Raw genomic sequence first — 57671 nt, 5'->3', positions numbered from 1 at the left:
CTCGAAGAGGACTACGGCATCCCGCGCCGCTATCTCCGCTCCATTCCCAGCCCGTGGGCCGTCAAGCGCCTGCACGAGTTCAACGGCGACATCAACCGCTTCCGCATCGTACGCCGCTATCCGTCGGTGCTGCGCCAGGTCGCGGTCGCCAAGACCGAGCCGGGCGATGAAAACAACCAGGATATCTCGTCGCTGGTGGGCAAGGTCGATATCCGCAAGCTGGAAAGTTATTCGCAGGACGACCCGGACGCCTACAGCTACTCCGGCGGCCTGTGCCTGGCCAACCAGGGCCTGCTCGAGTTCGTCGAGATGTTCAAGGCGCCGATCAAGGTGCTGCATCCGCTGCTGACCGCCACCCAGGAAGGCAACTACAAGGGCACCGAGGGTTTCGGCGCGATACCGTTCGACGGCGTCGTGCTGGCGCACTCGAACGAGTCGGAGTGGAAGGCTTTCAAGAACAACAAGAACAATGAGGCTTTCCTCGACCGGATCTATATCGTCAAGGTGCCGTACTGCCTGCGCGTGAGCGACGAGATCAAGATCTACGACAAGCTGGTGCGCAACTCGTCGCTGGCCACCGCGCCCTGCGCGCCCGGCACGCTGAAGATGATGGCCCAGTTCGCCGTACTGTCGCGGTTGAAGGAGCCGGAAAACTCCAGCATCTTCAGCAAGATGCAGGTGTACGACGGCGAGAACCTGAAGGACACCGATCCGAAGGCCAAGTCGCGCACCGAGTATGCCGATTACGCGGGCGTCGACGAAGGCATGACGGGCTTGTCCACCCGGTTCGCGTTCAAGATATTGTCGAAGGTGTTCAACTTCGACAGCACCGAGGTCGCCGCCAATCCGGTACATCTTCTGTATGTGCTGGAACAGGCAGTGAGCCGCGAACAGTTTCCGCCCGAGACCGAGCAGAAATACTATTCCTACATCAAGGAATACCTGGCGCAGCGTTACGTCGAGTTCATCGGCAAGGAGATACAGACCGCCTACCTGGAGAGTTATTCCGAGTACGGCCAGAATATCTTCGACCGCTACGTGACGTTCGCCGATTTCTGGATTCAGGACCAGGAGTTCCGCGATCCCGACACCGGCGAAAGCTTCAACCGCGACTCGCTCAACAGCGAGCTGGAGAAGATCGAGAAACCGGCCGGCATTTCCAATCCCAAGGACTTCCGGAACGAGATCGTCAACTTCGTGTTGCGTACGCGGGCGCATAACAATGGCAAGAACCCGGCCTGGACGGGCTACGAGAAGTTCCGCACGGTGATCGAGAAGAAGATGTTCTCCAATACCGAGGAACTCCTTCCCGTCATCTCGTTCAATGCCAAGGCCAGCGCCGACGACGCGCACAAGCACAAGGAGTTCGTCGAGCGCATGGTAGCCAAGGGCTATACGCCCAAGCAGGTGCGGCTGCTGTGCGAATGGTATCTGCGGGTAAGGAAGTCGTCGTAGCCTGGAACGCCGGCTGCTCCGCAGTGCTTGCATTACTGGCCCTGCTCTTGCTAGTTTATGAGGGTGGGGCCAGCAGGAATTTTCGGCGTGCCCGTCGCGTGCGCCGGACCCGGCAAGCCGGGAACAGTATCTGGTACACCGGAGGCGACGGTTCCGCGTTTACCCGGTAGTTCGAGCAGGAGAGCATATTGACTTACCTTATCGATCGGCGTTTGCAGAGCAAGAACAAGTCCGCGGTCAACCGTGAACGCTTTTTGCGTCGCTACAAAGGTCAGATCAAGCAGGCGGTCGAGCGTGCAATCAAGGGGCGCTCCATCACTGACATCGCCAGCGGCGAAAAGATTTCCATCCCCGCGAGGGATGTGACCGAGCCTACGTTCGGCCATTCCCATGGCGGCATCTGGGAGGTCGTCAACCCTGGCAACGAGGAATACCTGAAAGGCGACCGCGTCGCCCGGCCGCGTGGCGGCGGAGGCGGCGGAGGCGGCGGCAAGTCGGGCAACAGCGACGAGACCACGCAAGATGATTTCGTCTTCGAGCTGAGCCGCGAAGAGTTCATGAATTATTTCTTCGAGGACCTCGAGCTGCCCAATATGGTCAAGAAGCAGCTTGCTTCGACGACCGAATTCAAGAGCCACCGGGCCGGCTACACGACTTCCGGCACGCCGGCCAACATCCATGTGCTGCGTTCGCTGCGCGGCGCGCTGGGACGGCGCATCGCGATCGGCGGCAAGCATGGCAAGCGTCTCACGCGTGCCGAGGAAGAGCTGGAAAACCTGCTGCTGATGGCGGATGAAGAGCATCCGGAAGTGGTGAAGCTGCGGCACGAGATTGCGCACCTGAAGACGCGCATCAATGCGATTCCCTTCATCGATCCGTTCGATTTGCGGTACAGCAATCGCGTCAAGACGCCCAAGCCGTCGAGCCAGGCGGTGATGTTCTGCGTGATGGACGTGTCGGGCTCGATGGACGAGCAGCGCAAGGACACGGCCAAGCGCTTTTTCATCCTGCTTTACCTGTTCCTGACGCGCGCCTACGACAAGATCGAGGTGGTGTTCATCCGGCATCACACCGCGGCCACCGAAGTCGACGAGCACGAGTTTTTCAACTCGCGCGAGTCGGGCGGCACGGTGGTGTCGTCGGCGCTGCACCTGCTGCAGCGCATATTGCACGAGCGCTACCCGAGCGGCGACTGGAACGTCTATGTAGCGCAGGCATCGGACGGCGATAACTGGGACAAGGACTCGGTGAATTGCCGGCAGATACTGAACAGCGCGATCCTGCCGGCGGTGCAGTATTACGCCTACGTCGAGATCACCGACGGCGCGCCGCAGAACCTGTGGCATGAGTATGCGCAGGTGGCCACCCAGCATCCGCACTTTGCAATGCAGAAAATCGAGTCGCCATCGGATATCTATCCGGTGTTCCGCGAGTTGTTCAAGAAGCAGCCGAAATGAGAGCAGCCGAGATGAGCCACGTAATCGACAAACCCACCCACGCCCGCCGGCTGCCCGAGCAGTCGGAATGGACGATCGAACTGATCGAGCAGGCGCACGAGGAAGTCAAGCGCGTCGCCGCCGACTTCGGACTGGACACCTATCCGAACCAGCTTGAAATCATTACCGCCGAGCAGATGATGGATGCGTATGCATCGGTCGGCATGCCGGTGTCGTATAACCACTGGTCGTTCGGCAAGCATTTCCTCAGCACCGAGAAAGGCTATCGTCGCGGCCAGATGGGGCTGGCTTACGAGATCGTCATCAACTCCAATCCCTGCATCGCCTACCTGATGGAGGAAAACAGCCTGATGATGCAGACGCTGGTCATCGCGCATGCAGCCTACGGCCACAATTCCTTCTTCAAGGGCAATTACCTGTTCCGCACCTGGACCGATGCGGAAGCCATCATCGACTACATGCTGTTCGCCAAGAACTACATCGCCGAATGCGAGCGGCGGCATGGCGTCGAGGAGGTCGAGCTGCTGCTGGATTCCTGCCATGCGCTGCAGAACTATGGCGTGGACCGGTACAAGCGGCCGGCCCGGCTCTCGATGATCGAGGAAAACGCGCGCCAGACCGAGCGCGAGAAATATCTGCAGAGCCAGGTCAACGACCTGTGGCGCACGCTGCCGCGCAAGGAGGAAATGTTTTCGTCGGCGGCGCCGCAGGTGCGCTTCCCCAGCGAACCCCAGGAAAACCTGCTGTATTTCATCGAGAAGTCGGCGCCGCTGCTGGAGCCGTGGCAGCGCGAGATTGTCCGCATCACGCGCAAGATTTCCCAGTATTTCTATCCGCAGCGCCAGACCCAGGTGATGAACGAAGGCTGGGCCACTTTCTGGCATTACACGATCCTGAACCAGATGTACGACGAGGGCGTGGTGAGCGAGGGCTTCATGCTGGAGTTCCTGCAGAGCCATACCAACGTCGTGTTCCAGCCGACCATCACCAGCCCGTATTACAGCGGCATCAACCCGTACGCGCTGGGCTTCGCGATGATGCGGGACATCCGCCGGATCTGCGAAAACCCGGACGACGAGGACAGGCACTGGTTCCCGGACATTGCCGGCAGCGACTGGCGCAAGACGCTGGACTTTGCGATGCGCAACTTCAAGGATGAAAGCTTCATCGCGCAATACCTGTCCCCGCGCCTGATCCGCGAATTCCATTTCTTTTCGGTGCTGGATGACGACCACGACGACAAGCTGACCATCTCGGCCATTCACGACGACGCCGGCTACCGCTATGTGCGCCAGCAGCTGGCCGCCCAGTACAACCTCGGCAACCGCGAGCCGAACATCCAGGTCTGGTCGGTCAATACCCGCGACGACCGTTCGCTGACGCTGCGGCATACGCAATACCAGCGCCGGCCACTGAGCCAGCAGACCGACGAGGTGCTGAAGCATGTCGGCCGGCTCTGGGGATTCGACGTGCGGCTCGAAACGGTCGATCCCAAGGGCAAGGTTTTATCGACGCACGAATGCCGCACCGACCGTCGATATCGTTGATTGGCTGCTGGCAACAGCGTGTAAATCCTGCCAATTTGCCGGCATATTCTTCCGGGCGCAAACTGCGCCCGTTTTTTCGTCCCCTGGACAGGCCCTTTTGCGACTGGCACGTTGTTTGCAATTAGCTAACAACCTGCCCATGTCGGCGTGGCGTAATTTTGCCTGTGCCGGCTGGTTTTCAACTTAGCAAAGGAAATGACATGGACAACAAAGACGTAATCTCGACCCTGAACGACCTGATCGAAACCTGCAAGGATGGCGAGGAAGGCTTTCGCACCTGCGCCGAAGATATCAAGGACACGCAGATGAAGTCCTACTTCACTTCCCGCGCGCAATCCTGCGCTGAGGCGGCTGCGGAACTGCAACAGGAAGTGCGTACGCTGGGCGGCACCCCGGAAACCAGCAGCAGCATCAGCAGCGCGCTGCATCGCCGCTGGGTCGATATCAAGAGCGTCGTCACCGGCAAGGATGACGAGGCTATCCTGAACGAATGCGAGCGCGGCGAAGACGTCGCCAAGCGCAGCTACGCCAATGCGCTGGAAAAGCCGCTGCCGGCAAACATCAAGACCGTCGTCGAGCGCCAGTACCAGGGCGTGCTGAAGAACCATGACCAGGTCAAGGCCATGCGCAACCAGGTTCGCGCCGCCAAGCCCTGAGCAAGGTGAAGCGGCAGCCGCAGCCCGCATCAGGGGTCGTGGCTGCTGCGGTAAAATAGCAGCCTGCCGACCGGCTGCCTGTATTGCAGCCGGTGCACTTCCACCGGATTCTGCGCATGCTGCGACTCATCGATGTACAACTCCCGCTCGACCATCCCGAACCTGCACTGAAGCAAGCCGTCCTGGCCCGCCTGGGCATCGACGAGGATGCGCTGCTCGGCTATACCGTTTTCAGGCGCAGCTATGACGCCCGCCGCAAGAGCGCCGTCACGCTGATCTATACGGTGGACGTCGAACTCAGCGATGAGGCGACGGTACTGCGCCAGCATGCCGGCGACCGCACGCTGCTGCCGACGCCCGACACCAATTACCACTATGTCACGCAAGCGCCTGCCGGTTTTACGAACCGCCCGGTTGTCATCGGCATGGGTCCGTGCGGCCTGTTCGCCGGCCTGATCCTGGCGCAGATGGGCTTCCGGCCCATCATCCTCGAGCGCGGCAAGTCGGTGCGGGAGCGGACCAAGGACACGTTCGGGCTATGGCGCAAGCGCGTGCTGCACCCGGAGTCGAATGTGCAGTTCGGCGAAGGCGGCGCCGGCACATTCTCCGACGGCAAGCTGTGGACGCAGGTGAAGGACCCGAAGCATTACGGGCGGAAAGTGTTGACCGAGTTCGTCAAGGCCGATGCGCCTCCCGAGATCCTGTACGTCAGCAAGCCGCACATCGGCACTTTCCGGCTGGTGAAGATGGTGGAGCTGATGCGCTCGACCATCGAGGCGCTGGGCGGCGAGATCCGCTTCGAGACCCGGGTCACCGACATGGAAATCGACAATGGCCGGATGCAGGCGCTGCATCTTTCCACCGGCGAGCGGCTCGAGGCCGACCATGTCGTGCTGGCGGTCGGGCATAGCGCGCGCGACACCTTCCAGATGCTGTACGACCGCGGCGTCCATGTCGAGGCCAAGCCTTTTTCCATCGGCTTCCGGATCGAGCATCCGCAGGGCCTGATCGACCGCTGCCGCTTCGGTCCCAGCGCCGGCAACCCGATACTGGGCGCCGCCGATTACAAGCTGGTCCATCACTGCGGCAACGGCCGCTCGGTCTACAGTTTCTGCATGTGCCCGGGCGGAACCGTCGTCGCTGCAACCTCGGAGCCGGGCCGCGTCGTCACCAACGGCATGAGCCAGTATTCGCGCAACGAGCGCAATGCGAACGCCGGCATCGTGGTCGGCATCACCCCGGACGACTATCCCGGCCATCCGCTGGCCGGCATCGAATTCCAGCGGCAGTGGGAGTCGCGCGCCTTCGAGCTCGGCGGCGGCGACTACAGCGCGCCCGGCCAGCTGGTCGGCGACTTCCTGGCGCGGCGGCCGTCGAGCCAGCTCGGCACGGTGCAGCCGTCCTACAAGCCGGGCGTGAAGCTCGGCGACCTCGCGAGCGCCTTGCCCGATTACGCGATCACGGCGCTGCGGGAGGCTCTTCCGGTGTTCGACCGCCAGATCCGCGGCTTCGCGATGAACGATGCGGTGCTGACCGGCGTGGAAACCCGCACCTCGTCGCCGATCCGCATCCGCCGCGACGACGACAGCCTGCAGAGCATCAACACCCGCGGCCTGTATCCGGCCGGCGAGGGCGCCGGCTACGCGGGCGGCATCATGTCGGCGGGGATCGATGGCATACGGGTGGCCGAGGCGGTCGCCCTGAGCATGGTCGGGAAGTCACGCTAGATTCCGGCGGACTGCGCGGCGCATTGGCCGCTGCGCCTGCCGCGCCGTCAGTTGCCGTCGCCGGCTACAGCCAGCCCGACTTGCGGAAGCGCCGGTACAGGTACAGGCAGGTGCCCACCATCGTCGCCAGCGCCACCGGGTAGCCGTACTTCCAGTGCAGCTCGGGCATGTGCTCGAAGTTCATGCCCCAGATGCCGGCAAACGCGGTGGCCACCGCAAAGATGGCGGCCCAGGCGGCCAGCCGCTTGTTGACCTCGCTTTCATCGATGGCGACCATCGACAGGTTGACCTGGATGGCGGTGCTGATGGTGTCGCGGATCGCGTCGATGGAAATATTGATGCGGTACAGGTGATCGTAGACGTCGCGGAAATATTCATCGCAGTTCGACACCGCGCGCGGGACGCGACCGCCGTGCAGCTTGCCCGCCGTTTCGATCAGCGGGCTGACCGCGTGCTTGAAGCGCAGCACCTTGCGCTTGAGTTCATACAGCCGCTCGATGTTGGCCCGCTGCGCATCCTTCTCGAAAATCTTTTCCTCGATGATCTCGAGTTCGTTTTCCATCGCTTCGATGACCGGCAGGTAACGGTCGACCACCGCGTCCATCAGCGCGTACAGCACGAAGCCGGACCCGTTGCGCAGCAGTTCCGGCTCGCGTTCGCAGCGGGCGCGCACGTCCTGGAAGCCGTGGCTGCTCTCGCGGCGCACCGACAGCACATAGTTGGGGCCGACGAAAACCGCCAGTTCGCCAAGCTGCATCTCGCCGTCGACCAGCTCGACCGGCCGCATCACCGCAAACAGCGAGTCGCCGTATTCCTCGATCTTGGGCCGCTGGTGGCCGACCAGCGCATCCTCGACCGCGAGTTCATGCAGGTCGAATTCGACGCGCATCTGCTCCAGTTCCTCGGGCGTCGCATCGGCCAGGCCAACCCAGACGAAGCAGTCCGAGCGCGAGATGACCTCGCTGATTTCCGAGATAGGGATATCCCCGAGTTTCTGGCCATTCTGATAGGCCACGCAATTGATCAGCATGCCAAGGACTCCGTTGTTTCCATTGCACAAAGCTTACACGCGGGTGGCCGCGTCCGCCAAAAAAAAGGACCGCGGCGCGGTCCTTTCAGGGGTGAGGCGACGGGCCTCGCGGGCCCGGCAGGCTTACTTGGTGCGGCCGGTGGCTTTCTCTGCAGCCTGGGAAAACTGGTTGACCACGTTGGTCACGTTCGCGCCCATCGTGTCGCTTGCCTGGCGGGTCGTGTTCTTCAATTGCTCGTAGGCCGCATTGGCGTTGGCAATCGCCGTCTTCAGGATGGCGACCGCGTTTTCCGAGCCCGGAGGCGCGTTCTTCACGATGTCGTCGATCAGCGCGGTCACCTTGCGGGTGGTCTCGGCGATCTGGGCTTCGGCCGTGCGGCTGAACTCGGCCTGGGCTGCCGTGGCGATGGAAGCCAGGTTGCGGCTATACGCGATCGCGGTTTCGGCGCTGGGCGGATTCTGGGTGCTCAATGCGAAAAACTCTTGCGGGTCCTTCGCGGCCATCAGGCGCTGCGCGGTCGCGGTCGATTGCTCCAGCGACGCCTTGGCGGCATTCACGTTCAGTTCCACCAGTTGGGCGATGCTTGAGAACGCCTTGTTGGTCAGCTCGGTGATCGCGGCAATCTGTGCATCGAAATTTGCCTTGGCGGCATTGGAAAGCTGGTCATTGTTCGGAAACATTTGAATCTCCTTTATATGAAAAACGAAGCTGCGGGTTAAGCGCTGGGAATGCAGAAGCCGTGGAACAGACGCGAAAAATTTATTGTGCAGCGCAACATACGCATTGTAAATGTCTGGAATGTCCTGTCAAGCGATAATTTGTGCACTGCACCATTTTCCGTTCCTGCTCTCACGTATAGTCAATCCAACGCACAAGTTGTGCCTGCGCTGGCTTCCGGCCGCGGTTGCAGGCATCGTCTCAGCCGGTCAAGGCGCTGCAGGTACAACTGGCGCGCAGCCGGCGCGGGCAGCGCGGCCAGCTTTTCCGCGAAGCCGCGGCTGAACTGGAAGTGCTGGTAATCGATAGGCGCATCCCAGTAGCCTCCCCAGACAGTAAACCCATATTCGGCGAACAGCGCCTTGACCGATTCGGCCATGCCGGGCCGCGCCGGCTTGCCGGGCCTGGCGGCCAGCCGGTTCAGGTAGTTCGTCGCGGCCGGCGGGCTGACACGGACGACGCCCTGCCGGTCCGGCTGCACGAAGGGGTTTTGCAGCGGATTGATGTCGATGGCCAGCCCATACGCATGCAGTGAAGGCGGGCCGCCGCCGGTGATCTGGCGGTTGTTGAATGCGGACGTATTGTTGTCCTGCATGGAGGCGGCGTCGTCGCCATGGTAATGGTCGATAAGCCGGGCATGCGCCAGCGGGAAGCCGCGCTGGTGCAGCCGGCGAAACAACTGGCCGACTTCGGGCGCAACCGCGGCCAGCACCATGATCTCGCCATCGTCATGGTGGACGCCGCTGAAGTCGACATAAGGAAACCGGACCACGCTCAGCCGGTCGCATCCAACCGGCGCACCGGCGCCGATGACGCCGGATTTTTGCAGCCGTCCACAGGCGGCCGCGTCCAGCGCGGCCAGCGACGGCGCCGGGTGCAGCAGCATGGACAGGCCCAGGCAGGCAAGCAGTGCACGCATGGCGGGGCGGCCGGGCCGACGTTTCCGGGGGCGCGCCGTCATGGAAACCATGCAGGATGTACAGGGAGATCGATCATTAAAATTGCCAAATTGAAATTTTATGCACGAACGTGCGGTTTTAATAAGCCGGCCCTATAATGCCTGACAGCCCGTTCCCGACCAAGAGACCGAGAGACATGAACACCACCCATTACAAACACTGGCCGGCTGGCCTCCCCCATACGCTGACCGCACCCGAAACCAGTGTTTATGCCAACCTGGAGATTTCCGCGCGGCGTTATCCGAACAAGGCCGCGATCGTTTTCTACGATGCGATCCTGAGCTATGCCGAGTTTAATGCGCAGGTCGAGGCGATGGCCGGTTATCTGCAGCAGGATTGCGGCGTGCGGCGCGGCGACCGCGTGCTGCTGAACATGCAGAACAGCCCGCAGTTCATCATCAGCTTCTACGCCATCCTGCGCGCCGACGCGATGGTGGTGCCGGTCAACCCAATGCTGATGACCGACGAGCTGCGCCATTATGTCGAGGACAGCGGCGCGACGGTGGCGATCACGTCGCAGGAAATCTTCTCGCGGCTGGCGCCGCTGGTCGGCAGCACCGGGCTGAAGAAGGCGGTCGTCGCCGCCTACTCGGATTATCTGCCGGCACAGACCGAGCTGGCCGTGCCGGACTGGGTCAGGGCGCCGCGCGCCGCGCTGGAAGGCGAGGGCATCATTTCCTGGCATGACGCGCTGGCTGCGGCCAGGAAGCCCGGGCCGCACCTGGCCGGCCCGTCCGACCTCGCGGTCATGCCCTACACCTCGGGCACCACCGGCAAGCCCAAGGGCTGCATCCACCTGCATCGCTCGGTGATGGCGTCGGCCGTCTCCAGCATCGCCTGGTCGATCGCGTCGGTGCCGGACCAGGTCACGCTGGCGGTGCTGCCGTTCTTCCATGTGACCGGCATGCAGGTCAGCATGAATGCGCCTATCTTCAACGGCGGCAGCATCGTGGTGCTGCCGCGCTGGGACCGGGACGTGGCCGGCCAGCTGATCACCCGCTACGGCGTGACGGCCTGGACCAGCATCCCGACCATGATGATCGACTTCCTGTCCAACCCGCGCCTGTCCGAATACGACGTGTCCAGCCTGCGCCGGGTGTCCGGCGGCGGCGCGGCGATGCCGGCCGCGATCGCGCAAAAGCTGCTGGACCTGACCGGGCTGCAGTACATGGAAGGCTACGGCCTGTCGGAAACCATCGCCGCCACCCATACCAACCCGCCGCAGATGCTCAAGCAGCAATGCCTGGGCATACCGCTGTTCGGCGTCGATTCCCGCATCGTCGACCCGGCCACGATGGCGACGCTGCCGCCGGGCGAGGTCGGCGAGATCATCATGAACGGGCCGCAGGTGTTCGAGGGCTACTGGAACGATCCGGCCAAGACGGCCGAGGCCTTCACCGAGATCGACGGCAAGCGCTTCTTCCGCTCGGGCGACCTGGGCTACATGGACGAGGAAGGCTTCTTCTTCTTCACCGACCGCCTGAAGCGCATGATCAACGCCAGCGGCTTCAAGGTCTGGCCAGCGGAAGTGGAAGCGATGATGTACCAGCACCCGGCAGTGCAGGAATGCTGCATCATCGCCGCGCGCGACCCCTACCGCGGCGAAACCGTGAAGGCGGTCATCGTCAGGAAACCGGGCGTGGACGCCGCGCCGGAAGACATCATGCAATGGGCGCACGCGAAAATGGCCGCCTACAAGGTGCCGAAAATGGTCGAGTTCGTCGACGCGCTGCCGAAGTCGGCCACCGGCAAGGTGATGTGGCGCGCGCTGCAGGAAAAGGAAATGGGCAAGCAAGCGGGTGCGTAAGGGGGCAGGCCGCCCCCGGCAGTCCCGGAAAGCGGGCAGGCGGCCTCCGGCAGCCCGGCAGGCAGGCGCGTAGAATGGCGGTTTCGCCGCGCGCCCGCCTTCATGACCATCCTGCTTTCCACCCTCAACGCCCGCTATGCCCATGCCTCGCTGGGCCTGCGTTACCTGCTCGCCAACATGGGCGACCTGCAGCCGGTCACCAGCCTGCAGGAATTCGTCATCGGCGCCCGCACCACCGACCTGGTCGAAAAGCTGCTGGCGCACAAGCCGCGCATCATCGGCTTCGGCGTCTATATCTGGAATGTCGAGGAAACCACGAAGCTGGTGGCGCTGCTCAAGCGCGTCGCGCCCGAGGTCGTCATCATCCTGGGCGGGCCGGAAGTGTCGTACGAGCATGGCGAGCAGGACATCGTCAGGCAGGCCGACTACCTGGTGACGGGCTGGGGCGACATCACCTTCCCGCGCCTGTGCCGGGAAGTGCTGCGCGGTCCCAAGCCGCTGATGAAGGTGCATGCCGGCGAACAGCCGCCGCTGTCCGACATCGCGCTGCCCTATGCGCTCTATACCGACGAGGACATTGCCCACCGCACGCTGTACGTGGAAGCCTCGCGCGGCTGTCCGTTCAAATGCGAGTTCTGCCTGTCGTCGCTGGACAAGACCGCGTGGGCATTCGACCTGCAGCAATTTCTTGCCGAACTGGAAAAGCTGCATGCGCGCGGCGCCCGGCTGTTCAAGTTCGTCGACCGCACGTTCAACCTGAACGTGAAGACCAGCCTGGCCATCATGCAGTTTTTCCTGGACAAGCTCGACGCGCATCCGGAAGACCCGGTCTATGCGCATTTCGAAGTGGTTCCCGACCACCTGCCGGATGCGCTGAAGGAAGGCATCATGCGCTTCCCGCCGGGCACGCTGCAGTTCGAGATCGGCATACAGTCGTTCAATCCCGAGGTGCAGGCGCTGGTCAGCCGGCGCCAGAACAATGACAAGGCGGCCGACAACATCCGCTGGCTGTGCGCGCATTCACAGGCGCACCTGCACGTGGACCTGATTGCCGGCCTGCCGGGCGAGGACCTGGAAAGCTTCGCGCGCGGCTTCGACCGGCTGCTGGCGCTGAAGCCGCATGAAATCCAGTTCGGCATCCTGAAGCGGCTGCGCGGCACGCCCATCATCCGGCACACGCAGGACTTCGGCATGGTGTACGACCCGCATCCGCCATACACCATCCTGGCCAACGACCGCATCGACTTCGCCACCATGCAGCGGCTGGTGCGCTTCGCCCGCTACTGGGACCTGGTCGCCAACTCGGGCCGCTTCGCCCACACGCTGGAAATGGTGCTCGGCGCGTCGCCTTTCGCCAACTTCATGGCGCTCTCCGACTGGCTGTACGAGAACACCGACGCGACCCACCGGATCGCGCTGGACCGGCTCGCCGGACTGGTCACGAAATGGCTGGTGCTGCAGGGATGGCCGGAGCCGGAAGTGCGGACGGCGATGGGCGGGGATTACGCGGGCAAGGTTCAGGCCGCGCCGGCGGGCGAAGGGAAGAAGGCCGTGCCGCAACGGCAGGCGCGACATATGGATAGCCTGGCAGGCTGATCGCAGGGTGTAACAAGCGCGGGCGCATTACACCTTTCCCCGATCGCGGAAAGTAGCCGCTGGCACGACAGTGCCCTGGTGTAATGCGCTTCGCCTGTTACATCCTGCGAATGTCGTGCGGGCTTCTAGACGCGCTGCCCGCGCCACGCATCGATCAGGCCCAGCGCCCCGCCATCGACCCGCGTTCTTGGCACGCTGTGCAGACGCTCGTAAATCATCAACGCATATACTTCCGCGAGCTGGTTGACTTCCGGCGACAGCGCGCGCTCCTCGCCACGCGACGGCCGCAGGCCGCGCCAGTAATTGATGGCCCGCTCCAGGTCGCTCAGCGTGATGTCGTCGGTGTCAGTGTCCATGCGTTTTCCTGTTCAGGTGCACAGCATGATCCGGTTCGCGAGGTCGACCATGAACTGCGGCTGCAGGTAGGCGGCGAACGGCAGCGCCAGCGCCGCTGCCATCAGGGCATACCAAAGCAGGCGTTTGACGAGGGCGGGCATCATGGACTCCTTCAGGCAGTTGCCGGCTGGATGCGTACGATGGGTTTTTCATCAATAGGCAGATTGACGAGCGCTGCGCATATGCCTAGTCCAATAGTGATCATCCAGACCGTGTTGTAGTTCCCCTGCCGGGTGTAGAGGAAGCCGCCCAGCCAGACGCCCAGGAAGCTGCCGACCTGGTGTGAAAAAAACACGAAACCCGACAGCATGGACAGGTAGCGCACGCCGAAAATGCCGGCGATCACGCCATTCGTCAGCGGCACCGTGGACAGCCACAGCAGGCCCATGAAAGCCGAGAAAACATACACCGACGCCGGCGTCAGGGGCGCCACCAGGAACAGCGCGATCGCCGCCGCGCGCGCCAGGTAGATGGAGGACAGCAGGTAACGCTTGGGCAGCCAGCCGCCGAGGCGTCCGGCCAGGTAGGAGCCGACGATATTGAACAGCCCGATCAGCGCCAGCGCCATGACCGCCACGCCCGGGTCGGTCAGGCCGCGGTCCTTCAGATAAGCCGGCATGTGCACGCCGATGAACACCAGCTGGAAGCCACAGACAAAGTAGCCGGCCAGCAGCAGCAGGAAGGGCTTGTAGGCAAAGGCTTCGCGTATCGCCTCGGGCATGCTCTGCTGCGGACCGCTGCGCACCACGTCCGGCTCGCGCAGGAACAGCGCCATCGGCACCATCACCAGCACGACCAGCGCAGCAAGGGCAAAGAACGCATATTGCCAGCCGATGGCGCCGATGAGCTGCTGCTCGATGGGCATCAGCGCGAACTGGCCGAAGGAACTGGCCGCACCGGAAATGCCGAATGCCCACGACCGTTTCGTCTCCGGCGCGGTACGCCCGATAATGCCGCTCATCGCGCCGAATGCGGTGCAGGACAGCCCGCCGCCGATCAGCATGCCGGAGCCGATGACAAACAGTGCCGGATGCGTGACGGTCGCCATCCACAGCAGCCCCGCCGCGTACAGCAGCGCGCCGAAGATGGCGACGCGGGCGGTGCCGAAGCGGTCGGCCGCCATGCCGGCGAACGGGCCGAAGACGCCCCACATCAGGTTCTGCAGCGCCATCGCCAGCGAGTAGGTTTCACGGGTCCAGTTGTTGGCCTGGGAGATGGGCTGCAGCCAGAAACCGAAACCGTGGCGCACGCCCATGGCCAGGGTGAGGATGAGGCCGGTACAGAGGAGAATGGTTTTCAGGCTGGGTGCGCGGGTGTCTGGGTGCATGGCGATATCGTTATGTTTTTTGAGCTACGAGTGTAGCGCAGCATGAGTGGAGTGCGCTTGGGGGATTGTTTTATTGGGCATGAATATGGGAATGGGTTGGGGCGTGGAGGTATCAGTTCTGGTCGCGCAGCGGCAGTTGCTGTTGACGTTCCGCGTAGCGACAGTGGCCGTTGCAGTTGGCTCCGCGCAGCGACGGTTGCAGTTGCAGTTGCAGTTGCAGTTGCCGCTGCCGCTGCCGCTGCCGCTGCTTGTGAAGTGGCCGTTGCCGTTGCAGTGAATCCCCGTTAGATGGCGACGCGTCGCCAGCGCCTGAAACGGATAAAGAAGCGTCCGCTGTCTGAGCGAAGCGAGTTTCGGACGCTTCCCGTTTCAGGTGCTGGCGGCGCGTGCAGTCCGCGCAGCGGACCGCCATCGTAGGGGTCGCCTTTTTTGCCCCACTTTTTTGGCGAAGCAAAAAAGCGGGTCGGCCGCCGGGCCGAACACCCGGCTACTCCCCACGGCAGTGAAGCCTCAATGTTTCACCCGCCAGCAGACGCAGCATCGGCGCCTTGCGCTGTGGTGCGTTCTCGTAACGTGCAGCCGCCGCAAACTGCAGAAGCGGCTTCGCGACGGTGCGCCGGCGGGCGGATGAAGCAATACCGGCTGGCCTGCCGGGCGACCTGGCCGGGTTTCGGCCCGGCAGCCGACCTACTTCTCTTGCTTCGCCAAGAGAAGTAGACAAGAGAAGGCGACCCCGGAGATGCCGCCCCGCTGCGCGGGGTGCCCACGCCGCTGGCACCGAAATCGGGAAGCGTCCGAAACTCGCTTCGCTCAGACAGCGGACGCTTCTTTATCCGATTTCGGCACCAGCGACGTGGCGTCATCAACGGGGATTCACTGCAACGGCAACGGCCACTTCACAAGCAACTGCAACTGTCGCTGCGCGGCGCTAACAGCATCAGCCTGATCGTGCTAACGAACCTTCCTCAACTTCCCGACCACCCCGGTCGGAAAGAAATACACCGATAGCACGAATAGCACCCCCAGCCACAGCAGCCAGCGATCCGGCGACAGCAGCGCCGCCAGCCACGGCAAGTCCTGCGCCGCGCCGGCACCGGCCGCCATCAAATCCTGCAGATAGCTCTGCGCAAGGATGAACAGCACCGCCCCGCAAACGGCCCCATACATCGTCCCCATCCCGCCGATGACGACGATGAGCAGGATATCGACCATGATCTCGAACGACAGCGAGGTGTCCGCGCTGTTGTAGCGCAGCCAGAGCGCCAGCAAGGCGCCCGCCAGCGTGGCGAACACCGCCGCCAGCACGTTGGACAGCGTCCGGTAGACCACGGTGCGGTAGCCTATCGCCTCGGCGCGGAAATCGTTCTCGCGGATGGCCTGCAGCACGCGGCCGAACGGCGAGTTGACGATGCGCAGCAGGGCCAGGAACAGCAGCGCGGCGGTGAAGAAGACGATGTAGTAGGTGATGAACTTGCCGTCCAGCGACGCGCCCAGGAAGCGTTCCTCGGCGAAGCGGTAGGCGGGGGACAGCAGTTCGGGCAGCTTGAAGTTCAGGCCGTCCTCGCCGCCGGTCAGGTCGGACACCTGCGAGGCCAGCGTCTGGAAGGCCGACGCCACCGCCAGCGTGATCATCGCGTAGAAAATGGCGCGCACCCGCAGCGAGAACAGGCCGATCGCAAACGACAGCGCCAGCGACAGCAGCACCGCGACCGCGACGCCGGTGCCCAGCGCGGTCCAGGTCGGTCCCATGCGGCTGCTGGCGATCGCCACGCCGTAGGCGCCGATGCCGAAGAACATGGTGTGCGCGAAGGACACGATGCCGGTGTACCCCAGCAGCAGGTCGTAGCTGGCGACCAGAACGATGAACACCAGCACCTTGGCGGCGACGTTGAGCGCTTTCGCGCCGGGGAACAGGAAAGGCGCAAAAGCCAGGCCGAGCAGGATCAGCAGCAGGATGACCGTCAGCGCCCGGCTGCGCGGCAGGTCGTGGGAAAACAGGCGGGAGATCATCGGTTGGTCACCGGGTAGAGTCCCTGCGGCCGCCACAGCAGCACCGCGGCCATCAGCAGGATGTTGGAGAACAGCGCCAGCTTGGGCGCGAGGAAGCCGGTGTAGTTGGCCAGCAGGCCGACCAGCATCGCGCCGACGAAGCAGCCGGTGGTGGAGCCGAGGCCGCCGATGATGATGACGATGAAGATCAGCACATTGACCCGCGCGCCCATCTGCGGCACCACGCCCTGCTGGTACAGGCCCCACATCACGCCGCCCAGACCGGCCAGCGCCGAGCCGGCGACGAAGACGCCGACGAACAGGCGGCGGATCCGGTAGCCCAGGCTCTCGACCATTTCCTTGTCCTGCACGCCGGCGCGGATCAGGAGGCCCAGCTTGGTCCGGTTCAGCACCAGCAGCAGCGCGACGAACACGACCAGGCCGACCGCCACCGCCAGCAGCCGGTATTTTTCAATCGCGGCGTCGCCGAACAGCAGCGCGCCGCGCAGCGCCGTGGGCACTTCCAGCGCGATCATCTGCGGGCCCCAGATCATCTTGATCAGTTCCTCGCCGACCACCATGCCGCCCATGGTGATCAGGATCTGCATCAGGTGCAGGCCGTAGACGCGGCGCACCAGCAGCCGCTCGAACAGCCAGCCGGCCGCGCCGGCCGCGACCATCGCCGCGACCATCGCCAGGCCGATCGCGGCCAGGTTCAGGCCCAGGCTGTCGGCGGTGGTCCAGGCCGGCAGCGCGCCCAGCACCGACACCGCGACGAAGGCGCCCAGCGCGATGAACACGCCGTGGCCGAAGTTGAGCACGTCCATCAGCCCGAAGATCAGCGTCAGGCCGGACGCGATGATGAAGATGATCATGCCCATCGCCAGGCCGGCTGCGGTGAGCGTGATCCAGGTGCTGCCGGAGCCGACCAGCGGCAGCGCGGCCAGCGCCAGCAGGGGCGTGAGCAGCAGCGGCGCCCAGTCGATGGCGGCGGCGCGCGGCGGCGACGCCGGGGTTTTCAGGGGAATGGCGGACATGCGGGCCTCGTTTCCTATTGATGCGCAGCCAGCGACAGCCCGAGCAGCCGCGTCTGCAGGTCCTGGTTGTCGGCCAGTTCGGCCATCGCGCCGCGATGCACGATGCGGCCGTCGTCCATCACCGCCACCGTGTCGCCGAGCTGCCTGGCAAAGTTGAAGTTCTGCTCGACCAGCAGGATGGTGGTGTCGGTATTCTTCAGTTCGCGGAAGGCGGCGATCATGTTGGCGATCATGGCCGGCGCCAGCCCCTTGCTGGGTTCGTCGATCAGGATCAGCTTCCTCGGCTCGACGATGGCGCGCGACACCGCCAGCATCTGCTTCTGGCCGCCGGAGAGCTTGCCAGCCGGGTGCAGCCAGAAGGTCTTCATCGCGGGGAAGAGGTTGAAGATCCACTCCAGCCGCGCCGCGTCGATGTCGTCCGCGCCGCGGGCGCCGCGCGCGGCCAGCACCATGTTGTCGCGCACCGACAGGTCGGCGAAGATGCCCATGCTTTCCGGCACGTAGGCAATGCCCAGGCGCGCGATCTCGGGCGTGGCCATGCCGCCGATCTCGCGGCCGTCGAACTGCACGCTGCCGGCGCTGGGCTTCCACAGGCCCATGATGGTGCGCAGGGTCGTGGTCTTGCCCGCGCCGTTGCGGCCGAGCAGCATGGTCAGCTGGCCGCGCGGCACCTCGAAGTCGACGCCATGCAGGATGTGATACGCGCCGATCCGGGTTTCCACCGCGGACAGCTTCAGCAGCGGCGCGTTCATGCGGCTTCCTCCACCGCGGCCATGCCGAGGTAGGCCTGCTGCACCACCGGCGACGCGATCACCGCTTCCGGTTCGCCGTCGGCCATCAGCGTGCCGTTATGCAGCACGATGATGCGGTCGGCCAGCTCGCGCACCACGTCCATCTTGTGCTCGACCAGCAGGATGGTCTTGCTGCGGTCTTTCTTCAGCATGCGTATCAGGTCCAGTATCACCGGCACTTCGTCGACGCTCATGCCGGCGGTCGGCTCGTCGAACATGTAGACCACCGGGTCCAGCGCCATCAGCAGGCCGACTTCCAGCTTGCGCTGGTCGCCGTGCGGCAGCAGCGCCGCCACCGTGTCCCGCCGGCCGGCCAGCGCGACGCTTTCCAGCACGGCGTCGGCGCGCGCGACCAGGTCCTTGTGGTCGCTCCAGACATGCCAGAGGTCCAGCCCCAGCCGCTTCCTCGACTGCAGCGCCAGCCGCACGTTCTCCATCACGGTGAGGCCGGGGAAAAGGCTGGTCAGCTGGAACGCGCGGCCGAGGCCCGCATGGCAGCGCGCCGACGCGGGCAGGGCGCTGATGTCGCGGCCGTCGAGCAGCACGCTGCCGGCGCTGGGTTTCAGCTGGCCCGAGATCAGGTTGAAGTAAGTCGTCTTGCCCGCGCCGTTCGGCCCGACGATGGCCGTCAGCGTGCCGGCCTGGTAGGCGCATGACACCGCGTTGACGGCCACGTGGCCGCCAAAGCGTATCGTCAGGTCGCGGGTTTCCAGCGAAGGCGATGTCATGCCGTCTGCTCCTGCAGGATGTGTAAGGTCAGCGCTTGTTGCGGATAGGGATCTGCATCTCTTCCGGCTTGATCTCGCGCACCAGCTCCGGCACGCCCCAGGCGAACGCCGGGTCGACCTTGATCTTGAAGTGGTACATCGACTGCATCGCCTGGTGGTCTTCCTTGCGGAAGGTCATCTTGCCCTTGGGCGACTCGAAGCTCATGCCTTCCATCGCCGAGATCAGCTTCTCCGTGTCGGTCGCGCCGCCGGTCTTCTTCAGCGCCTCGACCAGCGCAATGCCGGCCGACATGCCGCCGGCGGTGAAGAAATCGGGCGGCTGCTTGTAGCGCTTGTAATGCTCGGACACCAGCCAGTTGTTGACCGGGTTTTTCGGGATGCCGAAGTAATAATAGGCCGCGCCTTCCATGCCGGGGAAGTTCTTGTACGCGGTCATCGCCGGCAGGATGTTGCCGCCGGTGGCGATCTCGATGCCGTAGCGTTTCGGATCGAGGTCGGCGATCTTGAACGGATTGCCGCCGGCCCAGATGATGAAGATGATCTTGCGGCCCGGCTTGTCCTTCAGCGAATCGAACAGCCGTTGCGCGCCGGCGGTGAAGTCGGTCGTGGTGCCGGGCAGGTATTCCTCGTGCGCCAGCTTGGCTTTCTTCAGCGCGTCCTTGAAGGCCTTCACGCCGTCGCGGCCGAAGGCATTGTCCTGCGCCATGGTGGCGATGGTGACGCCTTCCTTGTCCAGCGCGACCGCGTTGGAGATCGCATCCTGCGACGAATTGCGGCCGGTGCGGAAGATGTAGCGGTTCCATTTCTCGCCGGTGATGGCGTCGGCCACGGCCGGCTCCACCAGCAGGATCTTCTTGTATTCCTCGGCCACCGGCAGCATCGCCAGCGCGGCGCCGGAACTGGTCGGGCCGACCGCGATGTCGGCGCGGTCGTCGGCGTAGGCGGCGGCCAGCTGCGACTTGGCGACGTCCGGCTTGCCCTGGTTGTCCTTCTCGATCACGACCAGCTTGTTGCCGTTGACGGTCATGGTGCCGCCGGTCGCATAATCCAGCCCCATCATCAGGCCGGCCTGGGTCTGCTTCGCATAGGCTTCCAGCGGGCCGGTCTTGTCGTACACGTGGGCTATGCGGATGTCCTTGGCGCCGGCCGCGCCGCATGCCAGCAGGGCCGCGGCCGCGGCGATCAGGTGATATTTCATTGTCTCTTCCTCTTGTCGTTGATCTTGTCGTTTATCTTGTATTTTTGAAACGCTTTCGCGAGATTACTCCAAAGACACGGTGCGGGGTAAGGTAGTAGAAATACGTGTACCCGATGGGCGGGCAAGGCGAAACCGGATCGAAGCGGCAAGTGCGCCGCTACAAGCGTAAAACACCTTCGAAGATCCTGCGGCGAATGAGGCCGCGGACAGCCCGATCCGGCATGCGCCTGGCCGGCATCCGCTGCCGGTCAGGCCCGTCCGGCGAACGCCGGCAACCCGCCAACCTGCCGTCCGAAAACGGCTAGACGCGTCCCGGCGCCGCGCGTATAAACAGTCCCATGCAAGCCGCCACCGACAACCATCCCGACCCCGACAGCTGCTACCGCGCGCTGCTGGCGCGCGACGCCCGCTTCGACGGACTCTTCTTCACCGGGGTCAAGACCACCGGCATCTACTGCCGCCCGGTCTGCGCCGTGCGCGCGCCGCGCCGGTCGTCCTGCGTCTTCTTCAGTTCGGCCGCGGCGGCCGAGGCGGCCGGGTTCCGCCCCTGCCTGCGCTGCCGGCCCGAACTGGCGCCGTATGCGCTGCAGCAGAACCTGGCGTTCGCGGTCTGGCAGCGCATCGCCGCGGGCGCGCTGAATGAAGCGGATGGCGACGATGCCGGCGCGGGCGGTCCGCTGGAACGGCTCGCGAGCGAGATCGGCCTGTCGTCGCGGCAGGTGCGCCGGGTGCTGCTCGCCCACTTCGGCGTCACGCCGGTGGAGCTTGCGCAGACCCAGCGGCTGCTGTTCGCCAAGAAGCTGCTGCAGGAAACCGCGCTGCCGATGCCGGACGTGGCCTATGCCGCCGGCTTTCGCAGCGTGCGCCGCTTCAATGCGCTGTTCGCGAGCCGCTACCGGATGGCGCCGGGCGTGCTGCGGCGCACGGGCGGCGACGATGCCGCGGGCGGCGCGCTGACGATACGGCTGGCCTACCGTCCGCCGTATGCGTGGACGCAGATCATGCGCTACCTTGCGACACGCGCGATCCCCGGCGTGGAAGCGGTGGAGGAGCATGGCGGCGAACTGCGCTATGTGCGCAGCGTGCGGCTGGGCGGCGTCGAAGGCTGGCTGCGCGTGTCGCACCTGCCCGGGCGCAGCCAGGTCAGCCTGGAAGCGTCCGGCAGCCTGGCGCCGCTGCTGATGCCGCTGGCGGCCAGGGTGCGCAGCCAGTTCGACCTCGACGCCAATCCCGCCGCGATCGAAGCGCATCTCGGCCGGGACGAACTGCTTGCGGCGGCGATCGGCCGGGCGCCCGGCCTGCGCGTGCCCGGCGCATTCGAGCCATTCGAACTGGCGGTGCGCGCGGTGCTGGGCCAGCAGATCAGCGTGGCCGGCGCCACCACGCTCGCGGGCCGGCTGGCCGCGCGCTTCGGCAGGCCGGCCGAAACGCCCAGCGCCAGGGCGATGCTGCACTTCCCGGCGCCGGAGGACATGGCCGCACTGCCGGTCGAAACGCTGGCCCAGATCGGCCTGCCGCGCGCACGCGCGGCGGCGCTGGTCGCGCTGGCGCGCTTTGCGGCCGACGGCGGGCTGCGCTTCGCGCCGGGTGCGGGCCTGGAGGAAACGGTGGCGCGGCTCAAAACCGTGCCCGGCATCGGCGAGTGGACCGCGCAATACATCGCGCTGCGCGCGCTGCGCTTTCCCGACGCCTTCCCGGCCGGCGACCTAGGCCTGCAGAAAGCGGCGTCGGGCACGCCGGGCGGACGCCTGGATGAACGCGGCCTGCAGGCGCGGGCGGCGAACTGGGCGCCTTGGCGCGCCTATGCGGCCGTGCTGCTGTGGCACGGACCGGCAAACACCACGGAGGAACAGACATGATCCATTACCGCATGCTTGAAAGCCCGCTCGGCACTTTGCTACTGGCGGCGAGCGAGCAGGGCCTGTGCGGCCTGTATTTCGACCAGCACCGGCATTTCAAGGGGCCGCAGGGATGGCTGCTGTCGGACGACCAGCCGCACCTGCAGCGCGCCGCGGCGCATCTGAATGAGTATTTCGATGGACGGAGAAAGATATTCGACCTGCCGCTGGACCTGAAGGGAACGCCGTTCCAGCGCAAGGTATGGGAACAGCTGTCGCGGGTGCCGTATGGCGCGACCGCCAGCTACCTGGAGCATGCGCGGGCCGCCGGCGCAGGCCATGCGGTGCGCGCGGTCGGCACGGCGATAGGGCGCAACCCCGTTTCCATCATCGTTCCATGCCACCGTATCGTGGCTGGCGACGGCGCCCTGACGGGCTACGCCGGTGGACTCGAACGCAAGCGTTACCTGCTTGCGTTCGAATCGGCCATGCCGGAAGCGAAGGCAGCTTAACGGCTCATCGTGCCGGTGCCGGTACCGGTTCCCATGCCGGTGCCGCCCATGCCGCCGGTCGGCGTGGCCGAGTTGGGGTCGGCAGGCGTGCCGGCGGTGCCCTTGGAGCCGGGCATGGTGGACGTGCCAGGGGCCGTATAAGCGCCCGAGGTGGTCTGCGCGCGGTTGGCGCCCGCGGTGCCGCCGCTGCCGGTGGCGCCCATGCTGGAGGCGCCGGCGCCGGACGTGCCCATCCGTGACGATGAATCCATGCCGCTACAGGCGCTGAGCGCTGCCACGCAGAGGGCGGAAAGAATCAGTTTTTTCATCTTGTGCTCCTTTAATCGTTATCGTTAAGGACGGCCATCTTCGGCTCGCCGGTTCGTTTTCTGTTGCCACTACGGATAGACGACTGGCGGAAAAGCGAAGTTCCGGCGGCCGGCTCTGCAGCCGGCCGCTTGCTTGATGGGAATCAACCGGTCAAAATTTCATTGCACGAACGCCTACATCGCGTGGATCAATACCGCCGGTCCAAATGCCCGTTAAGGTGATGCTTTCACTGAAGACGACATCGTGGCTACCAAGGAAACATCGACCAGGCCGATCTATTACGCGCTGGGCGCCAATGGCGGCATTGCCGCCGCCAAGTTTGCCGCGGCATTCTTCACCGGTTCGGGCGCGATGCTGGCCGAAGCCATCCACTCGCTCGCCGACTGCACCAACCAGCTGTTCCTGCTGCGCGGACTGAAAGAGGCGAAGAAGCCGCCCGACGAGTCGCACCCGATGGGCTACGGCCGGGTGGTCTATTTCTGGGCAATGATGGTTGCGCTGCTGCTGTTCTTCCTCGGCGGCGCCTTCTCGGTGCTGCAGGGCGTCGAGCGCTTCAGCAAGCCAGAGCCGCTCGAGAACGTGATGATCGCGCTTGGCGTGCTCGGCATTTCCGTGGTGCTGGAAAGCTTCTCGCTGTATGGCGCGATGAAGGAGATCCGCAAGACGTCGGGCGGCAAGCCCTTCTTCAAGTGGTTCCGCGAAACCCGGCAGTCCGAACTGCTGGTGGTGGCGGGCGAGGATATTGCCGCGCTGTGCGGCCTGACGCTGGCCTTCATCGCGGTGCTGCTCGCCGTCGTGACGGGCAACCCGATATGGGACGCGATCGGCACCATCGCGGTCGGCGTGCTGCTGATGGTGGTCGCGGTCTTCGTCATGCACGAGGTCAAGGGCATGATCACCGGCGAGTCGGCCGCACCCGAGGTGCATGCGGCCATCAAGGCGCATATCCTGGCGCGGCCGGAGGTGGACCGGGTGATCCACCTGATCACCGTGCAATGGGGCGCGCAGCTGATGGTCGCGGTGCAGGCGCGCATGCATGCGCAGCCCAGCGACCATGCGCTGGTCGACGCCATCAATGCAGTCGAGGAAACCATACAGCAGCGCTGGCCGCAGGTGAAATGGTGCTTTTTCGAGCCGGACTTCGATCCGGGCACGGATTGATGCAGTGGGGATCGATGCAGTGGCCGGCGCATCACGCCGGACAGGACATGCGGCGTGATGTCCGCAGCATCAGGCGGCTCCGCGGCGCGGGATGCGCTGCCGGCTGCCCCATCCCGCGAAGGCGGCAGCCGCCTTCGCGGATCGCGCGCCGCGGTTAAACCCGCAGCCCGCCGCTCGGTTAGGCCGCCTTCTTCACCGCCGGCCGCTTCACCGCGGCCTTCTTCGCGACCGCTTTTTTCGCCGCCGCTTTCTTCGCTACCGGGCGGGCCGCGGTTTTCTTCGCCGCGACGGCGACTGCCGGCGCCTCGTCTGACGCATCGGCCTCCGGCTTGCCCTTGGCCGGCGCCTTGGCCTTGCGCTCCTCGAACTCGAAGCTGACCTTGCCGTCCTTGGCGCGCACCAGGTAAGCCTTGAACGGGCGGCGCGTGCGCTGCGACACGAAGCCCGGCATCAGGTCGGTCTTGCCCTCGTTGAGCAGCTTGGCCATCTGCTCGGGCAGGATCTCCTGTTGCAGGATGATGCGGCCGCTGCGGAAGTCGCAGGTCTTGGGCTTGGCCACGCTGTGTTCGCAGACATAAGCCAGGCCCATCTCGTAGACGCCGGCATTGCACTTCGGGCACGGGCCGAGCGCGGTCTGCCCGGTGAAGTCGACGCCTTCGCCGTCTTCGCCTTCGCCGTCGTTCTGGCCGAAGTCGAACTCGAGCTTGAAGTTCTTGATCTCCTCGTCGCGCACGATCCTGAGGATGGCCGCGAACGGCCGGCCCATCTTCGAGCGGAAGCCCTGCAGCGGGCCGATGGTGCGGCGCGCCAGCAGTTCCTCGACTTCGGGTATCTCGAACTGGCGGCTGCCCGGCGTCTTGCTCATCGAGAAGTCGCAGTTGGTGCAGGCAAAGCGGCGGTAGTTTTCCTTCACGACCGAGCCGCAGTTCGGGCAGGGCGTGTTCAGCGTCGCATACTCGCCGGGAATGGTGTCGTTGTTATATTCCTTCGCGCGCTTGACGATCACTTCCGTCATCGCCTCGATCTCGCGCATGAATTCCTCGCGGCTGATGCGGCCACGCTCCATCTGCGACAGCTTGTATTCCCATTCGCCGGTCAGTTCGGGCGCGGTGAGCTCGTTCACGCCAAGGCCGCGCAGCAGCGTCATCAGCTGGAAAGCCTTGGCCGTGGGGATGATCTCGCGGCCTTCGCGCAGCAGGTATTTCTCGTTCAGCAGGCCCTCGATGATGGCCGCGCGCGTGGCCGGCGTGCCGAGACCCTTGCCCGCCATCGCGTCGCGCAGCTCTTCCGAGTCGAGCAGCTTGCCCGCGCCTTCCATGGCCGACAGCAGCGTCGCCTCGGTATAGCGGGCCGGCGGCTTGGTCACCAGCGCGATGGTGTCGACCTTGTCGGTCCTGACCTGTTCGCCCTTGGCGACCGGCACCAGGATGCGGTCGTTGCCTTCCTTGGCTGACGGTTCGGCGCTTGCGACTTCGCGTCCGTACACCGCGAGCCAGCCGGGATTGGTCATCACCTTGCCGTCGCTGCGGAACTGGTGGCCTTCGACCTCGGTATAACGGGTCGTCACCTGGAACTCGGCGGCCGGGAAGAAGATCGCCATGAAGCGGCGGGTCACCAGGTCGTAGAGCTTCTGTTCGGGCTCCGACAGGTTCTTCGGCGCCTGCGTGGTCGGGATGATCGCGAAGTGGTCGCTGATCTTCGTGTTGTCGAAGATGCGCTTGTTCGGCTTGACCCAGTTGCTCTTCAGGATCTGCTTGGCGAACTGGTGATAGTTGTTGTTCTCGGCGATCGTTTCCAGCGTTTCCTTCACCGTGCCCAGATAGTCTTCGGGCAGGTGGCGCGAATCGGTACGCGGATAGGTCAGCACCTTGTGCTTTTCATACAGCGCCTGCGCCAGGCCCAGCGTGTTCTTCGCCGAAAAGCCGAAGCGGGCGTTGGCCTCGCGCTGCAGGCTGGTCAGGTCGAACAGCGCGGGCGCCATCGACGTGGTCGGCTTCGATTCCTCGGTGACGCGGCCCGGCTTGCCGCGGCAGGCGGCGACGATGGCGTCGGCGTCGGCGCGGTTCCACAGCCGCTCGGCCCGTTTCTCCGGGTCGTTCTCGTCGCGCTTGTGCTTGGTGTCGAGCCAGCGGCCTTCATAGGCGCCGGCGGCGCAGCCGAATTCGGCGCGCACTTCCCAGTAGTCGCGCGGCACGAACTTCTTGATCTTCTCTTCGCGCTCGACCACGATGGACAGCGTCGGCGTCTGCACCCGTCCGACCGTGGTCAGGTAGAAGCCGCCTTCCTTCGAGTTGAACGCGGTCATCGCACGGGTGCCGTTGATGCCGATCAGCCAGTCGGCTTCGCTGCGGCAGCGGGCCGCGTCGGCCAGCGGCAGCATTTCCTTGTCCTCGCGCAGGTGGCCGAAGGCTTCGCGGATCGCGCCCGGCGTCATCGACTGCAGCCACAGCCGCTTGATCGGCTGCTTGGCCTTCGCATACTGGGCAATGAGCCGGAAGATCAGCTCGCCTTCGCGCCCGGCGTCGCAGGCATTGATCAGCATGCCGACATCCTTGCGCTTGATCAGCCGGTTCAGCACCTTCAGGCGCGACTCGGTCTTGGCGATCGGATTCAGGTCGAAGTGCGGCGGGATCATCGGCAGGTGCGCGAACGACCACTTGCCGCGCTTGACGTCGTATTCTTCCGGCACGGTAATCTCGACCAGGTGGCCGACCGCGGAGGACAGCACGTACTGGTCGGATTCGAAGTACTCATCGTGCCTCGTAAAGCCGCCAAGCGTCTTCGCGATGTCGTTCGCGACAGATGGCTTCTCGGCGATGATGAGGGTCTTGGTCATGGAAATGGGTCTCGCAATGGGCGCGCCAGGCGCGCTGAAGCCTGCATAGTACAGGGATTATTTACGCCGCCGCCAGACGCTTGCCTGGATGCATTGTGTCGCGGGGAAGCAGCGTGACCCGCAGCGGCGGCGTGTTCGCGGCAAATGATAAGCGCGTTGGATCGCATATCGCAAGCCGGCCGCGCCAATGAAAAAGCCGCGCTGGCGCGGCTTGCTGCTGCCGGCCGCTGACGCTGGCCGGACCATTTTCCCGACGTGTTGCTTAATGCAGCTGTCGGGTCTGCACGTCGTCGTCGTCCAGGAACAGCTCGTCGAACATCAGTCCGTCCGGCTCCTTGCCCTGGCTCCACAGCACCATCAGCACGATGACCTTCAGCTTGTCCAGCGAGATCTGCGTATCGCTTGCCGCCAGCGCGCGCTCGACCACGATCTCGCGCTGCAGCGGGTTGATGACCCTGGCCGACTCGAGGAACTGGATGAAGCCGATTGCGGCCGTGCCCAGCACGTCGAATTCCCGGTCCACGTAAATACGGAAGCCCGACGAGAAGCTGGTCTGCTGCGGATGCAGCATCGAGAACTCGTTGGTGGTTTCGGCAAGGTCGGTCAGCCAGCCCAGCGCCTTCGAAATCTCGTCTTCCTCGAAGCCGACCGCGGACAGTTTCTTCACGAGCGCTTCCGAATCCGGGCAGGCGTCGGGCCGGTAATAGGTTTCGTAAAGATAAACAAGGACATCAAACATGGGTTTTACTGTAAGGGTAAGGTGTTCTGCGTTACAAGCAACTGAGCGATAAACGAACTTTCAGTTCGGACTTTCAGTTGCAAAATTGTGACACTTGCTTGATTCAGAGCCGATCGTAAAACCTGTTAGCTTATGGAAATCGGGAAATCGTCCAAAACACCGAAGACTTTGAACCGATTGTAAAGGGGGATGAGTTATGGCAATGCGAACGCCGTCAAGTTTCAACCCGATCGCCGCACCATGCCGCCCGTCAGCATTTCAATCTGTCCATCGAGTTCCAGCGTGAGCAACTGTGCGCTCATTGTAGCGGTATCGAGCCCGGCCCGAGCGGCAAGCACATTCAGGCTGACCGGATCATAGCCGATTATTTTTAAAAGGTCGTTGTCGGGATGGTCAGAGAACGGCAACGGCGCCGATTTTCCCGGCGCATAGGTGTGCGATTGCAGGCCAGGGAAATCATTGAGGATGTCATGGGCATTCTCGACCAGCCGCGCGCCCTGGCGGATCAGGTCATGGCAGCCGCGCGCCAGCGGCGACTGGATCGACCCCGGGATCGCATACACGTCGCGTCCCTGTTCCGCTGCAAGCCGTGCGGTGATCAGCGAGCCGGATTGCGCCGCCGCCTCGACGACCAGCGTGCCGCGCGACAGGCCGCTGATGATCCGGTTGCGGCGCGGGAAGTTGGCCGGCAGCGCGGGCGTGCCCAATGCATATTCGCTGACGATGCATCCCTGTTCGGCAACGCGGTGCGCAAGCGCATGGTTGCGCGCCGGATAAACGATGTCGGCGCCGGTGCCGATCACCGCGACGGTCGCGCCGCCGTCCAGCAATGCGCCTTCGTGCGCAGCGGTGTCGATGCCCAGCGCCAGCCCCGACACGATGGTCAGCCCGGCGGCCGACAGGGCCTGCGCGAACTGGCGCGCATGGGCGGCGCCCTGGGCGCTGGCATTGCGGCTGCCGACCACCGCCAGCGACGGCTGGTTCAGCAGCGCGATGCGGCCCTTGGCATACAGCAGCAGCGGCGGGTCGGGGATTTCGAGCAGCAGCTGCGGATAGGTTTCATCGGCCAGCAGCAGCAGGTGATTGCCGTCCAGCGCCGCCCAGGCCAGGGTGAGTTCGATCAGCGCAAGCATGGCGGCGGAGGGCGGTGCCAGCAGCTTGCCGGCCAGCTTGTCGCCGACCATGCCGCGCAGTTGCGTGGGGTCGGCATCGAACACGGCCTCGGGCGAGCCGAATGCGCTCAGCAGCCGGTGCGCCGTCATGAAGCCCAGGCCCGGCGTCTGCTCCAGTCTTAGCCATGCAGCCAGCTGGCTGGTGTCGGCCATGGCGCGCCGCCTATTCCGGTGATCGTGCTACGTCGCCAACCTTGACCGGATCGGTAACCTGCATTACCAGCCCATAAGACACATTATTAAAAGTCCGGAAAACGAACACGGCGCCATAGCGTTCATCCGGCAGCTTGACCGGCTCGTTGCCGGCCGCGCGGTCGGGCACGGTGCGGCCGAAGTGGTACAGCTCCAGCACGCTGCCGGTGTCCAGGCCCTGCTCGCGGCCCCGGTTGATCGTCACCACCTCGTTCTGCCCGGCATTGGCCACGCCGCCATAGACCGACATCACGCGCCCGCGGACCTCGACCGGCGGGAGGTGCGGCACATAGTTGACGATGGGCGTGGGCGGCAACGGCACCAGCTGCGCGCCCGGGCCGATTTCGCGAACCGACGTGGTGACGACGAAGCTGTGGGCTTCATTGTCCGCCTGGGCGGCGCGCGTCAGCTTCACGATGCCGAGATAGGCTGCCTCGTAGCCGAGGACCGCGCCGGTGTCGGGATCCCGCAGCGGCTGGCTGGGCTGGTACACCTGGAATTCGGTCGCGCCGTTGAGCGCACCGCGCACATAGACCTTGTCGCCCTTGCCGACGTTGACATGGCCTTCGCCGCCCTGGATCACGCGCGGCGCGCTCAGCAGCGCGCTTTCCTCTATCAGCAGCGGCTGCGTCAGGAAGGGTTCGATCGCACTGGCGGGGATGGCCGGGATCGCGTCCCTGCCCATGCCCTCGATGCGCGTCTGCGGCGACAGGCGCACCGTGGGCAGGCCGTCGCCGCTGCTTCCGACGCCGCGGCCGAGGCGCAGGCGGCCGCTGGCGCGGTCGAAATAGACGACCTGGCCCGGATAGATCCAGTGCGGATTGGCGATCTGGTCGCGGTTCAGGCCCCAGACCTGCGGCCAGCACCACGGATGTTGCAAAAATCGCCCGGAAATGCTCCACAGCGTGTCGCCGCGCACCACCTGGTGCTGATCGGGCGCATTTGCCAGGAACTGGCAATTTGCCGCGGCGCGGGTGTCGGCAGGCGCAGCGGCGGAGGCAGTGGTGCAGGCAAGCGCGAACAGCAGGCCGGCTGTGCTAAACTTTTTCATGGTTTTTCCGGTGGGTACGGCGTAGCGATGCAACTCGTTTTATCGGCCGTGTATCGTCAGACCGTAGGGCAACAATGTTAAATGTTGCCGTAGTGAATCAAATTCTGCCTTCAATCGCTTGAACTGGCAAGAAAAACCACCATCTATTCTTCCCTTATCGTTGCGCAAACGTCGTATGTCCCTACTACCTATTCTCCGTTATCCAGATCCACGCCTGCACAAGGTCGCAAAGCCAGTCACCGTATTCGATAACCGGCTTAAGAAGCTTGCTGCGGATATGGCCGAGACCATGTATGAGGCACCCGGCGTCGGTCTCGCTGCGAGCCAGGTCGATGTGCATGAACAGCTGATCGTGATCGACACCTCGGAAACGCATGACGACCTGCAGGTGTTCATCAACCCTGAAATCACCTGGGCCAGCCCTGAACGCCAGGTCTACGACGAGGGCTGCCTGTCGGTGCCGGGGATATACGATGGCGTCGAACGCCCGGCGCGTGTGAAGGTACGCGCACTCGACCTTGAAGGCAAGCGCTTTGAAGTCGAGGCCGAAGGCCTGTTGGCTGTCTGCATACAGCACGAGATGGACCACCTGAAAGGCAAGGTGTTCGTCGAGTACCTGTCACCGCTCAAGCGCAACCGGATCAAGACCCGGATGCTGAAGGAAGAGCGCGAACTGCGGCGCGAGCAGCTGAAGGTTGCCGGCGGCAGGTAGCCCCGGCCGCGCGCTACAATCGCGGCCATGAAAATCATCTACGCGGGCACGCCCGACTTCGCCGCCGCCGCCCTCCGGTCCCTGCATGAAGCCGGGCATGACATCGTCCTGGTGCTGACGCAGCCCGACCGGCCCGCCGGACGCGGCATGCAGCTGCAGGCATCCGCCGTCAAGCAGTACGCGCAACAGCACGGGATGCCCGTGGCGCAGCCGGTGTCGCTGCGGCTGGAAGGCAAGTACCCGGATGTCGCGCGCCAGGCGCACGAACTGCTCGATGCCACGCCGCATGACGTGATGGTGGTCGCGGCCTATGGCCTGATCCTGCCGCCGTCCGTGCTGGCGATCCCGCCGCTGGGTTGCCTGAACATCCATGCATCGCTGCTGCCGCGCTGGCGCGGCGCCGCGCCCATCCACCGGGCGATCGAGGCCGGCGACGACCAGACCGGCATCACCATCATGCAGATGGACGAGGGCCTCGACACCGGCCCGATGCTGCTGCGGCAGGAACTGGCGATCGCTGCCGACGACACCAGCGGCAGCCTGCATGACAGCCTGGCCAGCCTTGGCGCGTCGATGATCGTCGATGCGCTGCGCCGGCTGGAAGCGGGCGCGCTGCCGGCGCAGCCGCAGCCGGAACAGGGCGTGACCTACGCGGCGAAAATCACCAAGGAAGAAGCGGCGCTCGACTTCCGGGAGCCGGCCGCCGTGCTGGAACGAAAGATCCGCGCGTTCAATCCGTTCCCGGGCGCGACCGCCCGTTTCAACGGCGTGCCGCTGAAGATCTGGGCGGCGAAGGCAGAGCCCGATGACCGCCCGGCCGGCCAGCCGGGCGCCGTGCTGGCAGCCGATGCCGGCCATGACGTGCTGGTCGCCTGCGGCGCCGGCGCGCTGCGGATCGCGCAGCTGCAGAAGCCCGGCGGGAAACGCCTGGGTGCGGAAGCCTTCCTGCAGGGCTTTCCGATGCAGGGCGGCGCGTTCGAGCTGCCGTCAGGCTGACGGCGGCAGGGGCAGCGGGCTGGCCGGCTTGACTTCCTCTAGGCAGATCATCGACCGCAGCCGCGCAACGCCGGGAACCTGCATCAGCCGGTCGGTCAGGAAAGCGGAAAACGCGCGCAGGTCGGTCGCCACCACCTTGAGCAGGTAATCGAAGTCGCCGGAAATCGTGTAGCACTCCAGGATCTCCGGGAAATCGCGGATGACCTTTTCCAGCTCGCGCACATTCTTGAACTGCTCGCGGTCTATGGTCAGGCTGACGAAGGCCACCACGTCCAGGCCCAGGCTGGACGGCAGCAGCTGCGCGCTATAGCCGCGGATGATGCCGTCGATTTCGAGCCTGCGCACGCGGCGGTAGCACTGCGGCGCGGACAGGCTGGCCTGTTCGGATAGCTCCACGTTGGATGCGCGGCCGTTTTTCTGCAATGTCGTCAAGAGTATGCGGTCGTATCGGTCGAGCTTTTCCATTTGGTCTCTCCGGCTGGTTGATGCATAAACGATCCTTTCATGACTCGGCTGTTCCATGCCTGATAAAGCACAAAACTTTCGTGCATTCAGGACTACCATGAGGAACGGACTCGCTGCCCGATCCGCTGCCGGTCCGCTGCCCGGTCCGTTATCGGAGAAGCATCATGGAACAGCTGATCGCACTCGAAAAAAGGGTGTGCGCGAATAATTACGACCCATTGCCGGTGGTGCTGCGCAGCGGCGCCGGCGCATGGCTGACCGACATCCACGGCAAGCGCTATCTCGACCTGATGTCGGCCTATTCGGCAACCAGCTTCGGCCACGGCCATCCGCGCCTGCTGGCCGCGCTGACCGAACAGGCGCAAAGGCTGGCAATGACCTCCCGCGCCTACTACACCGACCGGCTGGGTCCTTTCCTGTCAAGGCTGTGCGAGATGACCCGCATGGACCGTGCATTGCCGATGAATACCGGCGCCGAGGCGGTCGAGACCGCGTTGAAGGCAGCCCGCAAGTGGGCGTACGAGGTCAAGGGCGTTGCGCCGGACCGGGCGCAGATCGTCGTCTGCGCCGGCAACTTCGCCGGCCGCACCACGACCATCGTCGGCTTTTCCTCGGAAGCGCAGTACCGCGCCGGCTTCGGCCCGTTCGCGCCGGGTTTTGTCACCGTGCCCTTCGGCGACGCCGCCGCGCTGGAGGCCGCGATCACGCCCGACACCGCCGCCTTCCTGGTCGAGCCGATACAGGGCGAGGGCGGCATCGTCGTGCCGCCCGACGGCTACCTGGCGCAATGCCGCGCCATCTGCACGCGCCACGATGTGCTGCTGATCTGCGACGAGGTCCAGACCGGCCTCGGGCGCACCGGCCGGCTGCTCGCCTGCGACCACGACGGCATCCGTCCGGACGGGCTGGTGCTGGGGAAAGCGCTGGGCGGCGGCCTGCTGCCGGTATCGGCATTCCTGGCGCGCGACGATGTGATGGCCGTGTTCCGGCCGGGCGACCATGGCAGCACCTTCGGCGGCAATCCGCTTGCCTGCGCGGTCGGCCTGGCGGCGCTGGACCTGCTGGAGGAAGAACGCCTGGCGCAGCGCGCACAGGCCCTGGGCGCGCTGCTGATGGCGGAACTGCGCGCGCTCCGGCATCCGGCCATCCGCGAGATACGGGGCAGGGGATTGCTGATCGGCATGGAGCTTGATCCGGCACAGGTGTCCGCCCGCGTGTTCTGCGAACGGCTGATGCATCGCGGCATCCTGAGCAAGGACACGCATGGCACCGTCGTGCGGCTGGCGCCGCCGCTGATCATCAGTGAACAGGAAATCGGTATTGCAGTGGTCGCCATCGCCGCCATCTTGCAGGACATCGGCATTGCGGCCTGAACACGGTCCAATGCGAAAACCGCCGGGAGGGCAGGTAATGAAAGAACGTTTCCTGATGTGCGCGCCCCGCCACTTCGAAGTGGCGTATGTGATCAACCCGTGGATGGAAGGCAATATCGCCCGCGGCAGCAAGCCGGCCGCGGCGGCGCAGTGGCAGGGGCTGTCGGCCCTGCTGCGCCGGTATGCCGAGGTCGACTGCATCGACGGCGAACCCGGCGTGCCCGACCTCGTGTTCACGGCCAATGCCGGCCTCGTGCTGGAGCGCCGGGTCCTGCTCGCGGCCTTCCGCCATGCCGAGCGGCGGCCCGAGGAAGCGTATTTTTCCCGCTGGTTCTCCAGCCACGGCTTCGAGGTGCTGACGCTGCCCAGGGGCGTGTATTTCGAGGGCGCGGGCGACGCGCTGTTCGACCGCCGGCTGCCCATCCTGTGGATGGGCCACGGGCACCGCACGGACGAGGCCGCCGCCGCCGTCATCGCCAGGCTGTTCGATGTCGACGTGGTGCCGCTGCGGCTGGTGAACCCGCGCTTCTATCATCTCGACACCTGCCTGTGCCCGCTGGAAGGCGGCGCGCTGCTGTATTACCCGGACGCGTTCGACCGGGCGTCGCAGGACCGCATCGCCGCGCTGGTGCCGCCGGCGCTGCGCATCGCGGTCGACGCCGCCGACGCCGCGGACTTCGCGTGCAATGCGGTCAACTGCGGCCGCCACGTGATCATGAACCGGGCGTCGGACGCGCTGGCCGCGACGCTTTCGGCCCATGGCTATGAACTGCACCAGACCGGCCTGTCCGAATTCATGAAAGCCGGCGGTTCTGCCAAGTGCCTGACGCTGAAGCTGTCGGAGCCGCGGCTGTCCGAAGTGCCGCTGCCGGTCGCGGCCGACGCCTTGCCGTAACGGGAAAAGCGAATTCACGTATAATTTTCAGCGCGCCGATTTGATTGCAAAGTCAAACCCAGCTTGCGGGCGCGGGACACCTTTCACCGGGTGCGCCAAATAAATACAGCTAAAGCGGAGCAGAAACACCCGGCCCGCTTTACCGGCCGGGTTTTCTTTTTTCAGCTTGGATAAATTACATGAAACGCGATCCCATTTCTTCGACCGAGGCGCTGCTGCGCGATCTGCTGTCCCAACGCATCCTGATCCTGGACGGCGCAATGGGCACGATGATCCAGCAATACCACCTGACGGAGGAGGATTACCGCGGCACGCGCTTCGCCGCCTTCCAGGCGACAGGCAAGGAAATCTTCGTCAAGGGCAACAATGAACTGCTGACCCTGACGCAGCCGCAGATCATCAGCGAGATCCATGAAAAATACCTGGCTGCCGGCGCCGACCTGGTCGAGACCAACACCTTCGGCGCCACCACGGTGGCGCAGGAGGATTACCAGATGGCCGACCTGGCCTACGAGATGAACGTCGCCGCGGCGCGCCTGGCGCGGGCCGCCTGCGACAAGTATTCGACGCCCGACAAGCCGCGCTTCGTCGCCGGCGCGCTCGGGCCGACGCCCAAGACCGCGTCGATCTCGCCGGACGTCAACGACCCGGCCGCGCGCAACATCAGCTTCGACCAGCTGGCGGCGGCCTATCTGGAGCAGACCCGTGCGCTGGTGGAAGGCGGGGCCGACGTGCTGCTGGTGGAAACCATCTTCGACACGCTAAACTGCAAGGCCGCGCTGTTCGCCATCGACCAGTTCTTCGAGGAGTCGGGCCAGCGCCTGCCCATCATGATTTCCGGCACCGTGACCGACGCGTCCGGGCGCATCCTGTCGGGCCAGACCGTGCCCGCGTTCTGGAACTCGGTGCGGCATGCCAAACCGCTCACCGTCGGCCTGAACTGCGCGCTGGGCGCGGCGCTGATGCGGCCGTATGCGGAGGAACTGTCGAAGATCGCGGACACCTATGTCTGCATCTACCCGAACGCCGGCCTGCCCAACCCGATGTCCGACACCGGCTTCGACGAAACGCCGGATGTCACCTCGTCGCTGCTGAAGGACTTCGCCGAGAGCGGCTTCGTCAACATCGCCGGCGGCTGCTGCGGCACCACGCCCGACCATATCCGCGCGATTGCCGAGACCGTGAAGTCCATCGCGCCGCGCACGCTGCCGGAAGTGCCGCAGGCGATGCGCCTGTCCGGCCTCGAGCCGTTCGTGATCGACGAGGCATCGCTGTTCGTCAACGTCGGCGAGCGCACCAACGTCACCGGCTCCAAGGCATTCGCGCGGCTGATCCTGAACGAGCAGTACGACGAGGCGCTGGCAGTCGCACGCCAGCAGGTCGAGAACGGCGCGCAGATCATCGACATCAACATGGACGAGGCGATGCTGGACTCGGTGGCGGCGATGACCCGCTTCCTGAACCTGATCGCGTCCGAGCCCGACATCGCGCGCGTGCCCATCATGATCGACTCGTCGAAGTGGTCCGTGATCGAGGCCGGCCTCAAGTGCGTGCAGGGCAAGTCCGTCGTCAACTCGATCTCGATGAAGGAAGGCGAGGCGGAATTCCTGCGCCAGGCCACGCTGTGCCGGCGCTACGGCGCCGCGGTGATCGTAATGGCCTTCGACGAAGTCGGCCAGGCCGACACGTACGAGCGCAAGATCGAGATCTGCAAGCGCGCCTACGACCTGCTGACCGAAAAGGTCGGCTTCCCGCCGGAAGACATCATCTTCGACCCGAACATCTTCGCGATCGCCACCGGCATCGAGGAGCACAACAACTACGCGGTCGACTTCATCAACGCCACCCGCTGGATCCGGGCTAACCTGCCGCATGCGAAGATCAGCGGCGGCGTCTCCAACGTCAGCTTCAGCTTCCGCGGCAACGACCCGGCGCGCGAGGCGATCCACACGGTGTTCCTGTACCACGCGATCCAGGCCGGCATGACCATGGGCATCGTCAACGCCGGCATGGTGGGCGTCTACAGCGAGCTTGCGCCGGAACTGCGCGAGCGGGTCGAGGACGTGGTGCTGAACCGCCGCCCGGATGCGACCGAGCGCATGATCGACATCGCCGGCACGCTGAAGGCCGGCGGCAAGAAGGAAGAGCAGAACCTGGAATGGCGCGCCGGCACCGTGCAGCAGCGCCTCGCGCATGCGCTGGTGCATGGCATCACGCAATGGATCGTCGAGGACACCGAGGAAGCGCGGCAGGAGCTGCTGGGCAACGGCGGCCGGCCTATCCACGTGATCGAAGGCCCGCTGATGGATGGCATGAACATCGTAGGCGACCTGTTCGGCCAGGGCAAGATGTTCCTGCCGCAGGTGGTGAAGTCGGCGCGCGTGATGAAGCAGGCGGTCGCCCACCTGATCCCCTACATCGAGCAGGAAAAGCTGCTGGAAGAACAGCGCACCGGCATCGCCGCCAAGGCCAAGGGCAAGATCGTCATTGCCACCGTCAAGGGCGACGTGCACGACATCGGCAAGAACATCGTGTCGGTGGTCCTGCAGTGCAATAACTTCGAAGTCGTGAACATGGGCGTGATGGTGCCGTGCTCCGAGATCCTGGCGCGGGCAAAGGCCGAGAATGCGGACATCATCGGCCTGTCCGGGCTGATCACGCCGTCGCTCGAGGAAATGGCGCACGTTGCGAAGGAAATGCAGCGCGACCCGCATTTCCGCATGCTGAAGATTCCGCTGCTGATCGGCGGCGCCACGACCAGCCGCGCCCATACCGCGGTGAAGATCGCGCACAACTACGACGGCCCGGTGGTCTATGTGCCGGACGCGTCCCGCTCGGTGTCGGTCGCGCAGTCGCTGCTGACGCCGGAGCAGCGCGACCAGTACGTGCAGGACATCGCGACCGACTACGAGCGCATCCGCGAGCAGCATGCGAACCGCAAGGCGGTGCCGCTGCTGTCGCTGGCCGACGCCCGCAGGAACCGCGCGCAGCTGCCGTTCGCGCCGGTCAAGCCCAAGTTCATCGGCCGCCGCGTGTTCAAGAATATCGACCTGTCCGTGCTGGCCCGTTACATCGACTGGGGCCCGTTCTTCCAGACCTGGGACCTGGCCGGTCCTTACCCGGCCATCCTGACCGATGAGGTCGTCGGCGCATCGGCGTCCAAGGTGTTCGAGGAGGGCCAGGCGCTGCTGAAGAAAGTCATCGACGGCCGCTGGCTGACGGCCAACGGCGTGATCGCGCTGCTGCCGGCCAACACGGTCAATGACGACGACATCGAGATCTATACCGACGACACGCGCAGCGAGGTGGCGTTCACCTGGTACGGCGCGCGCCAGCAGACGGTCAAGCCCGTGATCGATGGCGTCGCGCGGCCCAACCAGTGCCTGTCCGACTTCATCGCGCCGAAGTCGTCCGGCATTGCGGACTACATCGGCATGTTCGCGGTGACCGCGGGCATCGGCATCGAGAAATACGAGAAGCGTTTCGAGGATGCGCATGATGACTATTCGTCCATCATGCTGAAGTCCCTGGCCGACCGCCTGGCCGAAGCCCTCGCCGAGCAGATGCACGAGCGGGTGCGGCGCGACCTCTGGGGTTATGCAGCCGACGAGACGCTGGACAATGCGGCGCTGATCCGCGAGGAATACAAGGGCATACGGCCGGCGCCCGGCTACCCGGCATGCCCCGAGCACACGGTGAAGGCGGACATGTTCCGCGTGCTGCAGGCCGAGGAGATCGGCATGCAGCTCACCGAGTCGTATGCGATGTATCCGGGCGCCGCGGTGTCGGGCTTCTACATGGGGCACCCGGACGCGAAGTACTTCAGCGTCGGCAAGATCGGCATGGACCAGGTCGAGGACATGGCGGCGCGGCGCGGCGTCGCGAAGGAAGTGATCGAGCGCTGGCTGGCGCCCAATCTCTGACCTTGCCTGGTTTCTCGAAGCCGGCGGCGCTGCGGCCTGGCCCGCAGCGCCGGGCCTTGGCTGGCCGTTGGGCGTTTCCGCTGATCACTGCCCGGTCGATCTGGCGCAAACTGTTGTGTTGGCAATACTGCTACGCTGGCGTCTCCATTTTTGACGCGAAAATAAAATGATCTGGAGACCCCAAACCACGCGCAGCAAGGTGATGGTGGCGCTCGCCAGCATCGTGGCGACGCTGATCGTCACCCTTTTGGTCATCAATTTCTCCACCGGTGAAAAGCAGATCACCCAGGAGATCCCGCGGCTCTACTCGGCCGCCGACCCCCAGTTCCAGCGTTCGATGGGCATCATGCTCGGGCCCCAGATCGTCGAGGGCAACAAGGTCGAGGCGCTGCTCAACGGCGACCAGATCTTCCCGGCCATGCTGAAGGCCATCCGCGGCGCGAAGGAGACCATCAACTTCGAGACCTATATCTACTGGTCCGAGGAGATCGGCCTCGAATTCGCCGAGGCGCTCAGCGAGCGCGCGCGCGCCGGCGTCAAGGTGCACCTGCTGATCGACTGGGTCGGCAGCGCCAAGATGGACGACAAGGACCTCGACCAGATGCGGAAGGCCGGCGTCGAAGTCCGGTACTACCATCCGCTGCGCTGGTACAACCTGGCCCGCATCAACAACCGCACCCACCGCAAGCTGCTGGTGGTGGACGGGCGCGTCGGCTTCACCGGCGGCGTCGGCATCGCCGGGCAGTGGACCGGCAATGCGCAGGATCCCGACCACTGGCGCGATTCGCATTTCCGCGCCGAGGGCCCCGTGGTGGCGCAGATGCAGGCGGTACTGATCGACAACTGGACCAAGACCACCGGCAAGGTGCTGCACGGCGCCACCTATTTCCCGCCGCTGTCGAAAGTGGGCAATTCGCGGGCGCAGGTGTTCAGCAGTTCGCCGTCGGGCGGCAGCGAAAGCATGCACCTGATGTACCTGATGGCCATTACCGCGGCCGAGCATGACATCCAGATCTCGGCCTCCTATTTCGTGCCGGACGAGATGACGCGCAATGCGCTCATCGATGCGATGAAGCGCGGCGTGCGGCTGCAGATCATCCTGCCGGGGAAGAACATGGATGCCGAGGCGGTGCGCAGCTCCTCGCGCGGCATGTGGGGCGACCTGCTGAAGGCCGGCGCCGAGATCAGCGAGTACCAGCCGACCATGTATCACTGCAAGGTCATGATCGTCGACAAGCTGCTGGTGTCGGTCGGGTCCACCAACTTCGACGACCGCTCGTTCCAGCTGAACGACGAGTCCAACCTGAATATCTACGACGCCGATTTCGCGCAGGCGCAGGTAACCACCTTCGAACGCGACCTCAAGTCGGCCAAGCGCATCACTTACGAGCAATGGCTGAACCGGCCGCTGAAGGAAAAAGCCTGGGAGAAGGTCGCCTCCTGGCTGGGGCCGCTGCTCTAGGGCGCGTTCTCATGCCAGTCCCCGCTCATAAGGCGGCATGAAACGCCGTAGGGTGTAATAAGCGCAAGCGCATTACACCCTTGGTCGGGAACGGAAAACGGTGGCTGATTGGCCGGTGGTGTAATGCGCTGCGCTTTGTACACCTTACGACCCTACGAGCCACGCAGACGAACCGGGATTATCGATCTCAACCGTTACGCCATGATTTGGAAGGGGTATCAGGCGTAGAGGGTGACCGGCTCGCCTTCGACGAACACCTTCAGTTCGCCGCTGGCGAACGGCAGCCAGGTCTCGTTCGCGGTCAGCGGCGCGGTGACGATGATGGCCACCCTGTCCTGCGGCGTGGTGACTTGCGAAAAATCGACGATCATGTCCTCGTCCGCCAGGTGCGCCTCGGCGAACGGATGCTGCCGCACCAGGTAATGCAGCTGGGTCGAGCAATGGGCAAACAATGCCGAACCGTCCGACAGCATCATGTTGAACACGCCATGTGCGGCAATCTCGGTGGTCAGCGCGCGCAGCGCGGCCGACAGTTCGGGCAGCGCCGGCATCGCGTCGCCGAAGCGGCGGCGCAGTTCCTGCAGCAGGTAGCAGAAGGCCAGCTCGCTGTCGGTGTTGCCGACCGGGCGGAACTGGCCGTCGAGCGCCGGCGCGAATTGCTTCAAATCGCCGTTGTGCGCAAAGACCCAGTAACGGCCCCACATCTCGCGCACGAAGGGATGGCAATTTTCCAGCGCGACCTGCCCCTGCGTCGCCTTTCGGATATGCGCGATCACGTTCTTCGACTTGATCGGGCACTGCTTGATGAGACGGGCGATCGGCGACGCGTCCGCCGCCTGGTAGTCGACGAAATGGCGCACCCCGGCGCCTTCAAAGAAGGCGATGCCCCAGCCGTCGTTGTGATTGTCGGTGCGGCCGCCGCGGGTGGCGAAGCCGGTGAAGCTGAAGACGATGTCCGTGGGGACGTTGCAGTTCATTCCAAGGAGCTGGCACATGGTTGGATCAGCGCGGAGAGGGCGTGTGGCATTTGAACATCACGTCACACTACCATGGATGCGGCGGGACGGCCGGCGGTGGCGCATCAGGCCTTCCCGCCCCACGGGTCGGTTTCCGGGTGCGGATGGTGCCCGGCCATGAAGTCGATGAAGCTGCGGACCTTGGCCGACAGCTGGCGCCGGCTCGGGTAGACCATCATCACCGCCATCTGCCCCAGGTAATGGTCGGCCAGCAGGCGCACCAGCCGCTTGCTCTTGATATCGTCGACCATCGCATACGACGGTCCCACCACGAGTCCCATGTCGGCGGCCGCGCAGTGGCGCAGCAGCTCGCTGTTATTGGACAGCATGCGGCTGTGGATCGGCACGTTGACGGTCTCGGTATTGCTGGAAATCGGCCAGTGATTGCGCAGCAGGTCGATGTTGGAGAAGTTCAGGCACGCATGGGTGGCGACCTCTTCCGGCACCCGCGGCTCGCCATGCTTGCTGATATAGCCGGGAGAGGCGCACAGCAGCACTTCGGCCACGCCCAGCTGCCGGGAAATCATGCTGGCGTCCACCTTCTGCAGGCCGGTGAAGATGCCGATGTCATAACCTTCCTCGACCAGGTCGACCGTGCGGTCCGACAGCGTCACGTCCAGCACCACCTCCGGATTGGCATTCGCATAGGGCGGCAGCAGCTCCGCCAGCCGCTGCTTGCCGAAACCGAGCTGCGAATAGATGCGCAGTATGCCGGCCGGCTTCTTCGAATGGGCGGTGGCGATGGCGTCGGCGTCGTCGACGTCGGACAGGATGCGATTGACCCGTTCCAGGTAAGCCTGGCCGGTCTCGGTCAATGACAGCTTGCGGGTGGTGCGGTTCAGGAGCCGGGTGCCCAGGTGGGTTTCAAGGTCGGCCACGTGGCGGGTGACGACCGCGTTGGACAATTCCATGACCTTGGCGGCGCGGGCAAAGCTGCCCTGTTCGACCACCTTGGAAAATACGCGCATTGATTGCAGACGGTCCATGCTGCGGGCCTTTTACTGTTGCGGGTTGAGAGTGGGAAGCGCTACCCGGCAGCGCCAGAGCGGGTGCGATGAAGCGCGGTATTTTTCTTCGAAGGGCGTGATCGGGTGCTGCGCATCCAGGCTTTCCACCGGCACGGCAAGGCCGGTCAGCTGGGTCAGCGCGGCCGCGCATTCCTCGACGTAGATGCGCCAGTTGCTGCGGCATTCGAGCGCCCCGCCCAGCGCCACCACGGTCGGAAACACCGGGTGTCCATGCCAGCGCCGGCCCAGGTGCTGTTTTTTAGGCCACGGATTCGGATAGAGCAGGTAGTGGCGCGCAAGACCGATGCCGGCATCCTGCAGCAGCCGCCAGTAGTCGACCAGGTCGGCGCGCACCCGCAGCGCATTGCCCGGCACCTCGCCCGGCCATTGCACGTTGCGCGCGAGCCGGTCGGCGGACTGGTCCACGCCGATGACGAAATGATCGGGGAACTGCTGTGCGAGGTGCAGGGTCGACAGTCCCACCCCGCAGCCGGCGTCGAGGATCAGGGGCTTGCTGCCGCTGTCGTGCCAGGCAGCCATGCTGGTCTCGAAGGCCAGGCGGTTGTAGTCGGTGACGGGCTTGCGGAAAACGGACGTGGCGTGACGTGTGACCTGCTGCGCCAGGTGCTCATGCATGCCTGGCTGGGTGCTCTGTATCGGACTGGAATTTGCATGCATCGCGGGAGTATACCCGGATGACGCCTCTGGCTTGGCCGGATGACGCCTTTGGCTTCGCCGCGTCGAACGTTCGGTCTTGCCGGAAGAAGGACAGGCGCTGCGACCGTGAAGGGCGCAGCGCCTGCCAATTAGTGCAGATGCACCGGCTGGCGCATCAATTCATCGAAGCTGCCGAGGAAATCGTCGATTTCCTCGGTGCTGGGCTCGGTGGCGATCAGGTCCTGGACATGCTGGCGGAATGATGCCGCCAGTTCGCCGTTGATGAAGATTTCACGGCGTCCCGGCTTGTCCACGATTTCATAGCCGCCGAAGCGCAGCGCCTCGCGGCCCTGGTCGGCGCCGAATTCCACCACGCTGTACTGGTCGCTGTTATAGATCAGGTTCATGTGTGCTCCTGGTGTGATGCCAAGCGCCGGAAGGGAATTCCGGCTTCTAAGGGGAACATGGCGCCCTGCGGCCGCATTTCAAGGCCGGACGTGCAAGTCGTCAGTCAGCGTCAACAGGGACTGGTAGGAAGGAGCGTTCAGGAATTCCCGGATCTGTTCCAGGTGGCTGGCGTCGGCCAGGCTGATGAACAGGCGCTGCGGCGGATGGCGCAGCACCCGGTTGAGCGTGACGCGCATGGTCAGGTTGCCGCTGCAGCACAGGCAGCCCGGCGCGACGCGCCGGATGTCGGCAGGAGCGAGCACGGCTTCGAGCGGGGAGCCCGACCTGCCGTCGGGCAGGCCCTCGAGGATGGCCGCGCCCTGCTGGCCTGCCTGCAGCGACGCGGCGATGGCGGCCTCGCGCGCCGCATAGGTGGCGCCGACGACCAGCGTGGTCAGCGTCACCCGTTCCTGCGCCCCAGCTTGCCCGGCTCCACGCCGAGCTGCTTGAGCTTGCGGTACAGGTGGGTGCGCTCCAGCCCGGTGCGCTCGGCGACCCGGGTCATGCTGCCGCCCTCGCGCTGCAGGTGATGCTCGAAGTAGGCGCGCTCGAACGCGTCGCGCGCTTCGCGCAGCGGCAGTTCGAAGGAAACGCTGAAGCCTTTTTCTTCCGGCGGCCTGGGCGCTTCCGCCGGCGGCTGGGCGATGCCCGCGACCGCATGCGCCACTGCGGCGCTTGCGGCCAGCGGCGGCGCATCGGCGACGACCGGGATGGGCGCCGGGCGCGCCATCGTCGACAGCGTGCCCGCGCGCACCGTCTCCTGGCCGCGGGAGAGGCCCTGCTGCACGGCCTTCAGCAGCTTTTGCAGCGAAATCGGTTTTTCCAGGAAGTTCAGCGCGCCGATACGGGTGGCTTCGACCGCGGTATCGATGGTGGCATGCCCGGACATCATGATGACCGGCATGGTCAGCATCCTGTCGCGCTGCCATTCCTTGAGCAGCGTCACGCCGTCGGTGTCGGGCATCCATATGTCCAGCAGGACCAGGTCGGGCGTGGAGGTGGCGCGAATCTGGCGCGCCTGCTGCGCATTTTCGGCCATGGTCACCACATGGCCCTCGTCGCCCAGTATTTCAGAGAGCAGTTCGCGAATGCCCATCTCGTCATCAACTACCAGAATATTTGCCATTTCCTTGCCTTGGTTAATTCAGATTTGGATCATTTCCGGACAGCCCATTTTACTTGCCTGCATAGTCGCATTTATTCTTGTTAGCGTTTGGTTAGATCTCAATTAGCAGGCGCCAGCTTCAGCAACAGTATGACTATTTTAGCGCCGGTGGTATTGCGCCGATTCTGGATATCGACGCGTCCGCCATGCTCTTCGACGATTTTCTTGACCATTGCCAGCCCGAGGCCGGTGCCGCGGGTCTTCGACGTGACATAGGGCTCGAACGCGCGCGCCAGGATTTTGGGCGCGAAGCCGGGGCCGTTATCGGTGATCGTGAGCCTCACCGCGGTCTGGTCGACGCCGTCCGAGCCCGGGTAATGGATGGTCTCGGTGACCAGCTCGATGCGCGCCGGCTCGCTCTCGCCGGTGCGCTCCGCCACCGCATCCTGCGCATTCTGCAGCAGGTTGTGGATCAGCTGGCGCAGCTGCGTCGCGTCGCCCATCACGCGCGGCAGCCCCGGCGAGAGCTGCGGATGGATGATGTCGCGCTCGTCGCCGGCTATATAGAGCGCAAGGATCTCCTCGATCAGCGCATTCAGGTTCAGCGGCGACAGCACGGCCGGCGGCGTCTTCGCATAGTCGCGGAAGTCGTCGACCATGCGCTTCATCGCCGTCACCTGGTTGACGATGGTGCTGGTGGCGCGGGTCAGCATCGCCAGGTCGGTGGGCTGCAGCTTTTCCTCCAGCTTCATCTGCAGCCGCTCGGCCGACAGCTGGATGGGCGTCAGCGGGTTCTTGATCTCGTGCGCCAGCCGGCGCGCGACCTCGCCCCAGGCGATCGAGCGCTGGCCCGAGATCACGTCGGAGATATCGTCGAACACCACCACGTAGCCGGTCGCGTTGTCGACCGGCAGGCGCGAGCCGCGCGCCAGCAGCGTGATGTCGCTGTCGCCCTCGGTGTCGCCGATGCGGCGCGGGATCTCGATCTGCTTTTGCCAGTGGAAGCCGCTGCCGTTGTCGCCGGCCGACTTGGCACTCTGCTCGGTGAAGGCGCGCGTGATCACTTCGGCGAAGGTCTCCAGGCCGGCGATCTCGGACAGCGGATGCCCGAGGTAGGGTTCGAAATCATGCTGCAGGATGCGGTCCACCGACTCGTTGCAGCTCATCAGCCGGAACTGCCCGTCCAGCACCATGACCCCGGCCGACATGTTGGCCAGCACCGACTCCAGGTAGGCCTTGGCGTTCTCCAGTTCGGCGCGGTTCTGCTCGACCGCGGCGCGGGCGTCGTACAGCTGGCGCGTCATCGTGTTGAACGACTGGGTCAGCGTGCCCAGTTCGTCGCTGGTGGCGACGATGGGCCGCGGCGACAGGTTGCCTTCTGCGACCGCCTTGGTGCCCTCGGCCAGCAGCAGCAGCGGCTGCGCCAGGTCGTTGGCGATCAGGAAGGCGCTGGTGACCGCGCCGAAGATGGCCAGCAGCAGCGTCAGCGTCAGCGTGACGATATAGATCTTGCGCAGGCCGGTGCGGCCCACCGAGCGCGCCTGGTATTCGCTGTAGGCCGCGCGCAGCGCCTCGGCGTCGGTCGCAAGCTGCTGCGGCACCGGCTGCAGCAATTGCAGGAAGCGCGCTTCGTTCTGCAGCGACAGCGTGCTGCTCTTGCCGGGGATGGCGACCACCACGCGCAGCCGCAGGCCGGGCGGGGAGGGCGCGGCCGAGCCCGTGGCGCCGGGCTGGGTGCTGGCGTCGCTGCTGCCTTCGATGGCCGCGTAGCCGCGCGTCATCCTGGCCTGGCTCAGCATCGCGGCGGTCGGCAGCTCGGGCACCAGCGAGCCGAGGTTGCCGCCGGCGCTGGCCACCACGCGGTTGCTGGAGGTGACGATCAGCGCTTCCTGCAGCTGGCTCTGGTCGCGCAGCCGCGACAGCTGGGTGATCTGGCTGGCGTCGGAATAGTCGGAAAGCTCCAGCGCCATCGTGCGGGCCTTCGCGTTCAGGTCCGCCATCGACGAGTCGAGCGCTGTGCGGCCGAGGTTGAGGCCGGCTTCCAGCGCGGACTCGACCCGCACGTCGAACCATGACTCGATGGAGCGCGAGACGAACTGCACCGACACCACGTAGATCAGCATGCCCGGCAGGATGCCGATCAGCGCGAACAGCAGCACCAGCCGCGTCATCAGCCGCGAGCCGAAGCGGCCCTGCTTGTAGCGCCGGTAGAGTCGCAGCAGCAGCGTCGCCACCAGGCCCAGCAGCAGCACGGCGATCAGCGCGTTCAGGCCCAGCAGCCAGGAATAGTTCTGGTCGAAGAACTGCGAGTTCTCGGACGCCGAGGCCAGCAGGAACAGCAGGATGCCGGTGGTCGCGCCGCCGAACACCAGCATGTAGCGCAGCGTACGCGTCACTTGCCGTCCGCCCTGTAGGTGAAATAGCGCCAGTCCGAGGACAGGCGCCAGTCGCTGCTGTTGATCGAATGGACCTGGAAGGGCTTGGGCAGCTGGGCGACGTCGAGCTCCATGCGCAGCGCCACCGTGTAGGTTTCGCCGGGCTTCAATGCGTCGGGCGGCGCAACCACCCAGCGGCCGGGGCGCCGCACCAGCGATATCGCGTCTTCCAGCGAGTCGAAGCCCTGCTGCAGGTTGCTGCCGTTGATCGCGGCCCGGTACTGGCGGGTCAGCACGTTGTAGGAGATCCGTATGGTCTGGGTGGCGCTGGCCGCGCGCTCGTCGAGCCAGTACCAGCGCGGCCGCCGGATCGCGACTTCGGTCGTGAAGTAGAGCGGGATGCCGCGCGCGATCGCGCTTTCCAAACTGCGGTTCAGTTCGAAGTTGAAGGCCGCGGCCAGCCGATAGCCTTCATCGGTGTATTCGAGGCGGGCTTCGGCGATCTCGACTTCGGCTGCGTGCGATGCGAGCGGCGCAAGCCCAAGGAAAAATGCCAGTGCCGCTATCAGCCAGAACGAAAGGAGAGTTCGTCGAATCACGCGGTATGGCGGAGGCGAGTCCGGGGAATTGTTTGGGCCATGGTATCAAAGCCCCGGCTTTTGGAACAGCGCATAGAACAGGCCGTCATGGTCGCTTTGTTCATCCGCAACAGGCAGCAGCTGGCCCGGCGCCGGCAGGCGCTGCGCCTGCTGGCGCACCGCGAACGCGGCCGCCTGCCCCTCGGACTCCTGTGGCCACACCGAGCAGGTCACGAACAGCAGCTTGCCGCCGGGCGCGAGCATGCGCCAGAGGTTGTCGAGGATCTGGGCCGACAAGGCGGCAAGCTGCGCCGCGTCGCCCTTGCGCCGCAGCCAGCGTATGTCCGGGTGGCGCCGCACGATGCCGGACGCGGTGCAGGGCACATCGGCCAGGATGCGGTCGAACGGCTTGCCGTCCCACCAGCCTGCGCTGGCGGCGTCGCCCTGCAGCAGGCTGGCCTGCAATTGCAGCCGCTGCAGGTTGTCGGCGACGCGCTGCAGGCGCGGGCCGTCCTGGTCCAGCGCCTGCAGGTCGACATCGGCGCATTCGAGCAGGTGGCCGGTCTTGCCGCCCGGCGCGGCGCACGCATCCAGCACCCGCATGCCGTCCTGCAGGTCGAGCAGCGGCGCGGCCATCTGCGCGGCGGCGTCCTGGACCGAGGCCATGCCGGCGTCGAAGCCGGGGATGCGCTGCACCGGCACCGGCTGCAGCAGCCGCACCGCGGCCGGGCCCACCTGGCGCGCGGCCATGCCATGCGCTTCCAGCAGCGCGAGATAGGACGGCATGTCGGTCTTGCGGCGATTGATGCGCAGGGTCAGCGGCGGCATCGCGTTGCCGGCCGCGAGCAGCGCCTGCCATTGATCGGGATAGGCGCTGCGCGCGGCGTCTATCCACCAGGCCGGGTAATTCCATTGCGCTTCCTGGTTGCCGGCAAGCTGCCGGCCCAGCGCGTCGCGCTCGCGCAGGAAACGGCGCAGCACCGCGTTGACCATGCCGCGGGCATGGGCAATCTCGCCATCCGCGGTGGCCGCGCTGACGGCCTGGTCGACGACGGTGTGGGCGTCGTAGGGAGCGTCGCCGTCGCCGGCGTCGTGGTCGAGCAGCGTCAGCGCGCATTCGAGCAGCGCCAGCAGCAGGGCCGGCTGCGGCGGCTTGCTGGTCATCGCCTGCACCAGCGCATCGGCGCGGCCGCGCCGGCGCATGGCGCGATAGGCGATGTCCTGGATGGCGCCGCGCGATTGCGGGCTGGCCTGCAGGTCAGCGCCGACGCGGGAGAGGGCCTGGGGCAGGGCGGCGCCCTTGCGCACCAGGCTCAGCGCGCGTGCGGCGCCGAGCAGGCTGAAAGCCAGGGAATCGTTCTTGAGCGAGGTAGCGGTCACGGGTCGACAGGGAAGCGGAGGAAGGGCACATCACCGGGACGGTGCGCAGTGCAAGGTCGGGGATTGTAACGGACGCGGTCCGCCACGCGCCGCGTCCTGGCCGCATCGGCCCGCTAGACCCCCCAGACCACGGGCTGCTGTTCCTGCTGCGCAGCGCGCAGCATCTCGAGCAGCGGGTAGGCGCGGGTGGCGAAACTGATGATCTGCGCCGGCTCGTGCTCGTTGTCGTCGTGGTCGTTGCCGTGGTGCGCCAGCACGTCGCGCTGCAGTTCCTCGGCGGCGAAATGGGCGCGGCTTTCGCCGATCTCCCGTTCCAGCACGGCGATCGCATGCGGCATTTCGGGCGCGGTGATCACGCCCTGGTCCGGATCCTTGCCGAGCAGGTCAAGGATGCGTCGGGCATGCTCCTTGTACATCAGTATTTCGGCGGCGGCCTTTGATTTGAATGTGATCAGCATAAAGACCCTTTCGTGTCGGACAAGATGCCAAAACGATAGCACGACTTCCCGCGGCCGTGCTGGCGCAGGCGCAAGCCGGAGCCTCAGCCGCCGGGCCTGAACGAGGACAGGAAGGTGTCGATCGCTTCCGCCGGGACCTCCTGCGGCGCGCCGATGACGACTGCCTGGTACACGCGCTGGTTGCGGGCGGCGAAGCGGGCCGTCAGCTGCACCGGGCGGCCGTTGCGGGTGCCGTTGGCGACGACTTCGCTGGACGGCACCGGGCCGGGCACATTGCGCTGGCTGGCGATCGTGCCGCCGATGTTGCGCACCATCGCCGTCTTCATGGCCTCGAGCGCCGGCTGCACCAGGGCCGGGCTGGACAATTGCGTGCTGCCGACCGCGAAGAGCGCGCCGTGCACTTCGGCCGCGGTCATCGACATATTGGTGCGGATGCCATCCAGGTTGATTTCCCTCGCGTGGCTCGACGGCTTGGCGGGAAACAGGGCGGCGAAGGCGGCGTCGGCGTTGTCCACCTGGCGCCAGTTGTAGTCGGGGGAACATCCGGCCAGCGCAGCAAGCAGCAGCAGGTGCGCACCGAGGCGATTGATCTTGGGCATGGACGGCATGGTAACAGCAGCGCACTGGCCCGGAATGCAAAAGAAAAAGCCCGTGCTACAGGCACGGGCTAAAAACTTCCAGGGAGTGGTGCTTCAGCGAAGAACCGGTTTTATGGTATTTCCAAATGCTTATTTGCGCTTTGCGCGCGCACAACCCGCCGCTCGGTTCCGCGACGCCTAGACCACCTTGAGGCGGATGTTGGGCAGGCCGTCGATATGGCCTTCCATCATGTCGCCGCGTACGACCGGGCCGACGTTCTCCGGCGTGCCCGAATAGATGATGTCGCCCGGCATCAGCTCGAATGCCTCGGACAGCTTGCTGATCTGTTCGGCGACTGACCAGATCATCTGTTCGAGGTCGGCCTGCTGCTTGACCGCGTCATTCACCTTGAGCCAGATCGCGCCCTTCTTGAAATGGCCGATGCTGGCGACCGGGTGGATGGGGCCGATCGGCGCTGAATGGTCGAAGCTCTTGCCGATTTCCCACGGTTTCTTCTGGTCGCCCATGCCGCGCTGCAGGTCCCGGCGGGTCATGTCCAGGCCGATCGCATAGCCGTAGACGAGGTCGAGCGCGCGGTCGATCGGTATATTGCGGCCGCCCTTGTTCAATGCGGCGACCAGTTCGATTTCGTAGTGATAATTCTTGGTCAGCGTCGGATACGGATGGTTGACGGTCTGCCCCGGCGGCACCAGCTGTATCGCGTCTGACGGCTTCTGGAAAAAGAAAGGCGGTTCGCGGTTCGGGTCCGAACCCATCTCGCGCGCATGGGCGGCATAGTTGCGGCCGATGCAGTAGATGCGGCGCACCGGGAACATCTCGCTGCTGTCGACGATGGGGATCATCGTCTGCGCAACCGTGAATGGGGTCTTTACATCCTGGCTGGCCCGGGTTGGCAGTGCGCAGCCAGTCAGCGCACCTACGCCGGCCGTCGCCGCCGTTTTCAGTATCGTGCGTTTGGAACGATCCAAGTGAGTCTCCTTTGATTGACCGGCCCTTGTCTGCACGAATGTGCCGGGCCGTTGATGCATTATGCAGCAGCCTGACCGGTAAATCACTTCTGCAGTGCAACACTTCAAGCGTGGCGAATCGCGCGTCGGTATTGGATGGCTTCGGCCACCTGCGCGCAGCCTGCCGTGTCCAGCCCGTCGAGGTCGGCGATCGTGCGCGCGACCCTCAGCACACGGTGATACGAGCGCGCCGACCAGGCCAGCCGCGCCATCGCGCTGCGCAGCAGTTTGTCGGCGGCGGCGTCCGGCTGGCACAGTCGGTCGAGTTCCGCGCCGGCCAGCGCCTCGTTCAGGCTGCCCTGGCGCGCCATCTGGCGCGCTGCGGCCTGGCGCACCCGCAGCGCCACCGCCGCCGACGGCTCGCCGCTGCTCGCGCCCAGCAGCTCTTCCTGGTCCAGCGCGCCGACTTCCACCTGCAGGTCGATGCGGTCCAGCAGCGGCCCGGATATCCGGCCCTGGTAACGGGCGATCATGTCCGGCGAGCAGCGGCAGCGGCCGCTGGCCTGGCCCGCGTAGCCGCACGGGCAGGGATTCATCGCGGCGATCAGCTGGAAGCGGGCGGGAAACCGGGCCTGCCGGGCAGCGCGCGAAATCGTGATGCAGCCGGACTCCAGCGGCTCGCGCAGCACTTCCAGCACCCGGCGCTCGAACTCGGGCAGCTCGTCGAGGAACAGCACGCCCCGGTGCGCCAGCGATATCTCGCCCGGGCGCACGCTGCTGCTGCCGCCGACCATCGCCACTGCCGACGCGGTATGGTGCGGCGCCCGGTACGGCCGGATTTTCCAGCGCGCCGGGTCGAAGCTGCCGATCAGCGACTGCAGCGCGGCCGATTCCAGCGCTTCGTCCTCGGTCATCGGCGGCAGGATGCCGGGCAGACGCGCCGCCAGCATCGACTTGCCCGTGCCTGGGGGACCGATCAGCAGCATGCTGTGCCCGCCGGCGGCGGCAATTTCCAGCGCGCGCCGCGCATGCGCCTGGCCTTTCACGTCCAGCAGGTCCGGGTACATGGAAGGGGAGGAAGGGGAGGAACGGGAAGACAGGGCGGCGGGCTGGGGCTCGGCCTGGGCGACATGGCGCTCCAGCCGCTGTTCGCCATTGCCGGCGGCGAAGTGGGCGCAGACCTGGAGCAGCGAGTCGGCCGGCAGCACGACCGCGCCGGCGACCAGCGCCGCCTCCGCGGCATTGGCCCGCGGCAGGATGAACGCGCGGCGCGTGCTGCCTTCGCGCTGCATGGCGAAGGTCATCGCCAGCGCGCCCCGGATCGGCCGCAATTCGCCGGACAGCGATAATTCGCCCGCATATTCATAGTCGCCGAGCGCGGCGGCCGGCATTTGCCCGGAAGCGGCGAGGATGCCCAGCGCGATCGGCAGGTCGAAGCGACCGGATTCCTTGGGCAGGTCGGCCGGCGCCAGGTTGACGGTAGACGTCAATGTAGTATGGTTCATATGAGCAAGGTTAGGAAGATAATTGATATTTCTGATCTTTATCCACCAACTACTAGTAGTTTCTACCTTGTATGAGCAGTATGAAAAATCGAGAATTTAAGTTTGCAGCGACCAGTACTGTCCGAGGACGGAAATATCTCTCGGAACTAAAATTTTCTCTTAAGGATGTCAATATTCCCGCCAGCAGTTGGATCGAAGAGCAGCTGCATATACTGCAAAAAAGATCACAAGAGGAAGCGTTCGCGCGAGCGGACATAGACCCATACTTGAGAGTGATTAGGCTCCTATCGGGAGTGGACGAAGCACATCAAATTCTGAGTTTGCCCGCGGAGAAAGTGGGGCGGAAGGCGTTGTATCAACTTTTCACCTTTGCAGAACAGGCGCTGACTTTATCTGGGAGTACGGCAGAAACTCGCACGAGGTCCGCTGCCATGTTCCGAAAGTTCATACTTAAATCGGCCGAAGAGCAAACCTTGCTTGATGAAGATATTTCGCGCAGGTCAATTGGCTTTAGAACAAGATTCAGTCGCAATCTTCCCCCTCGTCCACTTATTAGCGATATTACGGACAAATCGCTAGATCCAGAGTTGGCTGCACCAATTAGTTCCCTAGCACATGCTAGCGCCAAAGACCTAATGGCCAAAACTGAGTTACGTCTTGAGCGTGATCTGATAAAAATTCAAGAAGCGTGCATCCGAGAATTAGAAATTTGCCAAGCACTGAGGGAAAGATTGACAACGATTGGAAGAGGTAACTGCACAAACAGAGAGTCCAGACTAGTCCGAGAAATGCTTGCCGCCGACAAATCCCCTCCAAAGGCGACCCGAACTACGGTAGATACGCTGCCTACTGAGACACTTTTCAGTGTCTATCAAAAAATTATTGTGCGCGATGGGCTCACACATGTGAATCGGCCCTATAACCCAGTTTTTTGGCAAAACGAAGCTCGCCTTAAAAAGTTTCTAACGGAGGACGAGAAACATCTAATCAGCAGTGGATTTCGCATCCATTACCTGCCCCATCGAATGATTTCACAGGAACTTGTTGCGAGCTTTGTCTTGTTACTGACTTATACCGGGTGGAATGGCCATACGCTACAAGCTATGGGGGTAAATGACGTAGTGGTTAAGGGGGAATGGGTGACTCTTAAAGGGTATAAGGGGAAGACTGATGCCTTCGTAAGTGATGCCCATTTAGAGAACAAGCAACCGGGGTTAATGATGGCGCTTAATGTCATTCGCTGGAATCGAATGCAGCTAATTAAGCTTGGATTTTTACCCAAAACATGTTCATATTTATGGTGTACTTGGACTACATCCTATGGTCCAATTAAATTTCAATACGTAGGATTTCAAGATGGGCTAAAGAAGTTCCAAACGACGTACTCGCTTCCTAACTTCAGCTTGGATCAAGTGCGACCTCAGTTTCTCGCTCACGCATCCCTAAAGATGAAGAACCCAGAGTATGTCCGACAACTCGCTTCGCATAAATTATTGACTACTACCGGGCATTACTTAGATCAAATTATTTTGCGGAATATGAATTCTGCAATCAATTTGGAGTTTCAAAGGCGCCTCGAAAATACCGTGTTGTTTCGGCTGGCCGAGGAAGACGAAATGTTTAAGTCTCGGGTACGAATGAAGCATGTAGATTTACGGCTGTTAACTCCGTTGGGGGATGGTGCCAGCTGCAAAAATTTGGAAGCGCCACCAGATGAAAGCTTTTTGGTTGGAAATTTATGTGATGGGAAGCGGTGCCACATCGGCGATGGCTGCGAGAACCGAAAGGTAATAATCGATATAGAAAATCTGACAGCGCTCATTCGTAAAAGACGCTACTACCGAATGAACTGGAGGCGCCTCGAACAAAGCAACATCACTGCATTCGAGAAATTCCACGTGCCAGCTATTTTGTTTAATCTTGGGCTCTACGACTATATCAAAACCGGTTCATTTAGACATTTTTTAGAGCGTATTGAGCGAGCAATTGAAAATGAAACGGAGTAAAGAACATAGCGTCAGCAAAGTCGATTGCTCGGAAAAACAAAAAGATTTCCATCTAGCATGCGCGGATCTCTTCGTTCATCCAGATATAGAACTACTTCCAGATTATACTTTGAATGTGCGTAAGATCGATGCGCGCGCAGACGAGGATCCATTTAAGCATATAGATCTAAAGCACTTTTGGCTGCCACCTAACAATGTGTACGATAAACCCCAACGCTTGCTTATGCGGCAGGATTTTCTTGGTGCAATTGCACTAGCCGCGGAGAAGTACGTTCGTGGATCGACCGACTCTAAGACTCGGAATGCCCGAGTGGTCTTTTCTGTTGCAACTCTCGCAAAGTTTTTTGAATATATTTGGTTAAAAAATCGGTTCAACTTGGCGGCGGTTATTCCACAAGACTTCGATGAGCTGGCGCGAGTCCTTGCCGGCGGAGGATGGCATGCGGCACTAAACGTAAAAAAACGCTTAAAGATTGCCTTGTCTGCTGAAGGTCATCAACTAGCATGTTGCCTGCTTTCCCTCGGGCAGAACCATCTGCATGGTATTCGTCGAGCTTCCTTGGGGCAACATATCGGGACAAATGTCGCCGCTAAAGAAGCTGCGATTTACTTAAAGCAGGTTCTTCAACATTACCGCGATCCGCTCAACGAATACGCCCAAAAGATACTGGCGACCGATGATAAATTTGCTGAAGGAATGAACTACAGCATGCTGCGACAGACGCTAGAAGCGATTAATCTTTTGATAGATTTGCCTGCACCATATGGAATTAAATTCTTGCCCTTCCATAATTCGGTTGCATTGGCTAAAAAGTTGACAAAACCACAAATGGCAACTCGCAATCTAGGTGCGGTTGAGGCTGGCGCTTTGATTGCCGAAGGATATAAGTGGCTTTATAGCTACGGTGAAGATATAGCTGCTTTGATTCAAGGAATGTGTTTACAAGTAAAGTCGGCCCACGAGCAGCGCCGGGAGGTGTTGGGTCATTCACTAGAGAATTGGCTTGAGCTTTCTGATATTCGAATAAGGTTAGAAAAGAAGATTGGAATAAAAATTGATGGACTGGATATTAAGAAGCCTGGATGCTATTCAGTGAGAGAGCTCATGTTGACTTTGATGACATCATGTTTTGTATTGGTTGCAACGATGAATGGTCGCCGTCGTGATGAGGTTTCTCATCGGAAGTATGGTCTGCATGCGGAGTTCTCTGAAGTGGTCGATGAGGAATTAGAAATTTATCGTGGATTGTTCTATATCGAAAAAACGACTAAAGACCATGACATCTTTTATATTAATAAAACTACCAGGGAGGTAGCGCTTTTGCTCGAAAATATCCAGAAATCGTTTGACGATTTGAATGGGTATTTAGGAAGACCGACGTTCTCTAATATGCCAAAAACGGAGCGATCGCTGTTTGGATACCATCGATTTAGCAGAGTTGAAGGCGTGAACGAAACCCGGAATTGGTTCATTTTTGAGTCAAATCGTGATGGCGCAGCAACAACATTTCTTCGCCTTGCTTTAGGTGAAGATTATTTGCTGGTGCCTAAGACACACATGTTTCGGCGCTTGTATGCGGTTGTACTTATGTACCAACATGAAATTCCTAGTTTGCAGGCGGTAAGCCAGCAATTAAGGCATGACTCGCTTGGGACGACGCAGATCTACGTTAATGACCCAATCATGCGCTTGGAGACCGAACAGATTCGCAATAAGCTGGATGTAAGCGGAAAAGATCGTTCAAAACGCTTTGCATCTCATGTACTCGGACTTAGAAAAGAGATCGCTCTGGTGAGTGATGAAATGATGATTGAGAAGATGTTATTAATCATCAGTGGAGCGCCGACTTCTGGTGGATACCCCAATCTTATTAAGCGATTCTATAAGTCTATCTCTTCTAATGTTGATTTCAGCCGTCTGACTGCTCAGGCGAAGGCAGAGCGACTGGTGCACATTGTAAAGCAAAAAGGGCACGTCCCTGATACCAAAAGAGAAGGGATATGCATGGTAGGGAATCAGTCTCGCGTGCCGGGAGCGCGCTGCAGATCTAAAGAAGGTACTCCTCAAAAAGAGCTGGCTTCGGCCTCGAAATGTTCAAAATGTGCATACCATTTTCACAACGTCGATTACCTGCGAAACCTAAATGAAGATCTGGATGAAATGTCTATGCAATTAACTAACCCGCATTTGGCTGATTTGGAGCGCAAGAGATTGAAGACCTCCATAGCCGACTTGGGGGCGGCTATTCGATTTCATAGCGGCCGGCTTGCAGCATGTGGAGAGCAATCATGAGTGAACGAAAGTCGCGGACGCCATCGATAGCTATTACTAACGAGAGTAATGCTAGGAACAACATTGTCCTTAAAAAAAATATATTGGACGCTTGGGCGAAAAATGGAATACCGCATGTTCCAGTTGAAGATGTAGCGGCCAGTGTAGCCGAATTACAGCTAGAGTACTTTCCACGTACCATCCGGCAATTTAATTTTTGGGATGGCTCTAACAACTCAGAACAGATCCGAAATGTACTTCCAGCGATCACACGCAACGCGAACGACACCCTAAGGCGTCATCCAAACCTGAGAAACGATGTAGATGAGGCCATTGACGCGGTAAAACAAAGGGAAATTCTTCAACTCAGTCAAGTCAAATTCACGAAGATCTCGAACCTTCGGGGTCAAATTGCGATGGAAAAGAAGCTCAGGAGCATTTTAGAGAGTGCGTTGGTAGATGTCAGAAAACAACAAAAGGATGACCGCCGATCATACAATGATGATATCGCCGGCCTGAGTAGTCAGATTGCTGAGCTGAAAGGGTTGTTGGACAATCTGAAAATTGATAATAAGGAAGCGCACTACCTAATTGCTAGCTTGAAGACCAAATTAGTTAAGGTGGCTCCTTTAAAAAAGATATAGCGCATGACGTCGCGTAGAGAACCAGCGTTGCCGCAAATCAAGTTGACTTGGGTCGGGGAGCGCCGCGACGTGGCGATGGCCTACAATCTTGAAGAGGAGCGTTTGCTGCTAGAGATCACAGACTATTCTATCTATCTCATTGCTGAAGAGCTTGATGAGAAGACCGTGCGTAATGAAATTTTTCATTTGAAGGGTTTTGTTGAGTTCTTGGCTCGTCACCGACTGAGTTATCAGGAGGTGACGGATTCACTCTTGGTCCGTTTCCGTACAGAAGAATATCAAAGAGTGATAGCCGCCAAAAACAGCGCTGCTACGATACTAACAACGAACAGAACCGTGAATGCAAAGCTGGTGCGTGCTTATAAATTTCTCTATTGGCTTGAATATGAGCAAAAGTTAGTAGTGAGATTGATGGGCCCCCGCGACCGCCCCGTAAAGAGCACTTATAGTCCGTCAAGTGGGGAGTTTCGTAGCAAAAGGTACGGGAGTTACCGAAGCAGTACCCGGCTGACTGACTATCCAAAGTGACCTTGCCCCGGTTCCACGTACAGCAGAAATCGATTAATTTCTATGTACATGGAGGTCGAGATGAGCGAAGAAACCGTTCCAAAGAGGCAATA

General features: G+C 63.2%; 51 protein-coding genes (1 of these 51 running past the window's edge). 21 read left to right on the top strand and 30 right to left on the bottom strand.

Annotation, left to right across the window (positions count from 1 at the left end; all coding sequences use genetic code 11):
• The 5 genes from QOL82_RS24795 to QOL82_RS24775 form a co-directional block, all read left to right on the top strand.
• A protein-coding gene (locus QOL82_RS24795; RefSeq protein WP_283444994.1) for a PrkA family serine protein kinase crosses the window boundary here: on the top strand, positions 1–1455 show its 3' portion. 468 nt of this gene lie to the left of the window's left edge; 1455 of the gene's 1923 nt are visible here — the last part of the coding sequence; its start codon lies off the left edge, out of view; it ends in the stop codon at positions 1453–1455.
• Positions 1456–1643: 188 nt separating this feature from the next.
• Positions 1644–2912 (top strand): YeaH/YhbH family protein, encoded by a 1269-nt coding sequence (locus QOL82_RS24790; RefSeq protein WP_283444993.1) that lies wholly within the window; start codon positions 1644–1646, stop codon positions 2910–2912.
• A gap of 11 nt (positions 2913–2923) precedes the next feature.
• Positions 2924–4459, top strand: coding sequence for a SpoVR family protein (locus tag QOL82_RS24785; protein ID WP_283444992.1), 1536 nt, complete (start codon positions 2924–2926; stop codon positions 4457–4459).
• A 200-nt stretch (positions 4460–4659) separates the two neighbouring features.
• The gene (locus QOL82_RS24780; protein ID WP_283444991.1) at positions 4660–5115 is read left to right on the top strand and encodes a PA2169 family four-helix-bundle protein; all 456 of its coding nucleotides are present in this window, start codon (positions 4660–4662) and stop codon (positions 5113–5115) included.
• A 116-nt stretch (positions 5116–5231) separates the two neighbouring features.
• Positions 5232–6842, top strand: coding sequence for an NAD(P)/FAD-dependent oxidoreductase (locus tag QOL82_RS24775; RefSeq protein WP_283444990.1), 1611 nt, complete (start codon positions 5232–5234; stop codon positions 6840–6842).
• 64 nt (positions 6843–6906) lie between these two features.
• Here the strand turns inward: QOL82_RS24775 and corA are convergent, their stop codons facing one another.
• The 3 genes from corA to QOL82_RS24760 all read right to left on the bottom strand — a co-directional run bounded on the left by corA (position 6907) and on the right by QOL82_RS24760 (position 9509).
• Positions 6907–7872: a magnesium/cobalt transporter CorA gene (gene corA, locus QOL82_RS24770; RefSeq protein WP_283444989.1), complete on the bottom strand. Its 966-nt coding sequence runs from the start codon at positions 7870–7872 to the stop codon at positions 6907–6909.
• Positions 7873–7995: 123 nt separating this feature from the next.
• The gene (gene phaP / locus QOL82_RS24765; RefSeq protein WP_283444988.1) at positions 7996–8553 is read right to left on the bottom strand and encodes a TIGR01841 family phasin; all 558 of its coding nucleotides are present in this window, start codon (positions 8551–8553) and stop codon (positions 7996–7998) included.
• 179 nt (positions 8554–8732) lie between these two features.
• A complete protein-coding gene (locus tag QOL82_RS24760; RefSeq protein ID WP_283444987.1) occupies positions 8733–9509 on the bottom strand; it encodes a M15 family metallopeptidase in 777 nt (258 codons plus the stop codon).
• Positions 9510–9685: 176 nt separating this feature from the next.
• Here QOL82_RS24760 and QOL82_RS24755 point away from each other — a divergent pair, with 176 nt between their 5' ends.
• Both QOL82_RS24755 and QOL82_RS24750 read left to right on the top strand, forming a co-directional pair.
• On the top strand, positions 9686–11356 hold the full coding sequence (locus QOL82_RS24755; RefSeq protein ID WP_283444986.1) for a long-chain fatty acid--CoA ligase: 1671 nt from the start codon (positions 9686–9688) through the stop codon (positions 11354–11356).
• A 102-nt stretch (positions 11357–11458) separates the two neighbouring features.
• Complete coding sequence (locus tag QOL82_RS24750; RefSeq protein WP_283444985.1) at positions 11459–12952, top strand: B12-binding domain-containing radical SAM protein; 1494 nt, start codon at positions 11459–11461, stop codon at positions 12950–12952.
• A 125-nt stretch (positions 12953–13077) separates the two neighbouring features.
• Here QOL82_RS24750 and QOL82_RS24745 read toward each other — a convergent pair whose 3' ends face one another.
• Genes QOL82_RS24745 through QOL82_RS24735 form a run of 3 tightly spaced genes read right to left on the bottom strand, consistent with a single transcriptional unit; the run spans position 13078 to position 14675 of the window.
• Entirely contained in the window at positions 13078–13308 is a 231-nt protein-coding gene (locus QOL82_RS24745; protein ID WP_283444984.1) for a DUF3717 domain-containing protein, read from the bottom strand.
• A gap of 12 nt (positions 13309–13320) precedes the next feature.
• A complete protein-coding gene (locus tag QOL82_RS24740; RefSeq protein WP_283445031.1) occupies positions 13321–13452 on the bottom strand; it encodes a hypothetical protein in 132 nt (43 codons plus the stop codon).
• 8 nt (positions 13453–13460) lie between these two features.
• Positions 13461–14675: an MFS transporter gene (locus QOL82_RS24735; RefSeq protein ID WP_283444983.1), complete on the bottom strand. Its 1215-nt coding sequence runs from the start codon at positions 14673–14675 to the stop codon at positions 13461–13463.
• Positions 14676–14748: 73 nt separating this feature from the next.
• Here QOL82_RS24735 and QOL82_RS24730 point away from each other — a divergent pair, with 73 nt between their 5' ends.
• Positions 14749–14952 (top strand): hypothetical protein, encoded by a 204-nt coding sequence (locus tag QOL82_RS24730; protein ID WP_283444982.1) that lies wholly within the window; start codon positions 14749–14751, stop codon positions 14950–14952.
• Positions 14953–15626: 674 nt separating this feature from the next.
• On the opposite strand, the gene QOL82_RS24725 is transcribed toward QOL82_RS24730, so the two are convergent.
• From QOL82_RS24725 to QOL82_RS24705, 5 genes are read right to left on the bottom strand one after another with little or no spacing between them, the layout of a single operon-like run.
• Complete coding sequence (locus tag QOL82_RS24725) at positions 15627–16685, bottom strand: branched-chain amino acid ABC transporter permease (protein ID WP_283444981.1); 1059 nt, start codon at positions 16683–16685, stop codon at positions 15627–15629.
• A complete protein-coding gene (locus QOL82_RS24720; protein WP_283444980.1) occupies positions 16682–17701 on the bottom strand; it encodes a branched-chain amino acid ABC transporter permease in 1020 nt (339 codons plus the stop codon). The genes QOL82_RS24725 and QOL82_RS24720 overlap by 4 nt, the downstream gene beginning before the upstream one ends.
• Before the next feature lie 14 nt (positions 17702–17715).
• The gene (locus QOL82_RS24715; RefSeq protein WP_283444979.1) at positions 17716–18453 is read right to left on the bottom strand and encodes an ABC transporter ATP-binding protein; all 738 of its coding nucleotides are present in this window, start codon (positions 18451–18453) and stop codon (positions 17716–17718) included.
• Positions 18450–19220: an ABC transporter ATP-binding protein gene (locus QOL82_RS24710; RefSeq protein WP_283444978.1), complete on the bottom strand. Its 771-nt coding sequence runs from the start codon at positions 19218–19220 to the stop codon at positions 18450–18452. Before QOL82_RS24710 ends, QOL82_RS24715 begins: the two co-directional genes overlap by 4 nt.
• Positions 19221–19248: 28 nt before the next feature.
• A complete protein-coding gene (locus QOL82_RS24705) occupies positions 19249–20418 on the bottom strand; it encodes a substrate-binding domain-containing protein (protein ID WP_283444977.1) in 1170 nt (389 codons plus the stop codon).
• A gap of 338 nt (positions 20419–20756) precedes the next feature.
• On the opposite strand from QOL82_RS24705, the gene QOL82_RS24700 reads away from it, so the two are divergent.
• A complete protein-coding gene (locus QOL82_RS24700) occupies positions 20757–22277 on the top strand; it encodes a DNA-3-methyladenine glycosylase 2 (RefSeq protein ID WP_283444976.1) in 1521 nt (506 codons plus the stop codon).
• A complete protein-coding gene (locus QOL82_RS24695) occupies positions 22274–22768 on the top strand; it encodes a methylated-DNA--[protein]-cysteine S-methyltransferase (protein WP_283444975.1) in 495 nt (164 codons plus the stop codon). The genes QOL82_RS24700 and QOL82_RS24695 overlap by 4 nt, the downstream gene beginning before the upstream one ends.
• Here the strand turns inward: QOL82_RS24695 and QOL82_RS24690 are convergent.
• Positions 22765–23076, bottom strand: coding sequence for a hypothetical protein (locus QOL82_RS24690; RefSeq protein WP_283444974.1), 312 nt, complete (start codon positions 23074–23076; stop codon positions 22765–22767). The genes QOL82_RS24695 and QOL82_RS24690 overlap by 4 nt on opposite strands.
• 244 nt (positions 23077–23320) lie before the next feature.
• Here QOL82_RS24690 and QOL82_RS24685 point away from each other — a divergent pair, with 244 nt between their 5' ends.
• Positions 23321–24238 carry a cation diffusion facilitator family transporter gene (locus tag QOL82_RS24685; protein ID WP_346772315.1) on the top strand — a complete coding sequence of 306 codons (918 nt, stop codon included), beginning with the start codon at positions 23321–23323 and terminating at the stop codon, positions 24236–24238.
• Between the two features lie 178 nt (positions 24239–24416).
• On the opposite strand, the gene QOL82_RS24680 is transcribed toward QOL82_RS24685, so the two are convergent.
• The 4 genes from QOL82_RS24680 to QOL82_RS24665 form a co-directional block, all read right to left on the bottom strand.
• The gene (locus QOL82_RS24680; RefSeq protein ID WP_283444973.1) at positions 24417–27074 is read right to left on the bottom strand and encodes a DNA topoisomerase III; all 2658 of its coding nucleotides are present in this window, start codon (positions 27072–27074) and stop codon (positions 24417–24419) included.
• Between the two features lie 262 nt (positions 27075–27336).
• The gene (locus QOL82_RS24675) at positions 27337–27813 is read right to left on the bottom strand and encodes a Smg family protein (protein WP_283444972.1); all 477 of its coding nucleotides are present in this window, start codon (positions 27811–27813) and stop codon (positions 27337–27339) included.
• A 221-nt stretch (positions 27814–28034) separates the two neighbouring features.
• Complete coding sequence (gene dprA, locus QOL82_RS24670) at positions 28035–29138, bottom strand: DNA-processing protein DprA (protein WP_283444971.1); 1104 nt, start codon at positions 29136–29138, stop codon at positions 28035–28037.
• Positions 29139–29148: 10 nt separating this feature from the next.
• A complete protein-coding gene (locus QOL82_RS24665; protein ID WP_283444970.1) occupies positions 29149–30228 on the bottom strand; it encodes a LysM peptidoglycan-binding domain-containing protein in 1080 nt (359 codons plus the stop codon).
• 175 nt (positions 30229–30403) lie between these two features.
• On the opposite strand from QOL82_RS24665, the gene def reads away from it, so the two are divergent.
• Both def and fmt read left to right on the top strand, forming a co-directional pair.
• Positions 30404–30940, top strand: coding sequence for a peptide deformylase (def, locus tag QOL82_RS24660; protein ID WP_283444969.1), 537 nt, complete (start codon positions 30404–30406; stop codon positions 30938–30940).
• Between the two features lie 27 nt (positions 30941–30967).
• Positions 30968–31936, top strand: a complete 969-nt coding sequence (fmt, locus tag QOL82_RS24655; protein ID WP_283444968.1) for a methionyl-tRNA formyltransferase — start codon at positions 30968–30970, stop codon at positions 31934–31936.
• Here the strand turns inward: fmt and QOL82_RS24650 are convergent.
• A complete protein-coding gene (locus tag QOL82_RS24650; RefSeq protein WP_283444967.1) occupies positions 31928–32401 on the bottom strand; it encodes an Lrp/AsnC family transcriptional regulator in 474 nt (157 codons plus the stop codon). The genes fmt and QOL82_RS24650 overlap by 9 nt on opposite strands.
• A 164-nt stretch (positions 32402–32565) precedes the next feature.
• Here QOL82_RS24650 and rocD point away from each other — a divergent pair, with 164 nt between their 5' ends.
• The 4 genes from rocD (at position 32566) to QOL82_RS24630 (ending at position 40054) form a co-directional block, all read left to right on the top strand.
• The gene (gene rocD / locus QOL82_RS24645) at positions 32566–33774 is read left to right on the top strand and encodes an ornithine--oxo-acid transaminase (RefSeq protein WP_283444966.1); all 1209 of its coding nucleotides are present in this window, start codon (positions 32566–32568) and stop codon (positions 33772–33774) included.
• Positions 33775–33811: 37 nt separating this feature from the next.
• Positions 33812–34669, top strand: coding sequence for a dimethylarginine dimethylaminohydrolase family protein (locus tag QOL82_RS24640; RefSeq protein ID WP_283444965.1), 858 nt, complete (start codon positions 33812–33814; stop codon positions 34667–34669).
• A 179-nt stretch (positions 34670–34848) separates the two neighbouring features.
• On the top strand, positions 34849–38592 hold the full coding sequence (gene metH / locus QOL82_RS24635; RefSeq protein ID WP_283444964.1) for a methionine synthase: 3744 nt from the start codon (positions 34849–34851) through the stop codon (positions 38590–38592).
• Between the two features lie 166 nt (positions 38593–38758).
• On the top strand, positions 38759–40054 hold the full coding sequence (locus tag QOL82_RS24630) for a phospholipase D-like domain-containing protein (protein WP_283444963.1): 1296 nt from the start codon (positions 38759–38761) through the stop codon (positions 40052–40054).
• A gap of 218 nt (positions 40055–40272) precedes the next feature.
• Here QOL82_RS24630 and QOL82_RS24625 read toward each other — a convergent pair whose 3' ends face one another.
• The 13 genes from QOL82_RS24625 to QOL82_RS24565 all read right to left on the bottom strand — a co-directional run bounded on the left by QOL82_RS24625 (position 40273) and on the right by QOL82_RS24565 (position 52114).
• Positions 40273–41049: a class II glutamine amidotransferase gene (locus QOL82_RS24625; protein WP_283444962.1), complete on the bottom strand. Its 777-nt coding sequence runs from the start codon at positions 41047–41049 to the stop codon at positions 40273–40275.
• An 86-nt stretch (positions 41050–41135) separates the two neighbouring features.
• Positions 41136–42056, bottom strand: a complete 921-nt coding sequence (locus QOL82_RS24620; RefSeq protein ID WP_283444961.1) for a LysR family transcriptional regulator — start codon at positions 42054–42056, stop codon at positions 41136–41138.
• 12 nt (positions 42057–42068) lie between these two features.
• A complete protein-coding gene (gene trmB, locus QOL82_RS24615) occupies positions 42069–42713 on the bottom strand; it encodes a tRNA (guanine(46)-N(7))-methyltransferase TrmB (RefSeq protein WP_283444960.1) in 645 nt (214 codons plus the stop codon).
• A gap of 170 nt (positions 42714–42883) precedes the next feature.
• Complete coding sequence (locus QOL82_RS24610) at positions 42884–43141, bottom strand: BTH_I0359 family protein (RefSeq protein WP_283444959.1); 258 nt, start codon at positions 43139–43141, stop codon at positions 42884–42886.
• Positions 43142–43219: 78 nt separating this feature from the next.
• Entirely contained in the window at positions 43220–43585 is a 366-nt protein-coding gene (locus QOL82_RS24605; RefSeq protein WP_283444958.1) for a GTPase, read from the bottom strand.
• Complete coding sequence (locus QOL82_RS24600) at positions 43582–44307, bottom strand: response regulator (RefSeq protein WP_283444957.1); 726 nt, start codon at positions 44305–44307, stop codon at positions 43582–43584. Before QOL82_RS24600 ends, QOL82_RS24605 begins: the two co-directional genes overlap by 4 nt.
• Positions 44308–44405: 98 nt before the next feature.
• Complete coding sequence (locus QOL82_RS24595; RefSeq protein ID WP_283444956.1) at positions 44406–46682, bottom strand: sensor histidine kinase; 2277 nt, start codon at positions 46680–46682, stop codon at positions 44406–44408.
• Positions 46679–47260, bottom strand: coding sequence for a DUF4390 domain-containing protein (locus QOL82_RS24590; RefSeq protein WP_430438541.1), 582 nt, complete (start codon positions 47258–47260; stop codon positions 46679–46681). The genes QOL82_RS24595 and QOL82_RS24590 overlap by 4 nt, the downstream gene beginning before the upstream one ends.
• 45 nt (positions 47261–47305) lie before the next feature.
• Positions 47306–48619, bottom strand: coding sequence for a 16S rRNA (cytosine(967)-C(5))-methyltransferase RsmB (rsmB, locus tag QOL82_RS24585; RefSeq protein WP_283444955.1), 1314 nt, complete (start codon positions 48617–48619; stop codon positions 47306–47308).
• Between the two features lie 113 nt (positions 48620–48732).
• On the bottom strand, positions 48733–49077 hold the full coding sequence (locus QOL82_RS24580) for a DUF1840 domain-containing protein (protein ID WP_283444954.1): 345 nt from the start codon (positions 49075–49077) through the stop codon (positions 48733–48735).
• Positions 49078–49160: 83 nt separating this feature from the next.
• A complete protein-coding gene (locus tag QOL82_RS24575) occupies positions 49161–49676 on the bottom strand; it encodes a hypothetical protein (RefSeq protein ID WP_283444953.1) in 516 nt (171 codons plus the stop codon).
• Between the two features lie 177 nt (positions 49677–49853).
• A complete protein-coding gene (locus tag QOL82_RS24570) occupies positions 49854–50645 on the bottom strand; it encodes a fumarylacetoacetate hydrolase family protein (protein WP_283444952.1) in 792 nt (263 codons plus the stop codon).
• Between the two features lie 104 nt (positions 50646–50749).
• Complete coding sequence (locus QOL82_RS24565; RefSeq protein WP_283444951.1) at positions 50750–52114, bottom strand: YifB family Mg chelatase-like AAA ATPase; 1365 nt, start codon at positions 52112–52114, stop codon at positions 50750–50752.
• 95 nt (positions 52115–52209) lie between these two features.
• On the opposite strand from QOL82_RS24565, the gene QOL82_RS24560 reads away from it, so the two are divergent.
• The 4 genes from QOL82_RS24560 to QOL82_RS24545 are packed head-to-tail and all read left to right on the top strand — an operon-like array spanning position 52210 to position 57579.
• On the top strand, positions 52210–54135 hold the full coding sequence (locus QOL82_RS24560) for a hypothetical protein (protein ID WP_283444950.1): 1926 nt from the start codon (positions 52210–52212) through the stop codon (positions 54133–54135).
• A complete protein-coding gene (locus QOL82_RS24555; RefSeq protein ID WP_283444949.1) occupies positions 54122–56428 on the top strand; it encodes a site-specific integrase in 2307 nt (768 codons plus the stop codon). The genes QOL82_RS24560 and QOL82_RS24555 overlap by 14 nt, the downstream gene beginning before the upstream one ends.
• Positions 56425–57051 carry a hypothetical protein gene (locus tag QOL82_RS24550; protein WP_283444948.1) on the top strand — a complete coding sequence of 209 codons (627 nt, stop codon included), beginning with the start codon at positions 56425–56427 and terminating at the stop codon, positions 57049–57051. Before QOL82_RS24555 ends, QOL82_RS24550 begins: the two co-directional genes overlap by 4 nt.
• A gap of 3 nt (positions 57052–57054) precedes the next feature.
• Positions 57055–57579: a hypothetical protein gene (locus QOL82_RS24545; RefSeq protein ID WP_283444947.1), complete on the top strand. Its 525-nt coding sequence runs from the start codon at positions 57055–57057 to the stop codon at positions 57577–57579.
• Positions 57580–57671 lie beyond the last annotated feature (92 nt).

It is taken from the genome of Noviherbaspirillum suwonense (assembly GCF_900182955.1).
Lineage (GTDB): Bacteria > Pseudomonadota > Gammaproteobacteria > Burkholderiales > Burkholderiaceae_D > Noviherbaspirillum_A > Noviherbaspirillum_A suwonense.
The sequence above is the reverse complement of the archived record's forward strand: the minus strand, read 5'-3'. Positions and strand labels throughout refer to the sequence as shown.

What these genes read in the sequence shown, in the direction of transcription:
- metH (WP_283444964.1), top strand. Translation starts at nt 34,849, where the DNA reads ATGAAACGCGATCCCATTTCTTCGACCGAGGCGCTGCTGCGCGATCTG.
- QOL82_RS24695 (WP_283444975.1), top strand. Translation starts at nt 22,274, where the DNA reads ATGATCCATTACCGCATGCTTGAAAGCCCGCTCGGCACTTTGCTACTG.
- QOL82_RS24675 (WP_283444972.1), bottom strand. Translation starts at nt 27,813, where the DNA reads ATGTTTGATGTCCTTGTTTATCTTTACGAAACCTATTACCGGCCCGAC.
- QOL82_RS24650 (WP_283444967.1), bottom strand. Translation starts at nt 32,401, where the DNA reads ATGGAAAAGCTCGACCGATACGACCGCATACTCTTGACGACATTGCAG.
- QOL82_RS24680 (WP_283444973.1), bottom strand. Translation starts at nt 27,074, where the DNA reads ATGACCAAGACCCTCATCATCGCCGAGAAGCCATCTGTCGCGAACGAC.
- QOL82_RS24785 (WP_283444992.1), top strand. Translation starts at nt 2,924, where the DNA reads ATGAGCCACGTAATCGACAAACCCACCCACGCCCGCCGGCTGCCCGAG.
- QOL82_RS24545 (WP_283444947.1), top strand. Translation starts at nt 57,055, where the DNA reads ATGACGTCGCGTAGAGAACCAGCGTTGCCGCAAATCAAGTTGACTTGG.
- QOL82_RS24690 (WP_283444974.1), bottom strand. Translation starts at nt 23,076, where the DNA reads ATGAAAAAACTGATTCTTTCCGCCCTCTGCGTGGCAGCGCTCAGCGCC.
- dprA (WP_283444971.1), bottom strand. Translation starts at nt 29,138, where the DNA reads ATGGCCGACACCAGCCAGCTGGCTGCATGGCTAAGACTGGAGCAGACG.
- trmB (WP_283444960.1), bottom strand. Translation starts at nt 42,713, where the DNA reads ATGCATGAGCACCTGGCGCAGCAGGTCACACGTCACGCCACGTCCGTT.
- QOL82_RS24710 (WP_283444978.1), bottom strand. Translation starts at nt 19,220, where the DNA reads ATGACATCGCCTTCGCTGGAAACCCGCGACCTGACGATACGCTTTGGC.
- QOL82_RS24610 (WP_283444959.1), bottom strand. Translation starts at nt 43,141, where the DNA reads ATGAACCTGATCTATAACAGCGACCAGTACAGCGTGGTGGAATTCGGC.
- rocD (WP_283444966.1), top strand. Translation starts at nt 32,566, where the DNA reads ATGGAACAGCTGATCGCACTCGAAAAAAGGGTGTGCGCGAATAATTAC.
- QOL82_RS24665 (WP_283444970.1), bottom strand. Translation starts at nt 30,228, where the DNA reads ATGAAAAAGTTTAGCACAGCCGGCCTGCTGTTCGCGCTTGCCTGCACC.
- QOL82_RS24550 (WP_283444948.1), top strand. Translation starts at nt 56,425, where the DNA reads ATGAGTGAACGAAAGTCGCGGACGCCATCGATAGCTATTACTAACGAG.
- QOL82_RS24745 (WP_283444984.1), bottom strand. Translation starts at nt 13,308, where the DNA reads ATGGACACTGACACCGACGACATCACGCTGAGCGACCTGGAGCGGGCC.
- QOL82_RS24580 (WP_283444954.1), bottom strand. Translation starts at nt 49,077, where the DNA reads ATGCTGATCACATTCAAATCAAAGGCCGCCGCCGAAATACTGATGTAC.
- QOL82_RS24755 (WP_283444986.1), top strand. Translation starts at nt 9,686, where the DNA reads ATGAACACCACCCATTACAAACACTGGCCGGCTGGCCTCCCCCATACG.
- QOL82_RS24760 (WP_283444987.1), bottom strand. Translation starts at nt 9,509, where the DNA reads ATGCGTGCACTGCTTGCCTGCCTGGGCCTGTCCATGCTGCTGCACCCG.
- QOL82_RS24740 (WP_283445031.1), bottom strand. Translation starts at nt 13,452, where the DNA reads ATGATGCCCGCCCTCGTCAAACGCCTGCTTTGGTATGCCCTGATGGCA.
- phaP (WP_283444988.1), bottom strand. Translation starts at nt 8,553, where the DNA reads ATGTTTCCGAACAATGACCAGCTTTCCAATGCCGCCAAGGCAAATTTC.
- QOL82_RS24630 (WP_283444963.1), top strand. Translation starts at nt 38,759, where the DNA reads ATGATCTGGAGACCCCAAACCACGCGCAGCAAGGTGATGGTGGCGCTC.
- corA (WP_283444989.1), bottom strand. Translation starts at nt 7,872, where the DNA reads ATGCTGATCAATTGCGTGGCCTATCAGAATGGCCAGAAACTCGGGGAT.
- QOL82_RS24575 (WP_283444953.1), bottom strand. Translation starts at nt 49,676, where the DNA reads ATGCCCAAGATCAATCGCCTCGGTGCGCACCTGCTGCTGCTTGCTGCG.
- QOL82_RS24725 (WP_283444981.1), bottom strand. Translation starts at nt 16,685, where the DNA reads ATGATCTCCCGCCTGTTTTCCCACGACCTGCCGCGCAGCCGGGCGCTG.
- QOL82_RS24750 (WP_283444985.1), top strand. Translation starts at nt 11,459, where the DNA reads ATGACCATCCTGCTTTCCACCCTCAACGCCCGCTATGCCCATGCCTCG.
- QOL82_RS24600 (WP_283444957.1), bottom strand. Translation starts at nt 44,307, where the DNA reads ATGGCAAATATTCTGGTAGTTGATGACGAGATGGGCATTCGCGAACTG.
- def (WP_283444969.1), top strand. Translation starts at nt 30,404, where the DNA reads ATGTCCCTACTACCTATTCTCCGTTATCCAGATCCACGCCTGCACAAG.
- QOL82_RS24625 (WP_283444962.1), bottom strand. Translation starts at nt 41,049, where the DNA reads ATGTGCCAGCTCCTTGGAATGAACTGCAACGTCCCCACGGACATCGTC.
- QOL82_RS24700 (WP_283444976.1), top strand. Translation starts at nt 20,757, where the DNA reads ATGCAAGCCGCCACCGACAACCATCCCGACCCCGACAGCTGCTACCGC.
- QOL82_RS24735 (WP_283444983.1), bottom strand. Translation starts at nt 14,675, where the DNA reads ATGCACCCAGACACCCGCGCACCCAGCCTGAAAACCATTCTCCTCTGT.
- QOL82_RS24640 (WP_283444965.1), top strand. Translation starts at nt 33,812, where the DNA reads ATGAAAGAACGTTTCCTGATGTGCGCGCCCCGCCACTTCGAAGTGGCG.
- QOL82_RS24715 (WP_283444979.1), bottom strand. Translation starts at nt 18,453, where the DNA reads ATGAACGCGCCGCTGCTGAAGCTGTCCGCGGTGGAAACCCGGATCGGC.
- QOL82_RS24555 (WP_283444949.1), top strand. Translation starts at nt 54,122, where the DNA reads ATGAAACGGAGTAAAGAACATAGCGTCAGCAAAGTCGATTGCTCGGAA.
- fmt (WP_283444968.1), top strand. Translation starts at nt 30,968, where the DNA reads ATGAAAATCATCTACGCGGGCACGCCCGACTTCGCCGCCGCCGCCCTC.
- QOL82_RS24560 (WP_283444950.1), top strand. Translation starts at nt 52,210, where the DNA reads ATGAAAAATCGAGAATTTAAGTTTGCAGCGACCAGTACTGTCCGAGGA.
- QOL82_RS24780 (WP_283444991.1), top strand. Translation starts at nt 4,660, where the DNA reads ATGGACAACAAAGACGTAATCTCGACCCTGAACGACCTGATCGAAACC.
- QOL82_RS24720 (WP_283444980.1), bottom strand. Translation starts at nt 17,701, where the DNA reads ATGTCCGCCATTCCCCTGAAAACCCCGGCGTCGCCGCCGCGCGCCGCC.
- QOL82_RS24620 (WP_283444961.1), bottom strand. Translation starts at nt 42,056, where the DNA reads ATGGACCGTCTGCAATCAATGCGCGTATTTTCCAAGGTGGTCGAACAG.
- QOL82_RS24775 (WP_283444990.1), top strand. Translation starts at nt 5,232, where the DNA reads ATGCTGCGACTCATCGATGTACAACTCCCGCTCGACCATCCCGAACCT.
- QOL82_RS24705 (WP_283444977.1), bottom strand. Translation starts at nt 20,418, where the DNA reads ATGAAATATCACCTGATCGCCGCGGCCGCGGCCCTGCTGGCATGCGGC.